Origin of the sequence: Prosthecobacter sp., assembly GCF_044232965.1 — a bacterium.
Classification (GTDB): domain Bacteria; phylum Verrucomicrobiota; class Verrucomicrobiia; order Verrucomicrobiales; family Verrucomicrobiaceae; genus Prosthecobacter.
Genome location: NZ_JBIIKX010000047.1, coordinates 1 through 48,007, shown reverse-complemented (window position 1 = coordinate 48,007; position 48,007 = coordinate 1). Strand labels below are relative to the sequence as shown.

Here is a 48,007-nt window from a genome sequence, read left to right as displayed (position 1 = left end):
AGGGGTCAGCCGTGCTGGGTGCCGGGGTAGCACCACCCGCGGGAGGCGTGGCTGGCGCAGCGGGCGGAGCACCAAACGGGTCGGATCCCATCGCCGGAGCTGCTGGCGCTGCTGGCGCTGCTGGCGCGGCAGCAGGAGCGCCAAACGGGTCGGATCCCATCGCCGGAGCGGCAGGAGCCATGCCTCCTGCGGCAGGAGCACCAAACGGATCACTCGGAGCAGCGGCGGCGGGTGCAGCACCGGCGGCCGCAGGAGCAGCGGCGGCACCAGCAGCCGCAGGCGCGGCGGCCTTGGCAGTTTTTGCGCTCTGTTCAGCGGCGGCGATGACGAGATCCCCCGGACGAATACGCTCACCCTCGGCGAGGCTGCCTTTGATCAGGTCTGCCACACTGGTTTCCTGCTCCACATTGCGCACCTTGAGCTTGGCGACAATTTCCTTGCCACGCTTCACTTCGAGGTCGGCATTGGCGAAGACTCCGCCTCCGTTGCCTTTGTTGAGAACCACAAAGCCCCAGTCTGTGTAGGACTGGGAAACCCTGGCGGTAAAATCATTGTCCACGATGCCACGGCGACCACGAGACTCGCGTTCTTCCGCCTCCTTGGCCGCGTTGGTCAGGCTGGCCACGGTCTGCTGAGCGCTGGCAAAATGCTGATTTTCGTTGGCGACGGCGGCCTCGGCGTCAGCGCGCTCTTTCTTGATGGTTTCGATCTGCTTCAGCAGGCCCTCGATGTCACCTGCTTCGTTGATCTGCTTTTCGAGATCATTCACGATCTTGGTGACCTGGTCGAAATTGGTCTTCACCACAGCCAGCTCCTGCTCCTTGGTCTGCGCCTTGGCGGTAAGGTCAACCACGGCGAGCTTGGTGGTTTCGAGTTCTTTGTTGGCGGTGGCGAGCTGGGTTTCGCGGTTCTTTTTCGCCTCTTCCGCCTGAGTTTTATGCTCCTTGATCTCAGCCAGGTTGGCCGTGGCAAATTTCTCACGGTTGCGCTCCTCGACGAGGGCTTTTTGATTGGCCCAGGCGAAATAGCAAGCGGTGCCGAGGCAAACGGCGGAGAGCGCGGAGAGAATTTTCCAGACCATATGAAGAGGAGCTAATTTGAGAATTAAGAGCGCGATTTTTACCGGATCGCCCGTCTTTCGACAACACCAATTTTCAAGCATTTGTTCCGAGAGGATGGAATCCTGCTTGTGCGGCACGAAGCCAGCGGCTAAATCGGCGGCGTCAGGGGCCGCGGATGTTCAGCTTGCGAACCCCGCCAGGTCCTGACGGAAGCAACGGCAGCCTGCCTGTCCATGTCGCGGTTCCCTGGCACTTTCCCTCAGTCTTCTCATGCCCTCAGCCTGCCAGATCGGCAAAGATTGAGGCTGTAAGCACTCTCAACTCCTCCGAATGGAGCCCTCCAGAGCGCCAGGCGGCGGTCACCGTGATTTTTCCGGCATAATCCGAGAAAAACAGTCCCAAGCCCGGCGGTGAGCTCACACTCGGAATGGTGCAGACATTCTCCACCGCCGCGCCGGCAAAGTCGTTGCGCCCAGGCAAAAACGCCCCGGTGTGGGAGTGAAACAGGCTGCAAATCTGGCCGCGGTTTTGCAGCCGCACCATGGGAATGAACCAGCGCACCGGCATCCGGCAGGCCAGCGCCATCAGCGCCTCCGAGGCCTGCGGCAGCCCTTGCTTGAGCGCGTCCTTGTAGCATTGCTGCACATGGGCGACAGCCGCGTCCAGCGTGTCCAAGGCACTGCTTTGAAGAAACAAAGGCAGCGTCCCCATGTGATTGCCGAAAACCAGATCCCGGCTGCGATTGCGCACCTGGGTGGGCAGATGCAAATGAACCTCCGGGCTGGTCCAACCATGGGATTCATGCAGCCGGCGCAGCGCACGCGTCGCCACCGCCGCATAAAAAGGCATCTGGAAAAACTCGCCACAAAGGCGGCGCAATTTTTCGACCGCCCGGCTGGATTGCTCCGCTGAAAGCTGGATCAGATGAAATTCCGGCTCTCCTCCAGTCTGCGGCATGCCCTGTGACCAGGCGGAAAGACAGCCTGCCCGGGTCATGGCATGCAGGCGGTTCATCAAAGGGCGTGCTCTCTTGTAGAGCAGTGCCGGACTCTCTAGCGGCGGTTCGGGCACTGGTGGCGGGCTGGCATCGCTGGGAGCGGCCAGTTTTTCCAGCAGCAGGTTCACCCCGGTGCCGTCCATGAGCGCGTGCCGCCAGGTAAGCAGCACGAGGTATTTGCCAGTCGTGGTGTCATCAAACACCTCCAGAAACAGCGGTGTCGTGATGGCCTGACCGAAAACAAACCCACGCAGCCGCTCCTGGATGAGCGGCGTCTCATCTGCCTGGCCGGAAAGCACATGCCAGGAGACGGGTGGTGCGCTGACAGGTCCGTCCGTCTCCCAAACCAGCCGCCAGCCGCGCCACTTTCGTCGCAGACGGGCTCCTAGCATCGGATGCCGGGCATGGACCTGCTCCCACGCTCGGTTCAAGGCTGCCGCGTCTGGTTTACCCTCCAGCCACAGCGCCGTCACCGCCCAATGAGTCCCCTGCCCGCTGCGAACCATGAAGGATTCCAGCCCGGCGAGGAAAAAATCGACCGTGGTGGCGGGGAACGTCGGCATCAGGCGGCAAGGCGGCGTTTTTCTCCCAAAAACGAGGCCAGCGCCCCCGCCGTGGCAAAGCGGTCACGCGTCATCTCCGCCGGGCTCACCGACAGGCGGAATCGTTCCTCGATCTGTAGCAGCAGTTGCATCATTGCCATCGAATCGAGACCCAACGTGAAAAGATCCGTGTCCGGCGCGATCGGCTCCTGCGGCTCCAAAATGTGCTCGGAGGTCAGCAGTTCGATCACAGAATCCGGGGTGATGGGCGCTTCTGGCATGAAAGCAGAAAGCCCGCATCCATCGCCGCGTCAAGAACACCCTGCATGCGTATTTTGACCGCAGCCGAAGGTTGCACATCGCCGCGCCGCCGCCACCATGCGCGCCCCATGAACAAGCTGGACGAAATCATCGCCCACAAGCGCGCCGAAGTGCAGCGCCTCCTGCCCCGCGCCGAAAAACTGCGCGCCGCCGCCGCCCTGCGCGACGACGTGCGCTCCTTTTACGACGCCCTGCGCCTCGACCCCACCCGCCTGAGCATCATCGCCGAGGTCAAACGCGCCTCGCCCTCCGCTGGCACCATCGCTGCGGATTTTGACCCGCTCACCATTGCCCGGGGTTATGAAAAAGCCGGAGCCAGCGCCATCTCTGTGCTCACGGACGAAAAATACTTCCAGGGCCGCCTCGAATACCTCACGCTCATCCGCGAGCAGCTCGACATCCCTTGCCTGCGCAAGGATTTCATCATCCACGAGGCGCAAATTTTTGAAGCCGTCGTCGCCGGTGCCGATGCCATCCTGCTCATCGTCGCTGCGCTCGACCAGCCCACGCTGGAGCACCTCCTCGAAGTCGCGCACACCTTCCAGCTCGACGCCCTCGTCGAAGTCCACGACCTGCCAGAGCTCGAACGCGCCCTCGCCACCGAAGCCCGCATCATTGGCGTGAACAACCGCAACTTGAAGAGCTTCACCGTCGATCTCTCCACCACCGAACTGCTTGCCGAGGAAGTGCCGGACGACATCATCCTCGTGGCTGAAAGCGGCATCAAAACGCCCGCCGACGCCATCCGCCTCGCCGATGCCGGTGCTGATTCACTGCTCATCGGCGAAACGCTCATGCGCAGCCAGAACATCCTCGCCGATCTGCCGCAATTCCGCGCGCCCACACCGGAACGGCACGGCGCGTGATCCGAATAAGCCTTGTCAAGCGTGCTCACACTTGGCTTCGGCGGATGCGCGAACTTCTCGGACCAGGATTTGGGCATGGCAGGATTATTTGAGTTTGGCGAGCGCCTCCTCGGCCAGTTTGCGGGCCTTGGGCTGGTTGAACTTCGTGCTCGCAGCGGCGGTTAAATCGGCTTTCGCCTCGGTGGAGTTGCCGAGGACGAGATGAGCTCGGGCACGATTGTAGAGGATGTAGGAATCGTCGGGCGTGAGCGGTTGCGCAGCGTTGTAGGCGTCGAGCGCCTCGTCGGCACGTCCGAGCAGCAGCAGCGCGTCGCCAAGACGATTGAGCGCTTTGGCGGTGAAAGGAGCCTTCTTTGCGTGATCAGGAGGCAGGCAGTCGCGCAGGGCTTCGAGCACGAGTTCGCAGGTGATGGCGGCGGTTTCGACCTGTGGTGATGCCGTGGTGGCGTCTTTGAGATCGTCCTTCACCTGCTCCAGCAAGGTTTCGAGTGATGCCGCCGCGTAATCGCCTGTGCCATTGGCTTTGGCATGTTGCTTGAGAGCCTCCACACATTCTTTCGCTTTGCCTGCGGCGGCCAGTTTGGCGATGTCTTCGAGTGTGACGGGGAAAGAAACTGGTGCAGGCGTCATCGCTGGCGCTGCTGCGGCAAGGCCAGCGAGAAAAATGTCCTCGCCAACGAGGCGTGAGTATTCAGCGGGGATTTGTCCGCCTTCGGAACGCTCCAGCACACCAGCACGGGTGCGTTTGAAGACTTGCTCGATGGTCAGGCCAGGCGTGCGCAGGTGTTTGAGCAGTTCCTCAGTGTAGAGGCCGTTTGCGCCATCGCCGTCGAGCGCGGTCTGCCCGGCGTCAGTGGCGAAGGCAATGAGAGAGCCAGCGGGCGGCTTCATTTCAGCCAATCCGCCCGGACTTGCGGCATCACGCGTGCGACCTGTGCGGGCGACAGCGGTGGTGCGGCAGGCGTCGAGGATGACGAGATTACAGTGCGCGCCGGAGCTCTTCATGTCGGCCACGGCCTGTTCCACATTGAAGAGTTTTGTTTCTGCAAGCATGCGCAGCGTCACGTCATCGGCACCCTCGGGGCTATAGCCGGACTTGATCGGCAGCAGGTAATTCGAACCTGCCACGGAGATGCCGTGACCGGCATAGTAAAACAGGCCGACCTCGGCATCGGCGAGTGTTTTGCGGAACTCCATCACCGCCTTCAGCAATTCGTCGCGGGTCACGTTTTGTTTCTCAAGCACGGCGAACCCAATCTCACGCAAGGTTTTGGCGACGGCTTTGGCATCATTGACCGTGTTGCGCAGCGGACCGATGGCGGCCTCGTATTTCGCGTTCCCGATGACCAGCGCGGTGCGCGGGCTGGTCTTTGGCTGCGCCAGCGCAAAGCACGGTAGCAGGCTAAACAGGAACGGCATGAGCTTCATGGTCGGTAACTTTGGACTGGCTGAACAAAACGAAAGAAGAAAAAGAGTCTGCTGGCAGGTCACTTTTTTCTTTTGCCGACCTTTTCGGCCCGCCATCATCCGCGACGATGAAACGCCTGCCTTTGATTTTTCTGCTCTGCACCGCCAGTTGTGTCTCCACGGACAAAACGGTTGAGGAAGCGCCGCGGCTCATCCCTGGCGATCCTTCAGCGCCTTCCCAAGTCACGCCGGACGAGGCGATGGCGATTGCACAAGGCTACACGAATCATTCCTGGCGGCCGTTTGCGAGAAACATCCTGCATGGGAAGGACAAGGCGGGCATTCTGGTCAACACGCCGGATGTCAGCCATGAGCCGCAGCACGAACGGCGCGGCTGGTGGATTCCGGGTGAGGCGAATCACGGCGTTCCTTACAAGTGGGGTGGTTTTGATGATCCTGCGTCATTTGATGCCGCCATCTCAAATGGCAGCGCCGGCGGCGATGTGTCCTCGCCTGAGAAACGGCGTGCTGACAATGCTGGAGTCAGCCAGCAATCGGCAGGCGTGGACTGCTCAGGATTTGTTTCGCGTTGTTTAAAGCTGCCTCGCGTGCATGACACCTCTCAACTGCCTGCCGTCTGCACCGAGCTGCCAAGCGCTCAGGATTTGCAGCCGGGTGACTTGCTGAACATCCCGCGTCGTCATGTGATTCTCTGCGCCGGATGGTTCGATCCTCAGCACACCTGGATTTACTACTATGAAACCGGCGGAGCACCCGATTACTGGAAGCCCGGCCTCAAACAAGCGCCACTCGATGCACTGCTCGCCCTTGGCTACAAACCGCTGCGCTACAAAGGCATGGCATACGAACCTGTACCCAGCGGCAAACAGCCGAAAGAGGTGCTGACGCGTGCGGTCAAAGCTAGTGCGGCAGTCGTGCCGCATCCGACGATTGGTGAGCCGTGACCTCTATTCCGCCCAGGCCTCGCGGATGAGGCGGAAGAAGTTGCCGTGCATGATGTTGGCGATGTCCTCGTCTTTGTAGCCGCGTTTGGCGAGCATGGCGGGGATGCGGGCGAGGTCGGCGATGGTGTCGAGATCTTCGGGCGTCTGCTCGGTGCCGTAGCCGCCGTCGAGATCGGTGCCGATGCCAGAATGCAACGCGTTGCCAGCGAGTTGGCATACGTGGTCGATGTGGTCACAGATGACTTCGAGTTTGAGACCGACTTCTTGAGGGGTGGTTTTGCCGCGAGTCCATCCCGGGATCATCATCCAGGCGTCGAGGGCAGCGCCCATGACACCACCGCGTTCGATGAGGGCTTTGATTTGATCGTCGGAGAACTGACGCGGATCGGGCACAAGGGCGCGGCAGTTGCTGTGGCTGGCCCAGACGGTGCCGTGGTGGATGTCGAGCGCCTGCCAGAAGCATTCGTCGCTGAGATGCGTGACATCGAGGATCATGCCGAGGCGGTCCATTTCTTGAATGAGTTCTTTGCCGCCGGGACGCAGCGGGCCGACCTGGTCGTGGCCGAGGGCATAGCGACAAACGCCGTAGTGCGCGGGGCCCATGGCGCGGAGTCCCTGCGCCCAGGCGTCTTCAAGATGGCCGACGGTGCGGATGGAGTCGGCACCTTCGAGGCTGAGGATGTAACCGATGGCCTTGGTGTCGTCGGGAATGCTCTCGTCGTTCCAAAGCGCGATCATCTCATCGAATTCGCGCAGGTTGGTGATCTGGCGGAGCTGCCCGTCCTCTTCCATGGCACGATACCAGGAGAGCTGGCCCTGGGTTTCGGCCCAGGCTTGCTCAGGAGACATCCAATTCGCAATCGGAGAAACTCCAGGCATGCAACCGGCGAGTTGGGTGGCGACGCAAAGGCCGACCTTGCCACGGCGCATGTCGGGGAAGGCGGTGGTGCCTGCGGCACGGCCTTTGCCAGTCATGCCGGCCTCACGACGACGAATCTCGTGAACGGGGAGGCGGAGGTCGCGATTGAAGCCGCCGAGGGCGTTGAGACTAAGGTCGAGGTGGGCGTCGAAGGTAAGCATGAGCGTGATATGACGAATGGAAGCGTCACTCTACGCAGAACCGGCGGCGCGTCATTCAAAGCGATAGCCCGCGCCGTGAACAGTGCGGATGATGCGCGGTTGAGAAGGGTCTTTTTCGACACGTTTGCGAAGCTGGGAGATATGCTGGTCGAGGGCGCGGCTTTCAGGGAAGAAATCGACGCCCCAGACCTCGTCGGCGAGGGTGTTGCGGTTGATGACCTTGCCACGGCGGTCGTGCAGGAGACGCAGGAGCTTCACATCCCGCGGGCTGAGCTGGATTTCCTGCTTGTCCCGGTAGGCGCGCAGCTCGGCGGGGACGATGCGCAGATCATCCATGGTGAAGGTCTCGTCCTCCGCCTTTGCTCCAGCACCGCTACGCATGGCGGTGCGGCGCAGGATGGCGCGGATGCGGGCGATGATTTCCTTCACGCCGAAAGGCTTGGTCATGTAGTCGTCGGCACCGAGCTCGAGGCCGAGCACCGTGTCGATCTCCTCCGCTTTCGCGGTGAGGAAAAGAATGGGCACTTTTTCGTCATGCTTGCGGATTTGGCGGCAGACCTCGTAGCCGTTGAGGCCGGGCATCATGACGTCAAGGCAGACAAAGTCCGGGCTTTCAGCGCGGAAAAAGTCCACCGCCTGCAAGCCGTCGCTGGCGGCGATGACCTCGTGGCCTTCCATGGTGAGCACCTCGCGCAAAGCATCGCGTGTGTGGTCGTCGTCTTCGGCAATGAGTATCTTGGTCATGGCTTGTTAGGTAGGGTGAGGATGAAACGCGCGCCGTCGCGATACTGCGGGCAGACCGTGAGTGAGCCGCCGTGCAATTGTGCCAGTTCGCGGGAGATGGTCAATCCAATGCCTGTGCCGCTCACACCTTCTGCAAGATCGGAGCGCAGGCGCTCGAAAGGCTCGAACACCGCGCGGCGCTTGCCCGCAGGGATGCCGGGCCCACGGTCTTCGACGATGACGCGGGTGTGACGCTCGTCATGCTCGGTGCGGATGCCGATCCATTTGCCGACGTTGGCGTATTTATCCACGTTGGAGATAAGATTGCCGAGGATCTGCTCGATGGCGTCAGCATCCGCCTGGAGAGTGGCGGGGCCGCTGAGGGACGAGGTGATCTCGAAGCCCTTGGTCTCCAACAGCGGCTTCCAGAACTCAATGGTGCGGCCGACCAGTTCGTCGAGCACGAGGGGCCGGGGCTGAATGGTGAGCTTGTCGCGCTGCTGGCGGGCGTAATTGAGGACGTTTTGGATCAAGCGATCCAAACGAGAGGTCTCCGCCTCGACAACCCCGAGCTGGCGCTTCGCGATGACATCTCCCTGCGACTCGGCACGATGGGCGGCCATCTCGGCATAGAGGCGGATGTTCGTGAGCGGTGTTTTGAGCTCGTGGGAAATTTGATTGACGAAGGTAACCCGCTGCTGCGCCACGCGGATCTCCCGGGCGCTCTCATGGAAGTACAACCAGCCCACCACAAACACCAGGATGATGCCGGAGCCGACTCCGAGCACGATGGGGAAGAGGTAGGGTTTGGGAAATTCCTCGTTGGCGGGCGTGTAGGCCAGCTCCCACTGTGAAAGCGGCTCCGAACAGGCGCGGTGGGCCGCAGGCAGTTGCTCAGAACCGGCAAGGCGCTTGCCCCATTCGTGAAGCGGGATTCCCCTCACCGTGGTGAGCATCATGCGCCCTGGCGGCGCGGCCAGGCCGGGCTGCGGCTGCCTTTGAAACAGCGCCTTCATCAGCGCCTGCGGGTTCAGCAGGGCACAACTGAGTCCGCCGTCGGCAAAACGATGCCAGTAGATGAAAGTCGAGTCCCCCACATGCCAGCCGCTCCAGGACTGCACGGCTTCAGCCTCCGGTCTGTCATCAATGTGGTAGCCGAAAATCTTCAAATAAGTGATCCAGGCCGTGGAACGCGGCAGCAGAGGGGCGGACGTACCCAGGGTGCTGAAGCGCTGAAAAGGAGGCCCGCCCTCATCAAGGATGGAAGTCATTTGTCCCGGTTCGGGCTGGCGCGTGGCCTCGCTGATGGCCGCTATCCTCTCTGCGGCATTGAATGACTGGCCCGGCTGGTAGGTGGCTTTCCCGACGAAATCCTCCACCGCAGCCCCCGGCCCCGCCATCGCCCATGTTTTGGCGATCCACGGATGCGTGGCCAGCCGCTCAGACATCAGCCGGGCGGAGCCAATGCTGCGGTCTCCCCAGTCGTCGAGGCGGTCGGTCAACTGCCGCATATCATGCAACAGATGGTTGTCAGCGGAGCTGAGGCGTTCGGCTAACACCGCCTGCATGGAGGCATCCGTACGCTTTTCCGCGTCACGGATCAGATAGGTTCCCAGCCAGGCCAGCAGAGCCAGCGGGAGAATCACCAAGATGATGAAGAGGATTGTGGAGCGGCGTTGGAGCATGTGGCAGGCACATAGTTTAGCCTCGCCATCTATTCGTTCATCTAAAATTTATAAAATCCATAAAATGAACCGGGGCGGACTTTATGGGTCCGCCCCGGTGATTCATATGCGTTTCCAACAGCCAGAAGGATAACAACACTTCGAGAAAAGGGTGATCTGAAGACCGGTGATTGCTGCCACCTGCCGTTGATCTGTAGGCATGATGCCACGTTCTAAAAGCAATGCGTCAGACGCTTGTGAGCAGGTTGTAAGGAGAATGTAAGGCGCGATTAATTCCGCACCGACATCCAAATCCAGCGAAACGGCCAGGTGATGACGAAAATGACCGAGCCGATCAGAGCGGCGACCAGATTCATCGGAAACAAGAACACCTTCAGGAGAGGATTCAGGATTTTCTGCATCGGTTCAAACCGGGACCAAGCAATGGTTGTGGCGGTGATGACGATGATGCCCGCGAATTTCAGGATCTTTACCTTCAGCGGCCCCATGGCCTCGAAATAATCATGGAAATGCAGCTCTGAGAGCAGCAACAGCCCGACGTAGCCGATCAGGATGAACGCCGTGTGCTCCAGCACTGGATACTTGGCGATCATCTTGATCGCCACACCCGCCACCAGTCGCAAAGCGATGATACCAATGGTCACGCCTACATAGACCGGCCAGAGATCCTTGGGGCTAAGGGCGATCGCCGCCACCACATTGTCCACGCTCAGGCTCAGATCCATGAGCGAGATCATGGCAATGGTGCTGGCGAAGGTGCGATGATGCACGTTGACCACCTCGCCCTCGTCCTCGGCGACGTCTTTCTGCCCGGCAAAGTGCGCGCACATCAGCCACACGAGGTAGAGGGCGCCAATCAGCATCACCCAGTGATTGTTGATGATCCATGAGGCAAAGAGCAGCGCCACAAGACGGAAACCGTAAGCGCCGATGTAGCCGATGTTCATCGCCTTCGCGCGCTGCTTGTCATCCAGATGAGAGGCCATGGCGGCGATCGCCAGGGCGTTGTCCACAGACAGCAGCCCCTCGATCAAGACGAGTCCTAGAATGACAGGCAGGGCTTGTACAAAAGCGGCCCAGAGTTCAGGCAGTGAGGTGGCGAGGAGTTCGGCAGGCATCGGGCGCGCATGATGGAGGAGAGGACCATGCTTTCCAGTACCATTTGGGCCTGGAATCAAATCACCCCGTCCCAAGACATGGAACGGGGTGATTGGGAACCTTGGAGAGGAGAAACTTACGAGTATGAGGACTCCACGCGCTTCGCCACGTCCTTGTAGCCGTAGTCCGCATTGTAGATTTCCTTGAGAGCGTCGAGGCTCGCGGACTTGTCGCCCATTTTCTCCAGCACGTTGGCCAGCTCGTAGAGCACCTCTTTTTTGATGGCGTCCATCACCACGAGCTCCTTGGAAGCCTCCATCAGAGAGGTCTTGGCCAGGTCGTTCATGTTTTTGCGCTCAAAACAGCGGCCCAGAAGCAAAATGGCCTTGATCCGCATGTTCGGGTTCGACTTCGCCTGCTGAAGCTCAGGAATCGCCTCCGTGTACATTCCGGCGTTGAAGTAGGCCTGGCCCAGTTCGTAGCGCAGCGTTTTGTCCGTCGGATTGCGATCCACGCGGCCTTTGGCCTCGTTGATGACCACGCTGGCGCGCTGACGGCGGATTTCCATCACCTGGGCGCGTTTTTCCTCAATATCGGGAGCCCCTGGGTTCGCCTCGATTTCACGCTCGAAGTCTTCGATCTGCTGGTCCTGCACCTTGTCACGGATGATTTCCACCTTGCGCTGCAAGGCCACGTCGCCTGGATTCAAGGTGAGGGCGTAGTCATAAAACATCAGCGCGTTTTCAATCTGGCCGAGCTTCTCATAGAGATCGGACATGCGCTTGACGATCATGATGTTCGTCTGGTCGGCGTTGTACTGCTCGATGGTTTCAGCCAGGAACTGTTCCATCTGCTCCTGGGTCATGCCCTGGCGGCTGAGCATTTCCAGCTTCGCGGCTTCGCCGCCGTCCTTCATCGCGTTGCGGAAATTGTCACTGCCCCAGCCCTGGCGCAGTATGGAGGTGCGGGCGGCGGCGTCTTTTTCGCCCTTCATGGCCTCCATGTCACGCGGATTCGCCTTGACGATGAGACGGTACACCTCGCTGGCCAGCTCTGGCTGCTCATGCGTCATGTAATGCTGCGCCAGCTTGTGCATGTGCTTCGTGTTGTCCGGGTGGCCGGCGCGGATGGTCTCCAGCGCAAAGGCCGCCAGCTCCGGGAAGTGCATCTTCATCGCGATCTCATAGAGCTGCTCGTTCGCGTTGAGATTGAAGGGATCTTTGCGGAAGACATTCTCTTCCATATCGGCAATCGCCTCGGCCGGATCTTTCTTCGAGCTGGGCTTGAAGCCGCCGAGGCCAAAGCTGAACTTCTTGCCGCCGCTGCCACCGCTGGCCTCGCTCTCCGCGCTGCGCAGCAGCTTGCGGCCGTCAATGAAGCCGACATTGGCCGTTACGATGGGCAGCAACTGGTCGATCACATACTCCCAATTTTTCCGCTCGGCGGAGATCAACGCTTTTTTCCAGAGGGCTTGGTGCCTGGGGTCGAGTTCGGCTTCCTTGACGATCATAATCCTTGGGGGCTTTGACTGGGGGGGTTGGTAAGGTGAGAGAGTGGTGGTCACTTTTTCCCGCCGCCAAACCAGGCGGCGATCGCATGCAGTTCCTCGCTTGTGCCCTCGGTCAGCCCCTTCACGCTGAAACCGTGCTCAAAGAGCACCATCCAGAAGAAGGTGGCGGTGATGAAGGCCAGGGTCCAGAGGACTTTGGAAAGGAAATTCATGCGGGAATTACGTCACTCTATGAAGAAAAGGCGGGAATCGTCCAGCACGGAGTTGCACACAGGGCAAAACCTTGCCCGGTCATTCCTTTTCAAATAACAATCGCAGGCTGTTCAGGCACACCACCACCGTGCTTCCCTCGTGCGTCAAAACGCCCAAAGTCAGCGGCACGAGGCCAAACAGCGACGCCACCGCCATCACGATCACACTACCGAGCGAGATGATCAGGTTCTGCTGGATGATGCGCCGGGCATGCTGACTGATCCGTCGGGCCGAGAGCAGTTTTTCGATCTTGTCCTGCATCAGCACCACATCGCTCTGCTCCAGCGCCGCATCGCTGCCGCGCGCACCCATCGCCACGGAGACGTAGGCGGCGGCCAGGCTTGGCGCGTCATTCACACCATCGCCGATCATGGCAACTTTGTGCCCTGCCTGGGTCAGTTCACGAATGACGGCCACCTTGTCCTCGGGGTGCAAACCAGCCCGCACCTCGGCGATGCCGAGTTTTTCGCCCACTTCGACGGCCGCCGCACGGCGGTCGCCCGTCAGCATGATCGTGCGCACGCCCTCCGCCGCGAGTTTCTCCAAAACGCCCCGGCTTCCCGCGCGAATCTCGTCTTTGAGCAGCACGCGCCCCACGATCTGCTCGTGCAGCACCCACACCTCGCTAAAACCCATCGGCGCGTCCGGCACGCCCGCCAGCACGTCGCCCAACGCGCTATCTTTGACGAGTTCCCGTCGCCCCACATAGCTCAGGCCGCCCTCGGTGCGCCCACGCAATCCCTGTCCGGAAATGGATTGAAACTCGGCCAGCTTTTCCGCCACAATGCCCTGCGCCTGCCCATGCTGCGTGATGGCCCGCGCGATGGGATGATTCGAATTCGACTCCAAACTCACCGCGATGCGCAGCACGTCGTTTTCGCGCCCGGGAGGGAAGCTTTCGATCTTCGTCACCTTCAATTCGCCCTCGGTGAGCGTACCTGTCTTGTCCATGGCGATGACATCGACTTCGGCCAACTTTTCGATCGCCGCGCCACCCCGGAACAGTACACCTCGCCGAGCTCCCCAAGCAATCGCGGCCAGAATCGCCGATGGAATCGACAAAACGAGCGCACAGGGGCTCATGACCACCAGCAGCGTCATCGCCCGATAAAACGACGACTTCGACACGGCCGTGTTCTCAAACGGTGGAATCCCAAAGCCCAGCCACCACACGAAAAACATCAGCGCCACGACGCCGAGCGTGAGAATCGTGTAGCGCGTGCCAAACCGGTCGGTGAAGCGCTGGCTCGGTGCCCGCAGATGCTGCGCTGTTTGGATCAGCGTGATGATTTTCGCCAGTGCGCTCTGCGTTGCAGGCCGGTCCACCCGCACCTGCACCAGGCCCCACTGGTTCAAGGTGCCGCCATAGATCGGAGCGCCTTTTTCCTTGGTGATCGGCACGGCCTCGCCCGTTAGCGTGGATTCATCCGCTGCCGTCGATCCCGAAATCACCGTGCCATCGACAGGAAACAGCTCATCAGGCTTCACCACGATCACATCGCCAACTCGCAGACCGCTCACGCCGCGGTCTTCCGTCGTTCCGTCTGGCAGCAGCACATGCGCGAGCTTGGGGGCTGATTTCGTCAGCGCGTTGATCTCCTTGTGCGTGCGATACATCACAAAGTGCTCCAGCGCCCCCGAAGTGGAGAACAGAAACAGCAGCAGTGCTCCTTCCTCCCATGCGCCAATCGCCACCGCGCCCGTCGCGACCGCCAGCATCAAAAAATGCACATCCAGCCGTTTTTCGAGCAGATTTGCCCACGCGTCCTTCGCCGCGTCCCAGCCTCCCGCGATCAGCGAGATCGCAAACAAGGCCGGTTGGTCAAACACATAGCCCGCCACCAGCGCCACACCGCAAATCGCCGCCTGCCAGGCCAGTGTGCGCCACTCGTCATCGCTCTCCTGCTCCATCTCATCCGGCTCCGGCCAGGCGAAATCACGCCACTTCCAAAACTTCGGCGCCGTGGGGCAGGTCGGCTTTTCCAAAACGAGCGCGCCGTCTTTCTGCTGCACGTCCAGCATGCCCGAGTGTGCCGGAACAGTCTCCGTCTTCTGCAACCACCGCGCGTCCACCGCCCGCAGTACCTCGGTGAGCTTTGCTTGCAGCAGTTCGCCATCCACCTTGCCCATAGTCGCCATCTCGACGCGCTTTGACTCGGGATTCAGCCGGATCGCCTCAATGGAAGGCTCCTCCAGCAAAAAATCCGCCAGCGCTTCCATCCAGGTGGATGAATCTGGCGGTGTCGGGGTGGAATTCGGCATCAGGTGCTTTACGAGCCAGCAAGAGGCGTGACAACCTGATCTTCATCGCACATGATCTGCGCATGATTCGCAGTCTCATCGCCGGAATGCTTCGTGTGTTCTCAGGATCAGTCGCCCGCTGGCATGGCTGCGCCCCGGAGCCGGTGCAGCGGGTCTATTTTGCCAACCACACCAGCAATCTCGACGGCCCCGTGCTCTGGGCCTCGTTGCCAGCGCCCGTCCGTGAGCTCACCCGGCTCATCGGTGCCAAGGATTACTGGACGGTGGGCCGCGTGCGTCCCTTCCTCGCCTTTCGCGTCTTCAACGCCGTGCTCATCGAGCGCAAAAAGCCCACGCCCGAGTGCAATCCGCTCGATGACATGATCAACGCCCTCGGCGACCGCCACTCGCTCATCCTCTTTCCCGAAGGCAGCCGCCACAACCAGCCCGAGCCGCAACCCTTCAAGCCAGGCCTCTTCCATCTGGCTAAAAAACGCCCCGACGTGCAGTTTGTCCCCGTCTGGATGGAAAACCTCAACCGCATCCTCCCCAAAGGAGAAGTCCTCCCCGTCCCCGTCCTCGGCAGCGTCACCTTCGGCGAGCCGATCCGCCTAAATGAAGGCGAAGCGAAGCCTGACTTCCTCGTGCGAGCGCGTGAGGCGGTGCTGGCGCTGAGGCAGGCGTGAGAAGAAATCAGACAAACAAAAGCAAGCATGCTAGCCTTCAGCCATGAGTGAGTTCCAAGACCGCATCACCATCAACTCTGCCCAGTGCGGCGGCAGGCCGTGTATCCGTGGCATGCGCATCCGCGTGAAGGATGTGCTCGATCTGCTGGCGGCGCGTGTTCCTGAAAGCGAAATCCTCGAAGACTATCCCTATCTGGAGCCAGAGGACATTCAGGCCTGCCTCGATTTTGCCGCCGCTGAGTCGGATCATCCGATTCTTGCCACCGCGTGATTCATTCAAGCCGTGAACTGCGTCGTCGATGCCCAACTACCGCCAGCACTGGCACGTTTGCTGGCGCAGGCAGGGCACCAGGCGCGGCATGTGGAAGATCTCGGGCTGCGTCACTCCGATGACAGTGATATCTGGCGGTGGGCGCTTGAAAATAGCGCCGTGGTCTTCACCAAGGACGAAGACTTTCCCCGTCGTGCGCTGGTGAGCAAACACGCGCCGATCATCGTTTGGTTGCGTGTTGGCAATACCAGTCGCCGTGCCTTGCTGGCATGGTTTGAACCTTTGCTGACTCAAATCGAGGCCGAAGTTGCTCGTGGCGAGTTGATCATCGAGGTCAGATAACCCAACTCCATCATGCCCTTCCAAAACGATCCCGCGCTTCTTAAACTTCTCGGCGGCACCTTGGGCCTGCTCGTGATCGCTTCGCTCATCGGCTTCGTTCTGGCCCGACGCGCCAGGACAGAGTCGGCAAAGGCCACGATGACCAATTTGAACGCCCGCACCAACGCCTGGTGGATGATGGTGGCGGTGTTTGCGGGGGCTTTGGCGATCGGGCCGATGGGGGCGACGGTCTTGTTTGGCCTGTGCTCGTTCATGGCGCTACGCGAGTTCATCACACTCACGCCGACGAAGCCGGGGGATCACCGAACGCTGTTCTGGGTGTTCTTCATCATCACGCCGCTGCATTATTGGTTTCTCGCCACGCAATGGTACGGGATGTTCGTCATTTTGATCCCGGTGTATGCCTTCCTGCTGGTGCCACTGCGCACGGCGATGGCCGGGGATTGCGAGCGCTTCCTGGAGCGCACGGCAAAAATTCAGTGGGGGCTGATGGTGTGCGTGTATTGCATCAGCTACACCCCGGCGGTTCTTTTGCTACTCAAGATTCCCGGCTATGAAGGACAGAATGCGAAGCTGCTATTCTGGTTCGTGGCCATCGTCGAGTTGAGCGATGTGATGCAGTATGTCTGGGGCAAAACCTGCGGGAAACACAAGATCGCGCCCACGGTCAGTCCGGGCAAAACCTGGGAGGGCCTGCTGGGAGGCGGGGCAACGACCGTAGCTCTCGGCACCGCGCTCTGGTGGGCCACGCCGTTTTCACCGCTGCAAGCCGCAGGCATGTCGGCCATCATTGTGTTCATGGGCTTCGCGGGCGGCCTGGTGATGTCCGCGATCAAACGCGACCGTGGTGTCAAAGACTGGGGCACCGCCATCGGCGGCCACGGCGGCTTCATGGACCGCATGGACTCGCTGAGCTTCGCCGCACCGGTGTTTTTCCATGTGGTGCGCTACTCGCTCAATGCCTGATGCTGGAAAGCCGAAGAGGGTGGCGGACGTTCTTTGCCACCCATGCATCTTCGTTCCATTGCTGTTTGCGCTCTTTTCACCACCACCGCGTCTGCGGCGGGGAAACTGGACTTCAATCGCGACATCCGGCCGATTCTCAGTGACAACTGCTTCGCCTGCCACGGCTTCGACGCAAAAAAGCGGAAGGCCGATCTGCGGCTTGATGTGCCGGAGAGCGCGTTCACCGCGATCGACGGCGTGTTTCCGATCAAACCAGGTGATCCTGCGCTGAGCTCGATCATTCAGCGCATCGTTTCGACGGATGAAGATGAGGTGATGCCGCCGCCGGAGTCGAATAAGCACGTCACCCCAGCGCAGGTGGAGGTTTTGAAGCGCTGGATCAAGGAAGGTGCGGAGTACAAGAAACACTGGGCGTTTGAAGCTCCGGTCAAAGCGGCTCCGCCGCCGGTCAAGGGTTTGGTCAAGAATGGGATTGATGCGTTTATCCAAGCCAGACTGGCGCAGGAAGGGCTTTCTCCTTCGCCAGAAGCATCCAAGGAATCTTTGATTCGTCGCGTGACGCTCGATCTGACCGGCCTGCCGCCGACGCTGGCGGAGATTGACGCCTATTTGGCGGACACGAGTCCCGACGCGTATGAAAAGGTCGTGTACCGGCTGCTGAAATCCGAACGCTATGGCGAGCACATGGGGCGTTACTGGCTGGATGCGGCACGCTACGCGGACACGCATGGCCTACATCTGGACAACGAGCGCAGCATGTGGCCTTATCGCGACTGGGTGGTGAGCGCGTTTAATGCAAACCTGCCGTATGACCAGTTCACGGTCTGGCAGCTTGCGGGGGATCTGTTGCCGAATGCGACGGTGGAACAGCAGATCGCCTCCGGCTTCAACCGCTGTAACGTCACGACGAGCGAGGGCGGTTCGATCAATGAGGAGTTCATCTTCCGCTACGCGGTGGATCGCGCGGACACGACGATGGCGGTGTGGCTGGGTCTCACGGCGGGTTGCGCGGTGTGCCACGATCACAAGTTCGATCCCATCTCGCAGAAGGAGTTTTATTCCATGTACGCCTTCTTCAACAGCGCCGCCGATCCGGCGATGGACGGCAACATCCTGCTCACGCCGCCGATTTTGCGCCTGAGCACCGCCGACCAGAAGAAACAGATCGCAGAACTCGATCAAGGCATCGCCGCAGCGCAGGCGAAGATCCGCGAGTCCATTCAAAAACTGAACTACGTCGATCCCGCGACGCTGAATCCGCCGCCGCCGGTGCAGACGAGCGAATTGGTGTGGTTCGAGGATGCGTTTCCGGCAGGAGCGAACCTACAATCCAGTGGCGGAGAACCGACGCAGTTTGTTGCCAAAGACAAAGGCCCCGTTTTCAGCGGCAACGCGGCGCTGAAACGTACGGCGACTGGTGTGGCGCAGGATTTCTTCTCCGCCGGCGGCAAATACGAGATCCCGCCGAACGGAAAACTCAGCGTGCAGTGCTTCATCGACGCCAAGAACCCGCCGAAGGCCATCATGCTTCAATTCCACACCGCAGGATGGAATCACCGCGCGGTGTGGGGCGAGGAGGGCGCGATTCCCTTTGGCCAGGTGCGCACGCCGGAAAAAGTGCAGATGGGAGCGCTGCCGGAGTCCGGAAAATGGGTGAAGCTCGAAGTCGCGGCTGATCGTCTCGGCTTGAAGCCCGGCGCGAAGGTCACGGGCTATGCGTTCACGCAGTTTGGCGGCACGGTTCACTGGGATCATCTCGCGATGAGTTCCCGCGTCGATCCGGCGAAGGATTCGCAGTGGTCGTGGAAAATGTGGGCCGAGAAAAGCCAGGGCAAGCGCATCGAAGGCCTGCCGAACGACCTGCAAACCCTCGTGCGTGGTAAAAAGCAGCCCGAATGGCCGGAGAAGGACGTGACCCGTCTCAAAGAATGGTGGTTTGAAAACGAATATCAGGGCGCACGCGAGATCGTGGACGGCGTGCGAGCCGAAAAACTGGCCCTGGAGGCGAAAAAGAAGGCGCTTGATGAGGTGATCCCCGCGACCTTCGTCATGGCCGACCTGCCCACGCCGCGTGAGAGTTTTGTCATGGATCGCGGCCAGTATGACAAGCCGAAGGACAAGGTCGCCCGTGGCACACCGGCCATTTTCCCGGCCATGCCGAAGCAGGACCACTACACGCGCCTTGATCTCGCCAAGTGGCTCGTCAGCCCGCAGCATCCGCTTACGGCTCGTGTGCAGGCCAACCGTTTCTGGCAGCAGTTCTTCGGCGTCGGTCTGGTGAAAACGAGCAACGATTTTGGATCACAAGGCGAGCCGCCCAGCCATCCCGAACTGCTCGACTGGCTGGCAGTGACCTTGCGCGAGAGCGGCTGGGACATGAAGGCCTTCGTGAAGCTGATCGTGACCTCGCACACCTACCGGCAGAGTTCGCAACACTCGGATCTCGCCTTGCAAAAAGACCCGGAGAACCGCCTGCTTGCGCATGGTGCGCGTTTCCGTCTCGATGCGGAGGTGGTGCGTGATTCGGCCTTGTTTGTGTCCGGTTTGCTCAGTCCGAAGATCGGCGGCAAGGGCGTAAAGCCCTACCAACCGGAAAACATCTGGGAACCCGTCGGTTTCGGCGGCAGCAACACGCGCAACTACATCCAGGACCATGGCGAATCGCTCTACCGGCGCAGTTTGTACACCTTCTGGAAGCGCACCGCCCCACCGCCGAACATGACTTCCTTTGACGCGCCGAACCGCGAGAGCTACTGCCTGCGTCGCGAGCGCAGCAACACGCCGCTCCAGGCGCTCACGCTCATGAACGACGTGCAGTTCTTCGAGGCCTCACGGAATTTCGCCCAGCGCGTGCTGCAAAGCGCCGCCACCACCGACGCGCGCATCACCGCGCTCTTCCGCAGCGCCACCGGCCGCTTCCCGAATGCCCAGGAAGCCGAGATCGTCCGCCAGTCCGTCGAAAAACACCTCGCCGCCTACACCGCGAAGCCCGAGGAGGCCAAAAAGGCCATCAGCTACGGCGAATCGAAGCCCGATGAGAAACTCAACCCCGCCGAACTCGCCGCGTGGACGATGGCGGCGAATCTGGTGATGAATCTGGATGAAGTGGTGACGAAGGGGTGATTCACCCCTCAAACTCCGTCTCCCGGTCCGCGGAGGAAAAGCAGATCACCATCTCGGCATCCACGCCATCCAGCGCACGCGCATTGTGCCACTGACCGGCGGGGATGGAGATGGTGTCGCCGGGATTGAGGAGGTATTTCTGATCGCCGAGGCTGTGTTCGAGGCGACCGGAGAGCAGGTGCAGGATTTCGTCGCAGTTGGGATGGCGGTGGCGTGGATTGGTTTGACCCGCAGGGATGATGACGCGGCCAAAGGTCATCGTGGTGGAGTTCCCCAGCTCGCGGGAGGCCAGCCAGGTGAGTTTCCCCCAGGGTTGGTCGATCAAAATGCCTTCGGCAGGGGTGCGAACGGGCGAATGAAGCATGGGTGCGATTCTTTCGATGAAAGACCGGTTTGGCGACTCAATTTTGACTTGGGAAGCGTGAGGTAAGTCTTTTGTAAAGGCTTCATTGATTATTGCTTCTATAATCCAAGACTCTAAAATGCCAGCGTTCTCAGATTTGAAAGCCCCTCACGGTCATGTCTTCCTTTTCACCTCGCCCCCCGTTTTCGAAGTTGCCCTACCTGCTGCGGAAGCTCGTTCTGGGAGCGGCTTTTTCGATGACAGGGTTGATGGCCGCCGACATGAGTTCTGTCCGGAATCTGTATGTGGACTGGTCACTGCGTCCTGACCAGCGTTCAATCGCCGCTTTTGACCTCAGCGTGCTGCACCCGCAGGCCGAGGTGGACATGGAACCTGGCCACGCCTTGGGAAGCCACTACCTGGCGTTTCTCGACACCGTTCGCTTCCAGACCGGCACGCGTGCGTCCATGCTCGCAGCAGACCGTCAGATGACCTCGAAACCCTCCGCCACGGAGAAGCGTGGTCGTCTGGCCGATCCGGCGCATCCGCAGTGGATTCCCTGGGTGGTCGAGTCGCTGGCCGATCCGGCGGCGAAGAAAGGTTTTGACGGTTTTGTGCTCAGCCTTGGTGGCGAAGCGACCACCCCCGCCGCACGCGGCGCTCTCTTGAAACTCGCCGCCACGCTGCGTCAACGTTACCCGGACAAGCGCCTTCTGCTCGACCTGCGCAGCGGCCTGGGTGCCGAGGCCGTCAACGTCGCCGACGGATTTCTCGCCCTCGGCGTTTACACGCGTGAGGGCCGTGGCGGCAGTCCCGACTGGACGCCCATCGCCGATGTCCAGCGCCTCACACGCCATATTCGTGACGTGCAGATGCAGGGCATGCGCGTCTTCGCCGTCGATTACGCCCTCACGAATGACCGTTCTGCCGCCCGTGAGGCAGCCCAGCGCCTCACCGCCATCGGCACCCTGCCATTCATCACCACGCCCGCCATGAACGGCGTCAATCTGGGCCCGCTGGAGGAAATCTCCCGCCGCGTTCTCGTCCTGCACGGCTGGGATGCCAAACACACCGGCCAGCCCGCACCCGCCGCCGAAAGCACCGCCACGGCCCGCTTCATGCGTCCAACGCTCGAATGGCTTGGTTGCGAACTCGACTTCCGCAGCACGAACGGCACGGACTTTCTCTCCGCGTCACACGCTTACAGCGCCGTCATCCTCGACGCTGGTCTTGTGCTCAATGACGTGCAGCAGCGCGCCCTCGCCGCCTGGCTGCCTATACTGCTGGCCCAAAAAATCCCGCTGCTGCTCAATGGCATGCCATTCACGGATGAAACCGCCCGTCAGCAGGCGCTCCTGCACCTCGGCCTCGGCGGCAACGCGAAGCCCGTCTCCCGTCTCGTCAAAGCCAACGTCGCCAGCATCGACTCCACCCTCATCAAGGCAGGCACACGAGTTCAAGGCCGCGTGCTCGGCTTTCTGAATCTCACTGCTCCTGCGGACTCGCGCGTCGTTCTTGCCCTGCGCGGAGAGGACTCGCTCGGCACCGATCACCGCTTTGACCAGGCCTTTCTCACCCAGTGGGGCGCGGCCTGCATCGACCCCACGCTCGGCACCACCGACCCGCAGGTTGATCTGCCCGCCTTCCTTTCCGCCTGGCTCGGTGGTGCGCATGACGCCCCGGTGCCCGACACCACCACGCGTGACGGCCGCCACGTTTTTTACAGTCACATCGAGAGCACCGGCTTCTCCACGCCCTCCACGCTTCCCGGCTTCCCGCTCTGCGCCGAGGTCATGCGCGACCGCATCCTCGACCGCTACCTGCTTCCCGTCACCGTTTCGGTTTGTGAGGCCGATTTGCGCTGCTGGTTCCCCGGCCAGCAGGCGGCAAACGCCCCGCGCCTGGAGCACACCGCACGCAGCATCTTCGAAATGCCGCAGGTCCAGGCCGCCTCGAACTCCTTCACCCGTCCTGCTCAATGGACCGCTGGCATCGACATCGCGGCCAAACTCAACGACCGCGCCCAAACCACCCGCCTCGACATGGAGCGCGAAATCGCCGGCTCCATGAGCTACATCCACCGCCGCCTGCTGCCCGTCGGCAAAGATGTGAACCTCATGCTGTGGCCGCAAACTGCCGTCCCCACCCGCGAGGCCCTGCGCTATTGCGAATCCATGCGCATCGAGAGTCTCTCGGCCGCGCCAGTGAGCCACCCGGCTGCCGCGGTTGATTTCAAATCGATTCGTCTGGAGCCGATGGTTGTGCGCAGCCGCTTTGATGACGTGCGCACTGAGCAGGGCCTCACCGCGCTCGAAAAAACTCTCGATGCCTGTGCTGCCGAGCCCCTGCACGCCATGACTGCCGCCGCCTACGCCGCCAGCGTGCGTGATGCGCGTCACACGCGCATCCTGCGTGCCGCTGAAAATCACTGGATCATCCTCAATCACGGCGACTGCCGCACCATGCGCCTTCCCGCTTCCGCCGGTGTGCCGGACATGACGCAGTGCCTCGGCGTTGCCGGCTTCAACACCCACGCGGGCCAGCTTTACATCCACACCATGGGCGGTGCCCGCACCGAGCTCGTTTTGACCCAGGTGAAGCCCGCGCAGCACATTCATCTCGCTGAAAGCAGCGCCCCGGTCGAGTTCATGGAGCTGTCCTCACGCCGCGCAACCTTCCACGTCCGCGACCTGCGTCCGGTGGAGGTCGTGTTCGGAGGTTTTGAGCCACGCGGCCAGTGCGCCTACCTCGAAAACGGCCGCCCTTACACCGTGAACGCCGACGCCAACGGCATCGTGCGTCTCGAACTCGTCTGCCGCGCCACCGTCTCCATCCAATCGCTCCCGCCCGCCGCCCAGGCTGCGATGCGTTAATCCTTCTCCCATTTTTTCGCCCCATGTCCCGCAACTCTCGCCAGGTCTTTTTGCTCATCGTATCCTACACCGCGCTCGCCGTCGCGTGGGGCTGGCGTTTGCATGCCAATGACGCGCCGCCGAAGCGTGATGATGCCTTGCTCGACACCACACGCACCGAAATCGTCTCCCGCCTTGCCACCGCGCCCAAAAAACTTCAGCAGGCCGCCATCTTCCAGCTCGCCCTGCTGCCGGAAAACGAAGTCCTTGCTTTGCATGAGTGGCTCAAAGACCTGCCCGAGCAGCGCCTGCGCAAGCTCACCGTCCAGCAAGGCCCCGTCCATGCACCCTGCCCGCTCAACACCGCGCTCATCTTCGCCGAACTCGAACGCGCCGACGCTCCGCTCATCGAAGACACCCGTCTCCTCATCTCCGCCGCCGGAGATCGCCTCGAAGAACCGCACAAGCTCGCCGCCCTGGAATTGCTGGCCGCGCAAGCCGCCAACAATCATGAGCACAGCCTTGCCCTCGAAATCCACCAGCGCGCCTGCGAGTCTGAGATCGCCACCTGGGAAAATGTGCTCGCCCTGGCCGATGCCGCGCGGGTGGCGCGCCGCCCGGCCGCCGCGTTGAAAGTCGTCAACGCCTGGCTCGAACCATCGGCCTCACGCCTTGATGCAGCGCTACGCGATGATGCCCTCGACTTGCAGACCAAGCTCCTGCTCGAAGGCTCGCGTCATGCCGAGGCCAGCCGCATCACACTCGATGAACTACGCTCCTTAAAGCTCAACGACGCCATCCCGCCACGCCTCATGCAGCGCGCGCTGCTCGCCACTCACGCGGCCGGTGAATCCGCCGAGCTGCTGCCCTGGATCGAGCGTCATCTGCGCACCTTCCCCGATCATCAACTCAGCGTCGAAGACATCGCCGCCGGAAAAACCGTTTCCGCTGACTATGTGCGCTGGCTGCATGAATCCGCGGCCATTGCCGACCTCCAAAACCACACCAGCATCGCCTGTGACGGCTTCTTCCGCCTTGCTGCCGCTGGTGAAACCCGCGTCCTTGCCCGCTTGCATGCCCTCGCCACACAGATGGGCCGGGGGCAGGAGCTCGCGTCGCTTTTCACCGCCTTGCAGCGCCGCTTCTCCGTGCTCGAACTCGCCCAGGCGCTCGCCGACGGCAACGCCCCCGTTCCTGCCCGCGATCTCCTCGCCGCACATCTCAAAACCTCGCCCAACAACCGCGCCGGCTGGCATCTGCTCACCGAGATCGACGCCAGGCAACTCGGAGCCGCCTCAGCGCCCATGCTGTGGGAAGGATTCATCAAACGCTTCCCCGGCGATGTGCGAGTACTGAAACACCTCGCGCAGCTTCAACTGAACAACGCCCAATATCCGCAAGCACTCCACACCTTGCAGCAGATCTCCGGCGAGGATCTTGATGAAGCCACGCTGCGCCAGATCACCGCCCTTGCCATCCAGCTCGACGACCTTCCCGCCGCCATCCGCAGTCAGCAGCTCATCGTGCAGGGCTCCAAGCAAGCCTCCGTCAGCGATGTCCTCACCCTCGCCGCTTTGACACGCCAAAGCCCCGATGCCGATTCGCAGGCCGTGCTGGCCGAAGCCGTCGCCAAACTGCCCGCCCAGGCCGCTTTTCAGCAGTCACTCATTACGCCCACCACCACCGGTGAAGCCTCCAGCTTCAGCACCGCCGCGCAGGCGAAGTGAGCCTATGACAACGCGGGCTTGATTCCTCCACGCCCTGCCAGCACACTCAGCCATGCAACTCACCGCTGTGCTCACCCCGGCTGAAGAAGGCGGCTATGTCGCCTTCAATCCTGAAACCGGCACCACCACCCAGGGCGAATCGGTGGATGAGGCCGTGCAAAATCTGCGTGAGGCCACGGAGCTGTTTCTTGAGGAGTTTCCAGAGCGCCGAAGCCTGGGGCACGCCATCATGACCACTTTCGACCTCGCACATGCCTAAACTGCCACACATCTCGGGCAGAGAAGCAGTGCGAGCCCTGCAAAAGCTGGGATTCGAGGTGGCACGGCAAAAAGGCAGCCACATCGTCATGAAGCGTGGTTCGGATGGTTGCGTCGTCCCCAATCACCCAGAGATCAAGACCGGCACGCTGGCGGGTGTGCTGCGACAGGCCGGAGTTTCTGCGGATGAATTTATCGCCGCTCTTTGAGCACCTGCCCGCCATGCCCGACCTATCTGCCATGACATACTTTCGCATCCTACTGCTCCTCATCCTCTCCACCGCAGGCTGCTCAATGCTGCCGCGCGATGAATTCAGCCGCCGCCAGGTTTACGAGCATCGTCTAAGCCGCCTCGAGTTCCCCATCACCCGCGCTCGCCTCTACAAAACACTGCGCCCTGCCGCGCCTGCGCGTCCCACGGGCGATGTCGGTGCCGGTTTGTTCTCCAGCAGCGAGGTTTACCGGCTGGATGATGTTTTCGTTGTCGAAATGTCCGTCATTTACAAAGCCGTGGCGAACACAAGCGACTACCTCAATCCCTCCGGCTCCATCGGCGGCCAAGTCCGCGCCATTCTGGACGCCACGCAGAGCATCGACAACTTCATGACGCGCGGCACGCCCGAGCATCCGGCGGACATCGTGCAGAAGGCTCGCATCGTGAAACGACCGGTGCGCCGTTACTGATCACCCGTGCTTCTTGATGATCTGAATGAAGTCCGGCAGGTATTCCTTCGCCTTCTTCTCGCCCACGCCGCGAATCTTGAGCCCGGCTTCGATGGTCTTGGGTTTCAGACGGGTCATGAACTCCAGGGTTTGATTGCTGAAGATCATGAAGACCGGCACGCCTTCGGATTCTGCCAGCGTGGCGCGGTGGCGTTTCAGTTTCTCAAACAAGGCGTCATCGAAACCGAGTTCGCGGGCCGCGAGTTCTTCATTCTGCGCGGTTTTCCCCTTTGCGGGCTTAGAAGAAGGCGCATGCATCGAAGGCCAGCGCAGTTTGATGCCTTGACCGCCTTTCATCGCCTGGATGCCGCGAGAAGTCAGCGAAACGATGGGATACTCACCGCAGCTGGTTTCGATGAGGCCGAGTTTCTCCAGTTCGGCAAACAGCGGATGCAGCGCCTGCGTGCCGACGTGTTTGAGCAGGCCGTAGGTGCTGAGTTGGTCGAGCCCGGCATCGACGATCTCCTTCGACTTGCTGCCGACGAGCATCTGAATGATGCGCCCTTTGCCGTAGCGGCCTTCCCACGAGCCGTCGGCATGTTTCGTGGACATGCGGGCGATGCCGCTGAGCGCCTGGCGCAGCATGGTGACTTCCTCCGCCGTGCCTTCACGTGGCGGCTGCACGCCTTCGGCACGGCACACGTCGCAGGTGCCGCAGGGCGTGCTCTCGGTCTCGCCGAAGTAGCGCAAAATCTGCTCCTGGCGGCAGGCTTTGTCGTCGTAGCACAGCTCGATCATCGCCTTGAGCTTCGAGCGGTCGCGGCGGTCCTTTTCTCGCAGGGCCTCCAAGTCGAACTTCAGATCACGCGTCAGCACGTTCGGCTGGAGCAGCCGCGTGCCGCGAATGCGCTTCCCAGGAATGTCAAAACGCTCGATGTAGCCATTGCGGGCGAGGTGACTGAGCGCCGAGCCGATGGCCATGCTGTTTTTCGCGCCGGAACGGCTGGTGATGTCATCAATCGAGGCCTGCACCTCGTGATTGGAGTCTGACGCGCTCAGCAGGGTCTGATACACGTTCCGTATGATCTCCACGGTCGGGTTGTTGCCGTCGATGAAGAACTCCTGGGTCTTCGTGTCGGCGAAATTGAAGAACAGATCGCACTGCGAAGGCTCGCCATCGCGTCCGGCGCGGCCTGCCTCCTGGTAATAGGCCTCCACGCTGCCGGGCACGTCGAAATGCACGACGAAGCGCACATCCGAGCGGTCGATGCCCATGCCGAAGGCGTTCGTGGCCACGGCGACATCCGCCTTCTTCGTGATGAACTTCGTCTGGCGCGACTCGCGCTCCTTGTCGTCGAGTCCGCCGTGGTATTCGATGGCCTTGAGCTTCCAGGAGCGCAGCTCTTCGCCGACTTCCTCGACACGTTTGCGCGTGGAGCAGTAGATGATGCCTGTCTTGAACTGCGTGATGATCCTTTTTAGCCGCTCGTATTTGTCGCCACTGTTTTTCGTCTGCGTGATGTTCAGGCTGAGATTAGGCCGCTCAAAGCCGCGAATCGTCACGAAGGGGTCACGCAACTGCAGCGTGCGCAGAATATCCTCCCGCACCTCCGGCGTGGCCGTGGCGGTCAGGGCAACGACTTGCGGACGATCCAAGTGCTCCAACGCTTCGCCAAGACGCATGTAATCCGGCCGGAAGTCATGGCCCCACTGCGAAAGGCAGTGCGCCTCATCCACCGCAAACAACGCGATCTGCACCTGCCGCAGCGCGTTGGTGAACATGCGGCTGCGGAAGCGCTCCGGTGCGACATAGACGAGCTTGTACTCGCCGCGCCTCAACGCATCGATGCGTTCCTGCTGCTCGCCGAGCGAGATGGAGCTGTTGATGAGCGTGGCGGGAATGCCGCGCCGCTCCAGCGCATCGACCTGATCCTTCATCAGCGCGATGAGCGGACTCACCACGACGGTCACGCCGTCCATCACCATCGCTGGAAGCTGATAGCACAATGATTTGCCGCCGCCGGTCGGCATGATGACCATCGTGTCGCGTCCGCTCAGGATGTTTGCCATCACGGTTTCCTGCCCGTCGAGAAACTCGCGAAAGCCGAAATACTTCTGCAACGCCAGCTTGGCGTCGTGAATGGGCGTGTGGGTGGCGATGGGTTCTTCTTCGGGCACGGGCGGTCCATCATGGATGCGGCGCGGGAATCCTCAACCACCACTCACTTCTCATCCTTGCCGTTCGGCTTGGTGGGCGCGGGCTGTTTGAAGCCGAGCTTCTCCCCGGCCGCATCAAGACACTTCACGATGTTGGCCTCCTCGAATTCCAGCACGGCTTCCGTGCCGAGGCCGGAGATCTTGGGCAGCTTCGCGGCTTTGCGCTCACGCACCAGCGTGAGCGTGCGGGCGAGTTCGACGCCGGGTTTGTCGGGAAAAGTGGCCCAGTAGCCGGGTTTGAGACAGGGGATGTCCAGCGGATCGCGGGTGATCATCTCCAGGTGATAGGCGATCTGCGGGTTGTGCTTCTCAAACAGCGCGAACATGCGCGGGAGATCGAGAATGCCCTCGCCCAGCGGCACTTCGGAGAGCAGGAAGCCGGTGGGCGTCTCCTGCACGGCCATGTCCTTGATGTGGGTGGTCACGGCGAAGGGCGCGAGCGTTTCGACGACCTGCATCGGATCTTCGAGCAGCGCGATGCTGTTGCCGGTATCGACACAGGCGCCGAGGTGCGGGCTGCTGAGGCGTCCGAGCATCTCCGCCAGCTCGGCGGCGTGAAAATCCTTGTGGTTCTCGATGCCAATGCGCACGCGCTGCCGACGTGCGATGGGTTCGGCGAGCTGCATGGACTTGAACGCATTGTCTTTGAAGTGTTTGAATTCCTCCAGGCTGGAAAACAGCTCGTAGCGCCGCCCTCCGGTCGCCGAACGGAAAATCGTCGCTCCCGCTTCCTTCGCGATGCGCAGCTCGTTTTCAAAGCGAGGCACGTCCTGCTCATTTTTCGGCAGGGTAATGCTGCCTTCGAGCTGCAAGCTGTAGGATTCGCAGGTGTCCCGCACCTTGCCGGCAAAGTCCGTCGTCCATCCACCGACCATGATCTGCAAGGCGCCCACGCCGAGGCCGCGCACATGATCCAGCACATCCAGCGCGTGCTCGAAGGGCGGAAACTTGAGGCTGGAGTATTTTCCCCGCCAGCGTTTGCCGTACGAATGAATGACGATGCCCAGCCGCTTGCCGCGCAAGGCCGCTGGCAAAGGCAAAGCGGCCAAAGCGGCGGCGGCTGAAGTGAGGAGAGAGCGGCGCGTCATGACAGGGCAGGAAACGCAGGCGGGGACCAAAAGGAATCATTTCTCCGCCCCAGACTCACGCCAGCTCCTGTTTGGCCAGGGTGTGCGCAAACGGGCTGGTGGAAGCGAGGTTGTACTGGCGGATGGCGGTGGACCAGAAAGAGGCCAGCTCGTGGTCGGCGGCGCTCCAGAGGCGGTAATGCAGATTGGTGACGGTGTCCGTGTCGTGCATCAGAGCCTTCAATTCCTGCGCACTTAGCGTCTGCGGCCCCTGGGTGATGAGTCGGTGGCCGATTTCATCGAGATAACTGCGGGAGACGTCGATGGTGCGGCGGCGGCGCAGCAGACTGACGTGCAGGCCGTTCACATAGGGATCGAGGCAGACCTGCATGAGGCCGTAGTGGCGCTCCAGCTCAGGTGGAAGCTGGATGCGGTCCTTAATTTCCTCCAGGTTCTGCTGCATGTTCTTCAGCACCGTTGGCGGATCGTGCTCCTCCGGCGTGAGGAAGAAGCCGAGCCGCCTGCCGCTGCGTCCTCCAGAGACCAAGGCGGCGACGAGGATCGAAATCACGAGCGAGAACAGGATCGGGCTGATCCAGATGAGGAAGGCTTTCGAGACGAACCAGCCCAGCGCGGCCCAGCCCAGGCCCAGCAGCGTGACACTGGCGAAGGTGATGAGGATCTCGCTCCAGTTGATGCCGCCGTCGATCTTGCGGCGCTGCGTGACCCAGTTCACGCTTTTGCCAATGAGCGTGTAGATCACGAAACGCGAGTGAAAGATCATCAGCACGGGCGCCATGAGCGTGAAGACAACGGTGTCGAGCAGGCTGCTGAAAAAGGTGAGGAAACGCAGCTTGAGCGGCTTGAACATGCGGCCGGTGATGACCTCGTCGAGCAGGATGACCGTCTTTGGCAGGAAGATCAGCATGGCGGTGAGACCGAGGAGGATCTGTTCCGCCAAGATGGCCTGAGGAGCCGCGTGCGCGGTGGGTGTGGCGGCGAGATAAGTGGCCAGCGCGAGGAAGAAAAACCACAGCAGCGAGCTGACGTAGCTGAGGATGCCGTGAATGAAATTCACACGGCTCATGGGGTGCCAGCCTTTGGCAAACACGAGCCAGAGATGCTGGATGTTGCCCTGGCACCAGCGGCGGTCGCGCTTGAGCATATCGACGAGCGTGGGCGGCCCCTCCTCGTAACTGCCACGGCTGGTGGGCAGCAATCTCACCGCGTAGCCGGCTTTTCGCATGAGCGCGGCTTCCACGAAGTCGTGGCTCAGAATGTGGCCGCCGAAGGGCGCGTTCGCAGGCAGTGGCGGCAGCGCGCAGTGTTCAATGAACGGTGCGAGACGCAGGATGGCGTTGTGGCCCCAGAAATTCGCCTCGCCGCACTGCCAGTAGTCGAGTCCGGCCATGAACGGCGGCCCGTAGAGCGCCTGGGCAAACTGCATCACGCGGCCGAGCAACGTGTCCGCGGCGATCTGCTTCGGGAACGTCTGCACGATGCCGATGCCGGGGTTTTTCTCCATGATGCGCACCATGCTGGTGAGCAGGGCACCGGACATGAGGCTGTCCGCATCCAGCACGACCATGTAGCGGTAGCGGCGGCCCCAGCGGCGGCAGAAGTCGCTGACGTTGCCGCTCTTGCGGTTGATCGGCTTGCGGCGCTTGCGGTAGAAGATGCGGCCGAATGCCTTGAGCTGGCGGCACAGCTCCAGCCACGCCGTTTCCTCCTCGATCCACTGGCTGGCCTTGTCCGAGTCGCTGAGGATGAAGAAGTCGAAGTTCTTCGACTGCCCGGTGGCTTCCAGGGAGAGGTAAATCGAGCGCAGGCCCTCGTAAACCCGCGTCACGTCCTCATTGAAGACCGGCATGACGATGGCGGTGCTTGCCGTGATCGGCTGCTCGTAATCTTCCGCGTTCAGCGTGAGCCAGAGATTGAGCGGGTCAGGCTTCGGGCGGTTCATCAGCCACACGCCGAAGAGCGCGGTCCAGAAGCCGACATTGAGCTGGTAATAGAGCGGGATGAAAACCAGCAGCAGCGCCCACTCCGCCTTTCGCATGTCGTTTTCCGACAGGAAAATGAATGAGAGCCACGCGCCGACGATGGTTCCCAGCCCCACCAATGAGAAAAACGTGGCGCGGCGCGTGCGTGAGACACGCTTCGGCGGCATGCCGGCAGTCATCGCGATGTTCGCGGTCTGGCTGCCGATGGGTGCGCTCATGCGAAGAGGGAGTAAAGGTAGCCCAGCACGCTGAACACGATCACAAACAGCACCGAGTAGCGCAGGATGGGGTGGCGGCCCAGGCGGCCGAAGGTGTCCTCCGCCACATCGGGAATGAGGCCGAGGTCGATGTCACGCGGCGTCATCTTGCTGACCTGCATGCCCGGCCCGGAGGTGCGCAGGGCGGAGCGCATGGCCTCGGCCATGTCATCCGGCATGTTTTCCTCATCCAGGAAGAACTGCGGCCAGCGGGCAGGGCCGCCTGCGAGGTGAAAACCAAGTCGACCGGTGGCCTCGAGCTGCGCCTCGCTCAGATTGAGGTCGCTGTAGATCGCGCCCAGCCACTCGCGCAGCATCAGCCGGGCCTGCTCGATGGCATGGGCCGTGGGCGTGCGCGTGGGGTCCTTTGCATGCGCCTCGGCGGCCTTGCGCAGCGTTTCCAAAATGAGCTGTGTACGGCGGATGCGGTTGTGAAGCTGGTAAGAGCGAAAATAGTCAGCGAGACGCGCATACGCCTCGTTCCACGCTTCCTCAGTGCCCGTCGCGGGCGCGAATTGGATATTGACTGCTTCCATGATGGCTCAAATCACGAGCCGCCGCGAGGATGCGCAGATTTGACGCCATGAAAAGGAATTCCTTCCCTCTCATGCGGTCTGGACTCTCGCCGCCACATCGCCCATGCGGGCATAGACTTCGCGTCCGGCGCGGCTGTGCTCGATCAAATCGTCGGTGAAGCGAATTTTGCCTGGCTCGAAGATCGTGATGAAGCAAGAGCCGCCGAAGCGGAAGTAGCCTTTTTCAGTGCCTTTCTGAACTTCTTCGCCGGGGCAGTAAGTTTGCACGATGGAACCAACACAAGTGGCACCAACCTCGATCAGTCGTATCACCCCAGCACACGTTTTGTTGAGTTGAGTGATCTCGCGTTTGTTTTCCCAGAGAATCGACGGGCGCTTGCGCAGGGCGATGGGACTGACGGAGTAAAGCGGACCGTTGATCAACATGGCTCCGCCTGGAATGCCTGAGCATGGGAAGTGGAAGCGGTGATAATCCACCGGACACAGGCGCGAAATAAGCATGGAACCGTGTTCATAGCGTTTGGCAGTTTCCACATCACCCAGCAGAGCGGCGAGGTCGAAACGGGTGCCTTTGATGAAAAAATCGCCGCAGGTGGCGATGTCCGGCAACACGAGGTGACGACCGTCGGCGGGAAAGGCGATCTCGTTTTCACCGGCGGCAATAGGGCGGGCCTGGGACTTGAGTTTGCGGTAAAAGAACTCGTTGAAGGTGCGGAAGGAATCCGGCGAGTCGGCGAATTCGCCGGTGTCCACGCCATATGTAGCAAGGAACGGGGCGACCTTGGCCCGGCTGGCGGGAGAATCCATGCGGCTGCCGTACCAGCGTGAAAAGGCGGCGCGTTTCACCAGCGCATGCAGCGGGAGGGCACCGAGCGGGCTTTCATAGGTAAAGCGCAGGAAGCCCTCGCCATACACTGCCTCGGTCTCGATGCGCTGGGTCTGGCGGTTGAAAAAAGTGATCGGTGCGGCTGGCATGGGACTTGTTCACATAGCGCCGTGGCAAGAAAACGCCACACGAACAAAGCTGGCGACAACGGCGATTCCGGGCATAGTCGCGGCCCCCTTCCAGACTGACCGTATGACCGAACCTGAAGCCAGCACCGAGAATCAGCCGCAATCAACCAGCGGACTGGTGGACCTTTCCGATCTGAAACTGATGCCTGCATGGGTGGGCGAATTCGGCAAAGAAGACAAGATCAAGCAACGCTACGCCGACGCGGAGGACCGTCCGCAACGCGGCGGCCGTGATGATCGTCGCGGTGGTGGCGGCGGCTTTGGAGATCGTGGCCGCAGTGGCGGACCTCCGCCGCGTCGTGATGGCCCTGGCGGCCCGCGTCCTGCGGCTGGTGGTGGCGGATTCCGCCCTCGTGGCGAAGGCGGACCTCCGCGCCGTGATGGCGATGACCGTCGTGGCCCGCCGCGTCGTTTTGGAGATCGTGACCGTGGTGCCCCGCCGCAGCGCGAGTGGGTGGAGATGCCGAAGGATGTTCAAATCACGATTTTCCCAGAGGACAAGGCGGTGGACGCACTGGCCGCGCATGTGCGCCAGACCGGCCACGCATTCAGCATGTTTGATGCCGCACGTCTCGTGCTGGCAGGTGGCGACCGCTTCATGGTGCGCTTCCGCTGTGCGGAAGAGCGGCCCACCGGGCTCTATCATGTGCCTGCGGACGGCAGCCTCTTCCTCACGCGTGACGAGGCGCTCAATCATGTGCTGCGCAGCGCGGCGCTGGATGAGTTCTACCGTGTCGAGGAGATCGAGCTCGAAGCGCCGAAGGGTGAGTTTGCCTCCGTGGCGGTGTGCGGCTTCAGCGGCGAGATCATCGCCCCGCCGAGCCATCACAGCTATCAAACCGGCGTCATCCGCCTGCATCGCGAGCGTTTTTCCAACATGTCCCTGGAGGACTACAAGCGCCGCATTCGTGTGGAGGCGAATCCTGAGCTCGTCGCGAAGTGGAAGGAAAACATGAGCAAAGGCCGCCGCTGGGTGTGCCTGAAGGGCGAGGTGCCGGAAGGCGGCGAACCAATGGCGCTGAACTCCCGCGCCGACATGGAGGCGCATTTCCGCCGCACCTTTGGCAATGACGCCGTCATCGAGGTGCGTGACGCCTCGGTGCAGGGCAACGTGGACAAGCAGAAGCTCGCGCATGTGCTCTTCATCATGCTGCGCCAGTCGGTGGACGCCGCGCGGAAGCACCTCTTTGAAATCTCGCAGAAGCTCGGTGCCGGTCTCGAACGCCGTGGGCTGAAGCTCTTCAAACGCCGCGCCGGCAAGCAGTTCGTCTGCCGTGTGAAGCCGCGCGCCGTCGAAAACGGCATGGTCTTCTCCGACCGCCTGGCGGACATCGTCGAGATTTTGAAAAAGAACCACGGTCTGACGATGCATGCGCTCGTCGAGGCCATCATGCCCTCACCACCGCCGATGGATGGCGCCGACCCAAAAGCGCCGAGACAGCCGACTGAGGCGCAGCTTGGTGTCATCAAGGACATCCGCTGGCTGGCGAACGAAGGCTACGTCATCGAATACAGCGACGGCATGGTCTTCCTCGGCGTGCAAGGCGAGCCACAACAGCCGCCTGCCGCGAAGAAAGACAAAGCCGCCGCTGAAACAGCCAAGGCGGAAGATTCAGCGCCTGAAACGACCGCCGAGGCCGTCGAAGAATCTCCGGTCGCTGAAACCACGGCTGACATTGCGGCAGAGCAACCGGCGGAAGAGGCTTCGAGTGAAGCGGCCGCTCCTGCGGCTAAGGAGCCGGTGAAGGATGAAATCGAAGAATCTCCCGCCGCTGAAACCACCCCTGACGTTGTTGAAGAGGCTGCGCCACCTGCCGCTGAGCCAGAGGAAAAACAAGAGGACGTGGCCTGATCTTCATGAAGCTGCCATCCATTCTGATCGCCGTCGTTTTCAGCGTTTGGTCTGCTGGCAGCCTCCTGGCCGCGCGCCCAATCCTTTGCTGTGATTACGGTGGTGGACATGTCACCATCCTTTCTGCCACAGGTGAAATTGAATGGCAGGTGGAAGCCAAAAATCCGCAGGATTGCTGGCAGATGCCAAACGGAAACATCCTCTTCGCCTATGTTGGCGGCGCCAAGGAAGTGACGCGGGATCAGAAAATCGTGTGGGAATACAAGGCCCCTGAAAAAGTCGAGTGCCACGCCTGCCAGCCGCTGCCGAATGGCCATGTGCTGGTCGTCGAGTGCGGCACCAGCCGCATCGTTGAGGTCGATCGCGCGGGCAAGATCGCCAAGGAGATCAAACTCGTCACCGCAGCCTCCGTGAAACTGCACAATCAGTTCCGTGGCACGCGCAAGACAGCAGACGGCCACTACCTTGTCTGTTTCAAAGGCGAGAGCAAAATTGTCGAACTCGATGGTGACGGCAAAGTGCTGCGCGAGGTGCCGGTGGCCGGAGATCCGCATGAAGTCGTGCCTCTGCCGAACAAAAACTTGCTCATCACCTGCGGCGACGGCCACAAGGTGGTGGAAGTCGATCCTACGGGCAAAACCGTGTGGGAACTCAATGAGAACGACCTTCCCGGCAACACCCTGCGCCTCATGGCCGGCTGCCACCGTCTGCCGAACGGCAACACGATCTTCGCCAACTACCTCGGTCACGGCCATCTCGGCGAGCAGCCGCAGTTCTTCGAGATCACGACAGACAAGAAAGTGGTCTGGACCTTCGAAGACAAGGGGCGCTTCAAAACGATCAATCAGATCATGGCCCTGGATGACAAAGGTGATGTGACCAAGGGCGAAGTGCTGCGCTGAGCGCTCAGCCGCCTTTTTGCACGGCCCACAGCATCTTCACCGCCTGCACGGCGGCCTTCACGTTGTGAACGCGAAAGATTTGCGCCCCACGGCTCATGCCGGCGGCGATGCAGGCGACGGTTCCCGGATCGCGTTCCAGTGCTGGCACGCCGAGCACGTCGCCGATGACCGTCTTGCGTGAGACGGGCAGCAAAACCGGCCTGCCGAAGCGATGGAGGCGCTCCAACTCGCGGTAGATCGTCAGGTTGTCGTCCCGCTGCTTCGCGAAGTCGATACCGGGGTCGAGAATGATGTTCTCACGCGGCAGTCCGACACTTTCGGCCATCACGAGGCGCTGCTCGAAGAAATGGTCCAGCGTGGCCATGATGTCGCCATGCTCCACATGCGTGTGCGGCACCTTCGGCTGGCCGATGCTGTGCATGATGAGCAGCGCCGCATTGTGCTCAGCGCAGAGCTTCGCATTGAAGGCATCCGGCAAACCGCTGATGTCGTTGATGATGTCCCCGCCCTGCGGCAGCACCTCGGCGATGACGTCGCCACGCCAGGTGTTGATGGAAAGCAGTGGGGAATTGAAGCGCGCCTTCAGCTCCGGCCACTTCGCGATGAACGGCAGCAGTCGCTCGATCTCCTCGCGCACACTGATCGCCTCGCGGTTCGTGCGAGCGCTCTCCGCGCCGATGTCGATGATGTCCGCACCTTCGCGAAGCTGCTGCTCCGCCTGCGCGAACGCCTGCGCGGGGTCGAGCGTGCCGTCGCCGCAGAACGAGTCGTCATTGATGTTCACGATCCCCATCACCAACGGACGGCGGGGAAATTCGATGACGTGCTGGCGGGCTTTGAGGATCATGGCAGCGGCACCACCTTTCGCTGACGTTTTTCAAAACGCACGGTCGTTGTGTAGCCGATACTGCGGACGAGATTGAGCGCCTTGTCAAAGTCCACGCCGACATCGGTAGGCACATGCGCGTCTGAATTGATGACAATCGGCACTTTCGCGGCAAAGGCCATCTCCAGCATCTCGCGGGCGGGGTAGATCTCACGCACATCCTTGCGCAAGCCGGCGGTGCTGACCTCCAGGATGCCGTTCGTATCGACAAGCGCCTGGACCACCGGCTCGTAGTAGCGGCGCAAATCACCTTCGGGCCGCAGACCGAAGCGTTTCGCCAGATCGGGGTGCGCGTGGAAGTCGAACTGGCGGGTGCGGATCATCTGCTCGTAAAGCTTCCAGTACATGCCCCACATGTGCTCAATGTCCGTGGCGGACTTCCAGCGGGAGACATGTTTCGGATCATCCACCGCGATGCCATCATGGATGTAATGCACGCTGCCGATGAGGTAATCCCAGTCCGCCATGGCGGCCGTCTCGTCGATCCACTTCTCCCGGCCTTCAAGGTGGTCGCATTCGAGCGCAAGGCGGATGGGGAAGTCTGGAAGCGCCTCACGCGCTTCCTGCACGAGTTCAAAATAGCGCGGCAGATCGGAGATCGGCATGCGCCAGTCGTCAAAGTGCTCCGGCATCGGGTTGTGGTCCGACAAGCCAATCTCCGCGAGACCAATCTTCTGCGCGTGCCGTGCATAATCGACCGGATTCCCCTCGGCGTGGAGGCAGAGCGGCGTGTGCGTGTGGTAGTCGGTGAGCATGGGGCTTTTTCGCTGCATTGGGCGCTCTGGCAAGTTGATCGCGCTGCATTTCAGGGCATGAAGACAGCATGCCCACGCTCAAAGCCTACATCTTCGACCTCGACGGCACCTTGATCGACTCGCTCGCGGACATCGCGGAGTCGATCAACCGGATGCTGGATGCGCGGGGCTATCCACGCTGCAAGCAGGAGGTGTTCAAGCAGATGGTGGGGGATGGGATGGAGAAACTCGTCGAGCGGGCGCTGCCGGAAGGCGCTAGGAACGAGGAGCTGATCAAGGTTTGTGTGGAAGAATACCGGGCACATTACGACACGCTCTGGAACGCGCAAACGCAGCCGTATCCGGGCATCGTGGCAATGCTGGCAGAACTGAAGGGCCGTGGCGTGAAGCTCGGAGTGATCTCAAACAAGGCGCACCGGTTCACGGTTCCGATGACGGAGCATTTCTTTGGCGCAGGCGTGTTTGATCACATCCTGGGCCAGCGCAACGAGGTTCCACGCAAGCCTGCGCCCGATGGTGCGCATGAGATGGCGGCGTTTCTCGGCCTGAGAACGGATGAAATGGCCTATGTGGGGGATTCGGGCATCGACATGCAGTTTGCAAAAAGCAGCGGCATGCGGGCCGTCGGTGTGCGCTGGGGCTTTCGCAGCGAGACTGAGTTGATCGATTGCGGAGCGGACGTGCTCATTTCCTCACCGGCGGAATTGTTCAATCTAGACTGAAAAGATTGTCCCACGGGCAACTTGAGCGGATTAAACACTCCCCTTAGAATCGGCGACCGTGAAATCAAACCTCCCACTCTCCCTGACACGCGCCACCTTGGTCATTGGCGCGGTGCTGCTGGCCTCCTGCCAGAATTTTAAAAAGAAGCCGCCGGCACCGCCGCCAGAGCCGGTGAAGGCGGAGTGGAAGTACCCCGGCGAGTGGACCGGCGGTGACAAGGCGATCTCCCACATCCGCATCAATGTGGACACGCAGCGAGCCACGCTTTACCACGGTGACGAGGTCGTCGGCTGGACCTATGTGGCCAGCGGCATCACCAGTTTCCCCACGCCCATCGGTGAGTTCAAAATCCTGGAGAAGATCAAGGACAAGGTCTCCAACCTCTACGGCAAGGGCTACGATGCCGGCGGCAAGCTGGTGAACTCCGACTTCAAGCAGGGGCGTGATGTGATCCCGCCAGGCGGAAAATTCGTCGCCGCGCCGATGAAGTATTTCATGCGTCTGACGGGTGACGGCGTGGGCATGCACATCGGTTTGATTTCAAAACCCGGACGACGTGCCTCGCATGGCTGCATCCGCCTTCCGTCGAAGATGGCTCCCATCCTGTATGCCCACACCGCCATCGGCACGCCAGTGACGATCACGGGCAGCGGGCCGGATTACAAAACGTATCTGGCGCAGTCTGCCGCCAAGGCCAAGGCCAATGCCGCCAAATACGCCTCGGCCAAAAAGAAGCTGGATGACGCGTCCGCAGCAGCGACCGCCGCCACGGCGCTGGCACCCGATGACCCCAACGGTCCCGGCCCGAAGCCGGCCACTGGCACCACGCCAGCTACACCCCCTGGCACTCCTCCCGCCATCACCCCAGCACCAGCGACAACTCCCATTCCCGCACCGGCACCGGTTCCTGCCTCACCGCCAACCGAGGAAGTGAAACCAGCGGTGCCAGCAACACCGGCCCCCAAGCCAGGCACGGTTCAGTAGCTCAAACGAAATCATTCAAACCACGAGGAGGCGGGCAGCGATGCCCGCCTCTTTTGTTTCTTTGGCAAGGCGGTTCCCTGGAGTCGGCCATTAACGAGCTGAATCTGCCGCGTGTCATTGAACAGGCCGATTCAGATCAGCAATTCACGGCGGCTTCCCACTCCGAGCCCACTGCAATCCAGGCGATAAACAAAGCGGCACCTGCTTTGGCGAGGGTAAACGCGAAATGCGCACCGAAGCCTAGGAGGTGCCGAAATGAATGCGCCTTGGCCGATCAGATCTTGCCGCCTGCCGCCGCAGCCGCGGCGATGGCCTGCTGGGCTTTGAGCTGCTCGATCTGCGCGTCGAGAACCTGATGCTTGAGGCTGGTGCCGGTCTTCTTCGCGTACCACAGCACGAGCGGGGAGGCGATGAAGATGGAGGAGTAGGTGCCGAGCAGCACACCAATGGTGATGGGCATGGCAAACTCCAGCATGGCCGGATTGCCGAGGAAGAGCAGCACGACCATCGGGGCAAGGGCCGTCGGGCCGGTAAGGAGCGTGCGGGAGAGGGTTTTGCAGATGGCCTCGTTCATCATCTCACGCATCGTGCCGCCACCGCCGCGCTGAATGGTCTCACGAATACGGTCGAAGACGACGATGGTGTCGTTGATGGAATAACCAGCGATGGTGAGTAACGCGCCGACGTGGATGAGGCTCAGCTCCTGGCCGAACAGAACGCACAGACCGGGAACCATGAGCACGTCATGAGCCAGGGCGACAATGGCACCCAAGGCAAAGGCAAACTCATAACGCATCATCAGATAGCCAAAGATGGCGATGAGCGCGATGACCATGGCGACGAGCGAGGTCTTCGTGGCCTCGGAGCCGATCATGGAGCCAACGGTGGCGACACTTGTTCCGGCCACGGTGCCTTCTTTCCACTTGGCGTTGATGGCGGCGTCAATGACCGGGCCGCTGGCCTCTTCACAACGAATGCTGATGTTCGTGGCACCCGTTGCAGGATCGCTCTTGCGCTGGACATAGTGGGTGCCGATTTCCTTGCCACCGGGTTGCTTGAGCGTCTTGATGAGCGTGTCGAAATCGCTGTCAGCGATGTCTTTGCCAGGTGCGAGGACGACATCCACACGGCCACCGCCGCGGAAGTCGATGCCGAGGCTGCCCTGGCCTTTGTAACCCAGCGTGGCGAACGAAATGGCCGTGACGACCAGGGAGGCGACGATGAACTTGGGCGAGGCTGACAGGATGTCGAAGACCTTGTCCGGGATGAGCTTGGTCGTGGTGATCTTCTGCAGGAGGTTCTTGTCCACCACCCAGATGAAGATCACGCGGGTGACGATCAGCGCCCCAATCATGGAGGAAAGCAGACCGATCATGAGCGTGATGGCGAAACCTTTGACCAGACCGCCGGAGATCACGAACAGAATCACCGCCGAGATCAGCGTGGTGATGTTCGAGTCCGCGATCGCGGAGAAAGCCTTCTCATACGCGGCGTCCAGAGCGGCAGACAGGGTCTTGCCGGCCTCCATTTCCTCGCGCAGTCGCTCGAAGATGAGCACGTTCGCATCCACGGCCATGCCGATGGTCAAAACGAGACCCGCGATGCCGGGCATGGTGAGCGTGAAGCCAAACAGCGACATAGCGCCAAACAGGATCGACATGTTGATGATCAGTCCGATGATCGCCACGATGCCGGCGAGGCGGTAGATGAAAAGCATGAACACCGTGGTGATGAGCAGCGCGGCGATGCCCACCCACTTGCCTTGGTCGATGGAAGACTGGCCGTAAGCAGAGGACACGGAGCTTTCCGAGAGGATTTTCATCGGGTTGCGCAGCGGGTTGTTCAGCAGAGTGGCCAGCGTGTCGGCCTCCTGCTCGGTGAAGCCCTTGCCACTGCCACCAGAGATTTCGGCCGTGCCGCCGTATTGCTGCGCGTTGAGCGAAGGGGCGGAGTGAATTTGGCCGTCCACGATGATGGCCATCTGCCTGCGGTAATGCACCGCCGCCAGCTCGTCGAAGCGTTTCGCGCCTTCGCTGTTGAGCTTGAGCACCACCTTGTTGCCCTCGGCATCGAACACACGGTAGGCATCGGCGACGATGTCGCCCTCCAGATCCGGCATGTCGCGCACCAGTTCGGAAGTGGCCAGCACGGTGCCGTCTTTGGCCGTTTCAGGCTCGCGGTAGGCCATCTCGGCCCAGCCCGGCTCCTTGATGCCACCACGAGCCTTGATCTGCTCCAGCTTGCTGCGGCTCTCAGGATGCACACGGCGGAATTCCAAATGCGCCACCTGCTGGATCTTGTCGCGAACGTCCTTGATCTCGGTCTGGGAGATGCCAGGCATCTGAATCACGACGCGGTCCGCGCCTTCTGGCTGAAGTGCGAGGTCTTTCTCACCCTTCGGGTTGAGGCGCTTTTCGAGGATGGAAATGGCCTGCTGCACATCCGAAGGAGTCACGGCCCGCGCCGAGCCGTCGGCGTTCTTGCCCGGCTCCAGCTTCACGATGAACTCGCTCCCGCCCTGAAGGTCGATGCCCAGCTTCAAGCCCAGCGCGTTCACCGTGTACAACGAGGCAAAGGCCGCGAGGGCGATGAGCAGCGTGCCGGTGAAGCGCTTGGTCTTATGAACGGCGGTGCCCACATAGAGGAGCAGCAGCAGCAAGATCGAGGCACCGACGAGGAAGGTGGCGTAGGGGTTCATGGACAGGTTGGAGGGAGGTTGGAAATCTTCAGGCGGCTCTCATTCAAGCCTCGGTCGCTTCGACGACATCGGACTTTTTCGTCACGGCGGCGATCTTGCTGCGCTCAAACTCAACTTTGACGTTGTCGGCGATCTTCACCATGACGGTGCGGTCCTTCACGCTGGTGATCATGCCGTGCACGCCGCTTTCCATGACGACATGGTCGCCCACCTTGACGGCGGCGATGAGTTTCTGGTGCTCCTTCATGCGCTTCTGCTGCGGGCGGAAGATGACGAAGTACATGACCACGATCATCAGGATCGGCAGCATCATGGGACTGCCAAGGATGCCTCCCTGGCCTCCGGCGGGTGCGGCTTGCGCCAGAAGAAGGGTGTTTTCGAGGAGTGTGGAGGTCATGATTCGAGGCTGGCGGTGGAGGGCTTGTATTTCGCGATCACCTCAGCCCGGAACTCGGCGAAACAACCCTGTTCGATCGCTTGACGTGCCCTGGACGTGAGGGACGCGTAGAAATGCAGGTTATGCAGAGAAATCAACCGCAAACCCAGAATCTCCTGGGCCTGCACCAAATGGCGGATGTACGCCCGTGAAAAGCCCCGGCAGAGCGGATGCGTGTCCTCGGCGAGATCGCGGAAATCCTTGGCATGGCAGGCATTGCGCAGGTTCATCATGCCCTCGTGGGTGAAGGCGGTGCCGTTTCGCGCCAGCCGCGTGGGCAAAACGCAGTCAAACATGTCAATGCCACGCGCGATCAGCTCGATCACCTGCGGCGGCGTGCCCAAGCCCATCGCATAGCGGGCCTGATTCGCGGGAAGCAGCGGCGTCACCCATTCGGCGATGCGCATCATGTCCTCCTCCGGTTCTCCGACGCTCAGTCCGCCGATGGCATAGCCGTCAAAACCCATCGCCACGAGCTCACGGGCCGATTTTTTGCGCAAATCCTCATACACACTGCCCTGCACGATGCCGAAGTGCTGCTGCGCCCCGCCGCCGGTTTGCGGCTTGTGCTCGTCTATCCACGCCCGGCAGCGCTTCGCCCAGCGGAGGGTCAAATCGAGGCTCTTTTCGGCTTCTTTGGCCTCGCAGGGGTAGGGCGTGCATTCGTCGAAAAGCATCGCGATGTCCGATCCCAACGTCGCCTGGATCTCCATCGACGTCTCCGGCCCGATGAACATCGGCGTGCCGTCGAGGTGATTTTGAAAGTGGCAGCCCTCCTCTTTGATTTTGCGCAGTTTCGCCAGTGAGAAGACCTGGAAGCCGCCGCTGTCCGTCAAAATCGGCCGGTCCCAGTTCGAGAAGGCATGCAAACCGCCCGCCTCCTTCATGATCTCCATCCCCGGCCGCACAAACAGGTGGTAGGTGTTCCCAAGGATGATCTGCGAGTTCAGCGCCCGCAATTCATCCGGGTGCATCGCCTTCACCGTGCCCTGCGTGCCCACCGGCATGAACACCGGCGTCTCCACCACGCCATGCGGCGTCGTCAGCCGTCCGCGACGGGCTTGGGACGAAGGATCGGTGGCAAGGAGCTCAAAAGACATGTGTTGGCCCGAAAAAGGGCGCGGAGTCTCGCCGATGTGCCTCCCTGACGCAACGTCGCCTTGCTCATTTCTCATTCCGCCCTAATCTCGCCGCCCTTATGCTCAGAGCCGGTATCGTTGGCCTTCCGAATGTTGGCAAATCCACCCTTTTTAACGCAGTCACCCGCACCCGCAAGGCGGAGGCTGCGAACTATCCCTTCTGCACCATCGAGCCGAACACCGGCGTCGTCACCGTGCCCGATGAGCGCCTCGCAGTGCTTTCGAAGATCTCAGGTTCCTCGAAGCTGATCCCGGCCGCGATTGAGTTTGTGGACATCGCCGGCCTCGTGAAAGGCGCGAGCCAGGGCGAAGGCCTCGGCAACAAGTTCCTCAGCCACATCCGCGAAGTCGATGCCATCGTGCATGTCGTGCGCTGCTTTGAGGACGGCGACATCACCCACGTCAGCGGCAGCATTGATCCGGTGGCCGACATCGAGGTCATCAACACCGAGCTCATCCTTGCCGACATGGACGCCATCCAACGCCGCAAGGACAAGGCCGAAAAGAATGCCAAAAGAGGCGAAAAAGACGCGAAGGCCGAAGTCGCCATCTGCGAGAGGCTGATTCCGCATTTCGACGCCGGCAAGCCCGCTGTGACGCTCGAAATGACCGAGGACGAGCGCAAACTGGTGAAATCCTTCTTCCTGCTCAGCTCCAAGCCCTGCATCTTTGCCTGCAACGTTGCCGAAAATGATCTCGCCGCCGCTTCAAACGACCCCGACAACCATCCCTTCGTCGGCAAGGTGCGCGAGTATGTGAAACATGCCCACGAGGCCAGCGCCGTCGTCGTCAGCGCCGCCATCGAGAGCGAGCTGACCGACCTCAGCGATGAAGAAGCCAAAGCCTACCTCGCCGACATCGGCGTCACGGACAGCGGTGTCTCACGCTTGATCAAAGGTGTTTACGATCTCCTGGGCCTCCAGACTTACCTGACCACAGGCGAAAAAGAAACACGCGCCTGGACCATCGTGAAGGGCATGAAGGCTCCGCAGGCTGCGGGCGTCATCCATGGCGACTTCGAGCGTGGCTTCATCGCCGGTGAAATCGTTCCCTACCACGACCTCGTCGAACTCGGCTCCTACGCCAAGTGCCGCGAGAAGGGCAAGCTCCGCATCGAAGGCAAGGAATACGTCATGAAGGACGGCGACGTCGTCGAGTGGCGCTTCAACGTGTGATTTGAAGTGCGCTGACGCGCCTCACGGAGCTTCCTTCCAAATACGACCCTGACCGGTGCGGAAACCGCGCTCCAGGCTCTGGAACATCGCGTTCAGCCGCGCTTCCTCCTTGAGCACAAACTCCACGGTGTGAGAATGTGTCGAGGCAGGGTAATTTTTCACCACCTTAGGCGTCGTTAGATCCGGCGACACACGACCGGCAGCCTGCTCAAACATGCCCTTGGCCCGCTCCAACGCCGCCGTGCCCGCGCCCACCGTGCTGCTGCCAGTTTCCGGCTTGTAAGCCTCCAGGAAGTAAAACCGCACCACTTGCGCCGAGTTCAGCGTCAGGTTCACCTCCACCACCCGCGCCACGCCGTCAGAGATGTACTCGTGCTTCGACAGGGCGATGATCGAATTGCAGCGCACGATGTAGTTTCCGCCACTGAACCGCCCGTCCCACAGCCCGTCACGCGTCGGCTCATCCGCCTGGCCTTGCTGTTGCTGCTGCCCACCCTGGCCGGTGGTGTTCTGGCCGGGTGCTGTCTGGGCATGAAGGGAGGCGGTGAAAAACAAGGTGAGGACGGTAAGAAGCGTTTTCATGATGAGAGGACAGGCGGGAGATTAGCACGAGCCTGGCATGAAAGAACAACCCTTTCTTTGGTGGAACGTTTCCCTCGAAGACAGCCGAGGCCGGAAAGGCCCATCCGCGAAAGTGGCATCATCCATTCAGTTTCCGACGCGAGTGGCGTACTTTATCCCCACAACCTTACCCCACGCGCATCATGTTCAAATTTACCGACAAAGGCTCCGTCACCACCTGCGATGGTGTTTCACGCCGCGACTTCCTCCAGGCTGGCGCTCTCGGTGCCATTGGCCTCACGATGCCTGGCTTCGCCAAATTGAAGGCGGAGGGCAAGGTGGACCCCAAGAAGAGCAACAAGGCCTGCATCATGATCTTCAATCTCGGGGCGCCGAGCCAGCAAGACCTTTGGGACATGAAACCGGATGCGCCGAGCGAGATTCGTGGGCCGTTCAAGCCGATTCGCACCAAGAGCAACGCTTTCGAGATCTCCGAGATCCTGCCGCTGCACGCGAAGATCGCGGACAAATTCAGTCTCGTGCGTTCCTGCTATCACACGGCCGCCGCGGTGCATGACACCGGGCATCAGATGATGCAGACAGGCCGTCTTTTCACCGGTGGCGTGAACACGCCACATGTCGGCAGCGCCCTCGAATTCCTCCAAGGTCGCCGCAGCGATCTACCCGCGCACATCATCCTGCCGGAAACGATGGGCCCCACCGGTGGCAACATGCCGCACGGCCAGGACGCGGGATTCCTCGGCAAGGCTTATGATCCCTTCGTCCTGAACGCGAATCCATCCGAGAAGGACTTCAAGGTCCCCGATCTGCTCCCGCCGAAAGAAATCAGCGAGGTGCGGTTGGAGCGCCGCCGCGAAATGCGCGAGCTAGTGGACAGCAGCGTACGCAATTTCGAATACAGCGAGCAGGCGAAGCTCATGGATTCGAACTTCGAGTCCGCCTACCGGATCATGACCAGCACGCAGGCCCGTGAGGCCTTCGATCTCACCAAGGAGCCGCTCAAAGTGCGCGAGCGCTACGGTTTGAACCGCTTCGGTCAGAGTTGCCTGCTCGCGCGTCGTCTTGTCGAGCGCGGCGTGCGCTTTGTCACGGTGAACACTTTCATCACCGTGTTTGGCGAGATCACTTGGGACATTCACGGCTCCAAACCCTTCACCAGCATCGAAGGCATGCGCGACATCGTCGCGCCGATGTATGACCAGGGCTACAGCGCCCTCATCGAGGACCTTTTTCAGCGCGGCATGCTCGACGATACGATGGTCACCTGCCTCGCCGAATTCGGCCGCACGCCGAAGATCAATCCCGCCGGCGGCCGCGACCACTGGCCGAACTGCTGGACGGTCAATTTCGCCGGCGGCGGCGTCAAAGGCGGCGAAGTCATCGGCAAATCTGACGACATCGGCGGCTACCCCACCGAGCGCCCCGTCGCCCCGAAAGAAATCGTCGCAACGATCTACCAAGCCCTCGGCGTCGATCTCCACACCGAACTCCCCGGCCCGCAGGGCAGACCCTATCCCGTCGTCGATTTCGGCACCCAGGCGATCAAGGAGCTGTTTGCGTAAATCATCGGAGTGCGGTGTCTTCACCCGCTGAAACCCCATCGCGTCTGATTCATGATGTCTCGTCATCTCATCTTGCTTGCCCTTCTCACTTCGACGCTTCACGCCGCCGAAGCCCCGTCCTTCCGCAACACCATCCAGCCGATCCTCACGCGTTACGGTTGCGCGATGGGTGCGTGCCACGGTGCCGCAGCAGGGCAAGGCGGATTTCGCCTCTCGCTGCGTGGCTTCGATGACGAGGGCGATTGGACCTCGATCACGCGCAGCGCGAATGGCCGCCGACTGACGATGGAAGATCCGGCGCGCAGTTTGTTCCTGCTCAAAGCGACCAAGATGGTGCCGCACAAGGGCGACAAGCGCTTCGAGGTGAACTCGCCGGAATACAAAGCCATCGGCGACTGGATCGCCGCCGGTGCGCCGGGGCCGAAGGCGGATGATCCGCGCATTGTGTCGCTCGAAGTGTCGCATCCACATCTCGTCACGCAGGCGGGCAAGTCGGTGCAGCTCAAGGTCACGGCGAAGTTCAGCGACGGTCACAGCGAGGACGTCACGCGCTGGACGAAATACAACGCCACGAATGCCAGCGTTGCCACGGTGGATGACTTCGGCCTCATCAAAACCACCGGCAGCGGCGAAGGCAGCGTAAGCGCGTGGTATCTGAGCCGCCTCGCGCTTGCCACCATCACGATTCCGAACGCCAGCAACGTCGATCCCGCCGCGTTCGCCGCGCTGAAGCCGCGCAACTTCATCGACGAACTCACGCTGAAAAAACTGCGCGAGCTGAACATCCCGCCGTCCGTCCGCGCCGAGGACCACGAGTTCCTGCGCCGCGCGTTTCTCGACACTATCGGCGTTTTGCCCACGCTCGATGAAACACGCGCCTTCCTTGCCGACAAGAGCGCCGACAAACGTGACCGCCTCATCGACTCGCTGCTGCTGCGGCCTGAGTTCGTCGATTACTGGTCGCATCGCTGGAGCGATCTGCTGCTCGTCAACGGCGACAAACTCATGCCTGAGGCGATGTGGTCTTATTACAACTGGATCCGCCGTCACGTCGCCGCGAACACGCCGTGGGACGCCATGGTGCGCGATCTTCTCACCGCCACCGGCAGCACACTCGAGCATGGCGGCGTGAATTTCTTCGTCCTGAATGACGAACCCACCAAGTGCGCAGAGACCGTCAGCATCGCCTTCCTCGGCACCTCCATCGGCTGTGCGAAGTGCCACAACCACCCGATGGAGA

41 protein-coding genes, 1 other RNA gene and 1 pseudogene are annotated in these 48,007 nt (G+C 61.2%); 20 read left to right on the top strand and 23 right to left on the bottom strand.

The window, feature by feature from the left end; all coding sequences use genetic code 11:
* Positions 1–1,081 (bottom strand): annotated as a pseudogene (locus ACILSI_RS17955) (hypothetical protein); the annotation flags it as partial.
* Between the two features lie 140 nt (positions 1,082–1,221).
* On the opposite strand from ACILSI_RS17955, the gene ffs reads away from it, so the two are divergent.
* An RNA gene (ffs, locus tag ACILSI_RS17950) (signal recognition particle sRNA small type) lies at positions 1,222–1,316 on the top strand.
* 21 nt (positions 1,317–1,337) lie between these two features.
* On the opposite strand, the gene ACILSI_RS17945 is transcribed toward ffs, so the two are convergent.
* Positions 1,338–2,621 carry a hypothetical protein gene (locus ACILSI_RS17945; RefSeq protein ID WP_395723283.1) on the bottom strand — a complete coding sequence of 428 codons (1,284 nt, stop codon included), beginning with the start codon at positions 2,619–2,621 and terminating at the stop codon, positions 1,338–1,340.
* Positions 2,621–2,881 (bottom strand): phosphopantetheine-binding protein, encoded by a 261-nt coding sequence (locus ACILSI_RS17940; protein WP_395723282.1) that lies wholly within the window; start codon positions 2,879–2,881, stop codon positions 2,621–2,623. Before ACILSI_RS17940 ends, ACILSI_RS17945 begins: the two co-directional genes overlap by 1 nt.
* Before the next feature lie 108 nt (positions 2,882–2,989).
* Between ACILSI_RS17940 and trpC the strand changes: the two genes are divergently transcribed.
* A complete protein-coding gene (gene trpC, locus ACILSI_RS17935; RefSeq protein ID WP_395723281.1) occupies positions 2,990–3,787 on the top strand; it encodes an indole-3-glycerol phosphate synthase TrpC in 798 nt (265 codons plus the stop codon).
* A gap of 84 nt (positions 3,788–3,871) precedes the next feature.
* Here trpC and ACILSI_RS17930 read toward each other — a convergent pair whose 3' ends face one another.
* The gene (locus tag ACILSI_RS17930; RefSeq protein ID WP_395723280.1) at positions 3,872–5,206 is read right to left on the bottom strand and encodes a caspase family protein; all 1,335 of its coding nucleotides are present in this window, start codon (positions 5,204–5,206) and stop codon (positions 3,872–3,874) included.
* Positions 5,207–5,322: 116 nt separating this feature from the next.
* On the opposite strand from ACILSI_RS17930, the gene ACILSI_RS17925 reads away from it, so the two are divergent.
* The gene (locus tag ACILSI_RS17925) at positions 5,323–6,159 is read left to right on the top strand and encodes a hypothetical protein (RefSeq protein WP_395723279.1); all 837 of its coding nucleotides are present in this window, start codon (positions 5,323–5,325) and stop codon (positions 6,157–6,159) included.
* 3 nt (positions 6,160–6,162) lie between these two features.
* Here ACILSI_RS17925 and ACILSI_RS17920 read toward each other — a convergent pair whose 3' ends face one another.
* The 7 genes from ACILSI_RS17920 to ACILSI_RS17890 form a co-directional block, all read right to left on the bottom strand.
* The gene (locus ACILSI_RS17920) at positions 6,163–7,239 is read right to left on the bottom strand and encodes a dipeptidase (protein ID WP_395723278.1); all 1,077 of its coding nucleotides are present in this window, start codon (positions 7,237–7,239) and stop codon (positions 6,163–6,165) included.
* A gap of 51 nt (positions 7,240–7,290) precedes the next feature.
* Positions 7,291–7,983: a response regulator transcription factor gene (locus tag ACILSI_RS17915; protein WP_395723277.1), complete on the bottom strand. Its 693-nt coding sequence runs from the start codon at positions 7,981–7,983 to the stop codon at positions 7,291–7,293.
* The gene (locus ACILSI_RS17910) at positions 7,980–9,647 is read right to left on the bottom strand and encodes a sensor histidine kinase (RefSeq protein WP_395723276.1); all 1,668 of its coding nucleotides are present in this window, start codon (positions 9,645–9,647) and stop codon (positions 7,980–7,982) included. Before ACILSI_RS17910 ends, ACILSI_RS17915 begins: the two co-directional genes overlap by 4 nt.
* Before the next feature lie 269 nt (positions 9,648–9,916).
* Complete coding sequence (locus ACILSI_RS17905) at positions 9,917–10,765, bottom strand: TerC family protein (protein ID WP_395723275.1); 849 nt, start codon at positions 10,763–10,765, stop codon at positions 9,917–9,919.
* 116 nt (positions 10,766–10,881) lie between these two features.
* Positions 10,882–12,255 (bottom strand): tetratricopeptide repeat protein, encoded by a 1,374-nt coding sequence (locus ACILSI_RS17900; protein ID WP_395723274.1) that lies wholly within the window; start codon positions 12,253–12,255, stop codon positions 10,882–10,884.
* 50 nt (positions 12,256–12,305) lie between these two features.
* Complete coding sequence (locus tag ACILSI_RS17895) at positions 12,306–12,467, bottom strand: hypothetical protein (protein ID WP_395723273.1); 162 nt, start codon at positions 12,465–12,467, stop codon at positions 12,306–12,308.
* A 79-nt stretch (positions 12,468–12,546) separates the two neighbouring features.
* Entirely contained in the window at positions 12,547–14,769 is a 2,223-nt protein-coding gene (locus ACILSI_RS17890) for a heavy metal translocating P-type ATPase (protein ID WP_395723272.1), read from the bottom strand.
* 62 nt (positions 14,770–14,831) lie between these two features.
* Between ACILSI_RS17890 and ACILSI_RS17885 the strand changes: the two genes are divergently transcribed.
* The 5 genes from ACILSI_RS17885 to ACILSI_RS17865 are packed head-to-tail and all read left to right on the top strand — an operon-like array spanning position 14,832 to position 20,136.
* The gene (locus tag ACILSI_RS17885) at positions 14,832–15,434 is read left to right on the top strand and encodes a lysophospholipid acyltransferase family protein (RefSeq protein WP_395723271.1); all 603 of its coding nucleotides are present in this window, start codon (positions 14,832–14,834) and stop codon (positions 15,432–15,434) included.
* 43 nt (positions 15,435–15,477) lie between these two features.
* Positions 15,478–15,705: a DUF433 domain-containing protein gene (locus ACILSI_RS17880; protein WP_395723270.1), complete on the top strand. Its 228-nt coding sequence runs from the start codon at positions 15,478–15,480 to the stop codon at positions 15,703–15,705.
* Positions 15,706–15,717: 12 nt separating this feature from the next.
* Entirely contained in the window at positions 15,718–16,047 is a 330-nt protein-coding gene (locus ACILSI_RS17875; protein ID WP_395723269.1) for a DUF5615 family PIN-like protein, read from the top strand.
* A 12-nt stretch (positions 16,048–16,059) separates the two neighbouring features.
* Positions 16,060–17,013: a phosphatidate cytidylyltransferase gene (locus ACILSI_RS17870; RefSeq protein ID WP_395723268.1), complete on the top strand. Its 954-nt coding sequence runs from the start codon at positions 16,060–16,062 to the stop codon at positions 17,011–17,013.
* Between the two features lie 42 nt (positions 17,014–17,055).
* Positions 17,056–20,136, top strand: coding sequence for a PSD1 and planctomycete cytochrome C domain-containing protein (locus ACILSI_RS17865; RefSeq protein WP_395723267.1), 3,081 nt, complete (start codon positions 17,056–17,058; stop codon positions 20,134–20,136).
* 1 nt (position 20,137) lies between these two features.
* Here ACILSI_RS17865 and ACILSI_RS17860 read toward each other — a convergent pair whose 3' ends face one another.
* A complete protein-coding gene (locus ACILSI_RS17860; protein WP_395723266.1) occupies positions 20,138–20,500 on the bottom strand; it encodes a cupin domain-containing protein in 363 nt (120 codons plus the stop codon).
* 260 nt (positions 20,501–20,760) lie between these two features.
* Here ACILSI_RS17860 and ACILSI_RS17855 point away from each other — a divergent pair, with 260 nt between their 5' ends.
* The 5 genes from ACILSI_RS17855 to ACILSI_RS17835 are packed head-to-tail and all read left to right on the top strand — an operon-like array spanning position 20,761 to position 26,000.
* A complete protein-coding gene (locus ACILSI_RS17855; RefSeq protein WP_395723265.1) occupies positions 20,761–23,352 on the top strand; it encodes a hypothetical protein in 2,592 nt (863 codons plus the stop codon).
* A gap of 23 nt (positions 23,353–23,375) precedes the next feature.
* Positions 23,376–25,058, top strand: coding sequence for a tetratricopeptide repeat protein (locus tag ACILSI_RS17850; protein ID WP_395723264.1), 1,683 nt, complete (start codon positions 23,376–23,378; stop codon positions 25,056–25,058).
* A 52-nt stretch (positions 25,059–25,110) separates the two neighbouring features.
* A complete protein-coding gene (locus ACILSI_RS17845; RefSeq protein ID WP_395723263.1) occupies positions 25,111–25,317 on the top strand; it encodes a type II toxin-antitoxin system HicB family antitoxin in 207 nt (68 codons plus the stop codon).
* Positions 25,310–25,525: a type II toxin-antitoxin system HicA family toxin gene (locus ACILSI_RS17840; protein WP_395723262.1), complete on the top strand. Its 216-nt coding sequence runs from the start codon at positions 25,310–25,312 to the stop codon at positions 25,523–25,525. The genes ACILSI_RS17845 and ACILSI_RS17840 overlap by 8 nt, the downstream gene beginning before the upstream one ends.
* A gap of 13 nt (positions 25,526–25,538) precedes the next feature.
* Complete coding sequence (locus tag ACILSI_RS17835; RefSeq protein ID WP_395723261.1) at positions 25,539–26,000, top strand: hypothetical protein; 462 nt, start codon at positions 25,539–25,541, stop codon at positions 25,998–26,000.
* Here ACILSI_RS17835 and ACILSI_RS17830 read toward each other — a convergent pair whose 3' ends face one another.
* The 5 genes from ACILSI_RS17830 to ACILSI_RS17810 form a co-directional block, all read right to left on the bottom strand.
* A complete protein-coding gene (locus ACILSI_RS17830) occupies positions 26,001–28,157 on the bottom strand; it encodes a RecQ family ATP-dependent DNA helicase (protein WP_395723260.1) in 2,157 nt (718 codons plus the stop codon). It lies immediately after the preceding gene.
* Positions 28,158–28,201: 44 nt separating this feature from the next.
* Positions 28,202–29,284 carry a sugar phosphate isomerase/epimerase family protein gene (locus ACILSI_RS17825; protein WP_395723259.1) on the bottom strand — a complete coding sequence of 361 codons (1,083 nt, stop codon included), beginning with the start codon at positions 29,282–29,284 and terminating at the stop codon, positions 28,202–28,204.
* A gap of 55 nt (positions 29,285–29,339) precedes the next feature.
* On the bottom strand, positions 29,340–31,484 hold the full coding sequence (gene mdoH, locus ACILSI_RS17820; RefSeq protein ID WP_395723258.1) for a glucans biosynthesis glucosyltransferase MdoH: 2,145 nt from the start codon (positions 31,482–31,484) through the stop codon (positions 29,340–29,342).
* On the bottom strand, positions 31,481–32,059 hold the full coding sequence (locus ACILSI_RS17815) for a hypothetical protein (RefSeq protein WP_395723257.1): 579 nt from the start codon (positions 32,057–32,059) through the stop codon (positions 31,481–31,483). Before ACILSI_RS17815 ends, mdoH begins: the two co-directional genes overlap by 4 nt.
* A gap of 69 nt (positions 32,060–32,128) precedes the next feature.
* Positions 32,129–33,034, bottom strand: coding sequence for a phosphatidylserine decarboxylase (locus ACILSI_RS17810; protein ID WP_395723256.1), 906 nt, complete (start codon positions 33,032–33,034; stop codon positions 32,129–32,131).
* A gap of 103 nt (positions 33,035–33,137) precedes the next feature.
* Here ACILSI_RS17810 and ACILSI_RS17805 point away from each other — a divergent pair, with 103 nt between their 5' ends.
* Positions 33,138–34,925 carry a hypothetical protein gene (locus tag ACILSI_RS17805; protein WP_395723255.1) on the top strand — a complete coding sequence of 596 codons (1,788 nt, stop codon included), beginning with the start codon at positions 33,138–33,140 and terminating at the stop codon, positions 34,923–34,925.
* 5 nt (positions 34,926–34,930) lie between these two features.
* Positions 34,931–35,827, top strand: coding sequence for a YncE family protein (locus ACILSI_RS17800; RefSeq protein WP_395723254.1), 897 nt, complete (start codon positions 34,931–34,933; stop codon positions 35,825–35,827).
* 4 nt (positions 35,828–35,831) lie between these two features.
* Here the strand turns inward: ACILSI_RS17800 and folP are convergent, their stop codons facing one another.
* Together folP and ACILSI_RS17790 are read right to left on the bottom strand one after the other, a co-directional pair.
* The gene (gene folP, locus ACILSI_RS17795) at positions 35,832–36,674 is read right to left on the bottom strand and encodes a dihydropteroate synthase (RefSeq protein ID WP_395723253.1); all 843 of its coding nucleotides are present in this window, start codon (positions 36,672–36,674) and stop codon (positions 35,832–35,834) included.
* Positions 36,671–37,486, bottom strand: a complete 816-nt coding sequence (locus ACILSI_RS17790) for a histidinol-phosphatase HisJ family protein (protein ID WP_395723252.1) — start codon at positions 37,484–37,486, stop codon at positions 36,671–36,673. Before ACILSI_RS17790 ends, folP begins: the two co-directional genes overlap by 4 nt.
* A 50-nt stretch (positions 37,487–37,536) precedes the next feature.
* Here ACILSI_RS17790 and ACILSI_RS17785 point away from each other — a divergent pair, with 50 nt between their 5' ends.
* Together ACILSI_RS17785 and ACILSI_RS17780 are read left to right on the top strand one after the other, a co-directional pair.
* Positions 37,537–38,190: an HAD family hydrolase gene (locus ACILSI_RS17785; RefSeq protein ID WP_395723251.1), complete on the top strand. Its 654-nt coding sequence runs from the start codon at positions 37,537–37,539 to the stop codon at positions 38,188–38,190.
* 58 nt (positions 38,191–38,248) lie between these two features.
* A complete protein-coding gene (locus ACILSI_RS17780; RefSeq protein WP_395723250.1) occupies positions 38,249–39,175 on the top strand; it encodes a L,D-transpeptidase in 927 nt (308 codons plus the stop codon).
* Positions 39,176–39,449: 274 nt separating this feature from the next.
* On the opposite strand, the gene secD is transcribed toward ACILSI_RS17780, so the two are convergent.
* The 3 genes from secD to tgt are packed head-to-tail and all read right to left on the bottom strand — an operon-like array spanning position 39,450 to position 43,409.
* Positions 39,450–41,873: a protein translocase subunit SecD gene (secD, locus tag ACILSI_RS17775; protein WP_395723249.1), complete on the bottom strand. Its 2,424-nt coding sequence runs from the start codon at positions 41,871–41,873 to the stop codon at positions 39,450–39,452.
* A 43-nt stretch (positions 41,874–41,916) separates the two neighbouring features.
* Complete coding sequence (gene yajC / locus ACILSI_RS17770) at positions 41,917–42,270, bottom strand: preprotein translocase subunit YajC (protein ID WP_395723248.1); 354 nt, start codon at positions 42,268–42,270, stop codon at positions 41,917–41,919.
* Entirely contained in the window at positions 42,267–43,409 is a 1,143-nt protein-coding gene (gene tgt / locus ACILSI_RS17765) for a tRNA guanosine(34) transglycosylase Tgt (RefSeq protein ID WP_395723247.1), read from the bottom strand. Before tgt ends, yajC begins: the two co-directional genes overlap by 4 nt.
* 98 nt (positions 43,410–43,507) lie before the next feature.
* Here tgt and ychF point away from each other — a divergent pair, with 98 nt between their 5' ends.
* Positions 43,508–44,623 carry a redox-regulated ATPase YchF gene (ychF, locus tag ACILSI_RS17760; protein ID WP_395723246.1) on the top strand — a complete coding sequence of 372 codons (1,116 nt, stop codon included), beginning with the start codon at positions 43,508–43,510 and terminating at the stop codon, positions 44,621–44,623.
* Positions 44,624–44,644: 21 nt separating this feature from the next.
* Here ychF and ACILSI_RS17755 read toward each other — a convergent pair whose 3' ends face one another.
* Positions 44,645–45,205, bottom strand: coding sequence for a hypothetical protein (locus ACILSI_RS17755; protein ID WP_395723245.1), 561 nt, complete (start codon positions 45,203–45,205; stop codon positions 44,645–44,647).
* Positions 45,206–45,387: 182 nt separating this feature from the next.
* Here ACILSI_RS17755 and ACILSI_RS17750 point away from each other — a divergent pair, with 182 nt between their 5' ends.
* A complete protein-coding gene (locus ACILSI_RS17750) occupies positions 45,388–46,767 on the top strand; it encodes a DUF1501 domain-containing protein (protein WP_395723244.1) in 1,380 nt (459 codons plus the stop codon).
* A 51-nt stretch (positions 46,768–46,818) separates the two neighbouring features.
* Positions 46,819–48,007, top strand: a 1,189-nt coding sequence (locus ACILSI_RS17745; RefSeq protein WP_395723243.1) for a DUF1549 domain-containing protein, incomplete at its 3' end; no start/stop codon positions are given.

Excerpts from the sequence above, each read along its gene's own strand:
- ACILSI_RS17945 (WP_395723283.1), bottom strand. The coding sequence starts at position 2,621 with ATGCCGACGTTCCCCGCCACCACGGTCGATTTTTTCCTCGCCGGGCTG.
- ACILSI_RS17940 (WP_395723282.1), bottom strand. The coding sequence starts at position 2,881 with ATGCCAGAAGCGCCCATCACCCCGGATTCTGTGATCGAACTGCTGACC.
- trpC (WP_395723281.1), top strand. The coding sequence starts at position 2,990 with ATGAACAAGCTGGACGAAATCATCGCCCACAAGCGCGCCGAAGTGCAG.
- ACILSI_RS17930 (WP_395723280.1), bottom strand. The coding sequence starts at position 5,206 with ATGCCGTTCCTGTTTAGCCTGCTACCGTGCTTTGCGCTGGCGCAGCCA.
- ACILSI_RS17925 (WP_395723279.1), top strand. The coding sequence starts at position 5,323 with ATGAAACGCCTGCCTTTGATTTTTCTGCTCTGCACCGCCAGTTGTGTC.
- ACILSI_RS17920 (WP_395723278.1), bottom strand. The coding sequence starts at position 7,239 with ATGCTTACCTTCGACGCCCACCTCGACCTTAGTCTCAACGCCCTCGGC.
- ACILSI_RS17915 (WP_395723277.1), bottom strand. The coding sequence starts at position 7,983 with ATGACCAAGATACTCATTGCCGAAGACGACGACCACACACGCGATGCT.
- ACILSI_RS17910 (WP_395723276.1), bottom strand. The coding sequence starts at position 9,647 with ATGCTCCAACGCCGCTCCACAATCCTCTTCATCATCTTGGTGATTCTC.
- ACILSI_RS17905 (WP_395723275.1), bottom strand. The coding sequence starts at position 10,765 with ATGCCTGCCGAACTCCTCGCCACCTCACTGCCTGAACTCTGGGCCGCT.
- ACILSI_RS17900 (WP_395723274.1), bottom strand. The coding sequence starts at position 12,255 with ATGATCGTCAAGGAAGCCGAACTCGACCCCAGGCACCAAGCCCTCTGG.
- ACILSI_RS17895 (WP_395723273.1), bottom strand. The coding sequence starts at position 12,467 with ATGAATTTCCTTTCCAAAGTCCTCTGGACCCTGGCCTTCATCACCGCC.
- ACILSI_RS17890 (WP_395723272.1), bottom strand. The coding sequence starts at position 14,769 with ATGCCGAATTCCACCCCGACACCGCCAGATTCATCCACCTGGATGGAA.
- ACILSI_RS17885 (WP_395723271.1), top strand. The coding sequence starts at position 14,832 with ATGATTCGCAGTCTCATCGCCGGAATGCTTCGTGTGTTCTCAGGATCA.
- ACILSI_RS17880 (WP_395723270.1), top strand. The coding sequence starts at position 15,478 with ATGAGTGAGTTCCAAGACCGCATCACCATCAACTCTGCCCAGTGCGGC.
- ACILSI_RS17870 (WP_395723268.1), top strand. The coding sequence starts at position 16,060 with ATGCCCTTCCAAAACGATCCCGCGCTTCTTAAACTTCTCGGCGGCACC.
- ACILSI_RS17865 (WP_395723267.1), top strand. The coding sequence starts at position 17,056 with ATGCATCTTCGTTCCATTGCTGTTTGCGCTCTTTTCACCACCACCGCG.
- ACILSI_RS17860 (WP_395723266.1), bottom strand. The coding sequence starts at position 20,500 with ATGCTTCATTCGCCCGTTCGCACCCCTGCCGAAGGCATTTTGATCGAC.
- ACILSI_RS17855 (WP_395723265.1), top strand. The coding sequence starts at position 20,761 with ATGAGTTCTGTCCGGAATCTGTATGTGGACTGGTCACTGCGTCCTGAC.
- ACILSI_RS17850 (WP_395723264.1), top strand. The coding sequence starts at position 23,376 with ATGTCCCGCAACTCTCGCCAGGTCTTTTTGCTCATCGTATCCTACACC.
- ACILSI_RS17845 (WP_395723263.1), top strand. The coding sequence starts at position 25,111 with ATGCAACTCACCGCTGTGCTCACCCCGGCTGAAGAAGGCGGCTATGTC.
- ACILSI_RS17840 (WP_395723262.1), top strand. The coding sequence starts at position 25,310 with ATGCCTAAACTGCCACACATCTCGGGCAGAGAAGCAGTGCGAGCCCTG.
- ACILSI_RS17835 (WP_395723261.1), top strand. The coding sequence starts at position 25,539 with ATGCCCGACCTATCTGCCATGACATACTTTCGCATCCTACTGCTCCTC.
- ACILSI_RS17825 (WP_395723259.1), bottom strand. The coding sequence starts at position 29,284 with ATGACGCGCCGCTCTCTCCTCACTTCAGCCGCCGCCGCTTTGGCCGCT.
- mdoH (WP_395723258.1), bottom strand. The coding sequence starts at position 31,484 with ATGAGCGCACCCATCGGCAGCCAGACCGCGAACATCGCGATGACTGCC.
- ACILSI_RS17815 (WP_395723257.1), bottom strand. The coding sequence starts at position 32,059 with ATGGAAGCAGTCAATATCCAATTCGCGCCCGCGACGGGCACTGAGGAA.
- ACILSI_RS17810 (WP_395723256.1), bottom strand. The coding sequence starts at position 33,034 with ATGCCAGCCGCACCGATCACTTTTTTCAACCGCCAGACCCAGCGCATC.
- ACILSI_RS17805 (WP_395723255.1), top strand. The coding sequence starts at position 33,138 with ATGACCGAACCTGAAGCCAGCACCGAGAATCAGCCGCAATCAACCAGC.
- ACILSI_RS17800 (WP_395723254.1), top strand. The coding sequence starts at position 34,931 with ATGAAGCTGCCATCCATTCTGATCGCCGTCGTTTTCAGCGTTTGGTCT.
- folP (WP_395723253.1), bottom strand. The coding sequence starts at position 36,674 with ATGATCCTCAAAGCCCGCCAGCACGTCATCGAATTTCCCCGCCGTCCG.
- ACILSI_RS17790 (WP_395723252.1), bottom strand. The coding sequence starts at position 37,486 with ATGCAGCGAAAAAGCCCCATGCTCACCGACTACCACACGCACACGCCG.
- ACILSI_RS17785 (WP_395723251.1), top strand. The coding sequence starts at position 37,537 with ATGCCCACGCTCAAAGCCTACATCTTCGACCTCGACGGCACCTTGATC.
- secD (WP_395723249.1), bottom strand. The coding sequence starts at position 41,873 with ATGAACCCCTACGCCACCTTCCTCGTCGGTGCCTCGATCTTGCTGCTG.
- yajC (WP_395723248.1), bottom strand. The coding sequence starts at position 42,270 with ATGACCTCCACACTCCTCGAAAACACCCTTCTTCTGGCGCAAGCCGCA.
- tgt (WP_395723247.1), bottom strand. The coding sequence starts at position 43,409 with ATGTCTTTTGAGCTCCTTGCCACCGATCCTTCGTCCCAAGCCCGTCGC.
- ychF (WP_395723246.1), top strand. The coding sequence starts at position 43,508 with ATGCTCAGAGCCGGTATCGTTGGCCTTCCGAATGTTGGCAAATCCACC.
- ACILSI_RS17755 (WP_395723245.1), bottom strand. The coding sequence starts at position 45,205 with ATGAAAACGCTTCTTACCGTCCTCACCTTGTTTTTCACCGCCTCCCTT.
- ACILSI_RS17750 (WP_395723244.1), top strand. The coding sequence starts at position 45,388 with ATGTTCAAATTTACCGACAAAGGCTCCGTCACCACCTGCGATGGTGTT.